54 protein-coding genes (1 of these 54 cut by a window edge) are annotated in these 55,442 nt (G+C 71.3%); 24 read left to right on the forward strand and 30 right to left on the reverse strand.

From position 1 onward, the window contains the following. Positions 1 to 900: the 3' portion of an ArsR/SmtB family transcription factor gene (locus tag ACYVOO_RS18015; RefSeq protein ID WP_461016646.1), read on the forward strand. The gene continues 123 nt to the left of window position 1, outside the view; only the last 900 of its 1,023 coding nucleotides appear in the window; the start codon falls outside the window, past its left edge; its stop codon occupies positions 898 to 900. A gap of 66 nt (positions 901 to 966) precedes the next feature. On the opposite strand, the gene ACYVOO_RS18020 is transcribed toward ACYVOO_RS18015, so the two are convergent. After that, the gene (locus tag ACYVOO_RS18020; protein ID WP_461016647.1) at positions 967 to 1,260 is read right to left on the reverse strand and encodes an MTH1187 family thiamine-binding protein; all 294 of its coding nucleotides are present in this window, start codon (positions 1,258 to 1,260) and stop codon (positions 967 to 969) included. After that, a complete protein-coding gene (locus tag ACYVOO_RS18025) occupies positions 1,257 to 1,610 on the reverse strand; it encodes a DUF3817 domain-containing protein (RefSeq protein WP_453347259.1) in 354 nt (117 codons plus the stop codon). The genes ACYVOO_RS18020 and ACYVOO_RS18025 overlap by 4 nt, the downstream gene beginning before the upstream one ends. A 122-nt stretch (positions 1,611 to 1,732) precedes the next feature. Here ACYVOO_RS18025 and ACYVOO_RS18030 point away from each other — a divergent pair, with 122 nt between their 5' ends. Genes ACYVOO_RS18030 through ACYVOO_RS18045 form a run of 4 tightly spaced genes read left to right on the forward strand, consistent with a single transcriptional unit; the run spans position 1,733 to position 4,332 of the window. Beyond that, a complete protein-coding gene (locus ACYVOO_RS18030; protein WP_453347165.1) occupies positions 1,733 to 2,371 on the forward strand; it encodes an AIM24 family protein in 639 nt (212 codons plus the stop codon). Further along, positions 2,371 to 3,021, forward strand: coding sequence for an AIM24 family protein (locus ACYVOO_RS18035; protein ID WP_453347164.1), 651 nt, complete (start codon positions 2,371 to 2,373; stop codon positions 3,019 to 3,021). The genes ACYVOO_RS18030 and ACYVOO_RS18035 overlap by 1 nt, the downstream gene beginning before the upstream one ends. Next, positions 3,018 to 3,809 carry an AIM24 family protein gene (locus tag ACYVOO_RS18040; RefSeq protein WP_461016648.1) on the forward strand — a complete coding sequence of 264 codons (792 nt, stop codon included), beginning with the start codon at positions 3,018 to 3,020 and terminating at the stop codon, positions 3,807 to 3,809. The genes ACYVOO_RS18035 and ACYVOO_RS18040 overlap by 4 nt, the downstream gene beginning before the upstream one ends. Positions 3,810 to 3,855: 46 nt before the next feature. Continuing rightward, positions 3,856 to 4,332: a MarR family winged helix-turn-helix transcriptional regulator gene (locus ACYVOO_RS18045; RefSeq protein ID WP_461016649.1), complete on the forward strand. Its 477-nt coding sequence runs from the start codon at positions 3,856 to 3,858 to the stop codon at positions 4,330 to 4,332. Here ACYVOO_RS18045 and ACYVOO_RS18050 read toward each other — a convergent pair. Both ACYVOO_RS18050 and ACYVOO_RS18055 read right to left on the reverse strand, forming a co-directional pair. Continuing rightward, positions 4,329 to 5,900, reverse strand: coding sequence for a sensor histidine kinase (locus ACYVOO_RS18050; protein ID WP_461016650.1), 1,572 nt, complete (start codon positions 5,898 to 5,900; stop codon positions 4,329 to 4,331). The two genes, ACYVOO_RS18045 and ACYVOO_RS18050, sit on opposite strands and share 4 nt — an antisense overlap. Beyond that, on the reverse strand, positions 5,893 to 6,558 hold the full coding sequence (locus ACYVOO_RS18055; RefSeq protein ID WP_453347160.1) for a response regulator transcription factor: 666 nt from the start codon (positions 6,556 to 6,558) through the stop codon (positions 5,893 to 5,895). The genes ACYVOO_RS18050 and ACYVOO_RS18055 overlap by 8 nt, the downstream gene beginning before the upstream one ends. Positions 6,559 to 6,681: 123 nt before the next feature. On the opposite strand from ACYVOO_RS18055, the gene ACYVOO_RS18060 reads away from it, so the two are divergent. The 3 genes from ACYVOO_RS18060 (at position 6,682) to ACYVOO_RS18070 (ending at position 9,067) form a co-directional block, all read left to right on the forward strand. Continuing rightward, positions 6,682 to 7,485 carry a PepSY domain-containing protein gene (locus tag ACYVOO_RS18060; protein WP_461016651.1) on the forward strand — a complete coding sequence of 268 codons (804 nt, stop codon included), beginning with the start codon at positions 6,682 to 6,684 and terminating at the stop codon, positions 7,483 to 7,485. A gap of 179 nt (positions 7,486 to 7,664) precedes the next feature. After that, positions 7,665 to 8,579, forward strand: a complete 915-nt coding sequence (locus ACYVOO_RS18065) for a fumarylacetoacetate hydrolase family protein (RefSeq protein ID WP_461016652.1) — start codon at positions 7,665 to 7,667, stop codon at positions 8,577 to 8,579. Positions 8,580 to 8,659: 80 nt separating this feature from the next. Beyond that, positions 8,660 to 9,067: a DUF427 domain-containing protein gene (locus tag ACYVOO_RS18070; protein WP_461016653.1), complete on the forward strand. Its 408-nt coding sequence runs from the start codon at positions 8,660 to 8,662 to the stop codon at positions 9,065 to 9,067. Between the two features lie 3 nt (positions 9,068 to 9,070). On the opposite strand, the gene meaB is transcribed toward ACYVOO_RS18070, so the two are convergent. Continuing rightward, the gene (gene meaB, locus ACYVOO_RS18075; RefSeq protein WP_461016654.1) at positions 9,071 to 10,069 is read right to left on the reverse strand and encodes a methylmalonyl Co-A mutase-associated GTPase MeaB; all 999 of its coding nucleotides are present in this window, start codon (positions 10,067 to 10,069) and stop codon (positions 9,071 to 9,073) included. A gap of 153 nt (positions 10,070 to 10,222) precedes the next feature. After that, a complete protein-coding gene (locus ACYVOO_RS18080; RefSeq protein ID WP_461016655.1) occupies positions 10,223 to 11,428 on the reverse strand; it encodes an acetyl-CoA C-acetyltransferase in 1,206 nt (401 codons plus the stop codon). A 133-nt stretch (positions 11,429 to 11,561) separates the two neighbouring features. Here ACYVOO_RS18080 and mce point away from each other — a divergent pair, with 133 nt between their 5' ends. The 7 genes from mce (at position 11,562) to ACYVOO_RS18115 (ending at position 21,015) form a co-directional block, all read left to right on the forward strand. Then, positions 11,562 to 12,005: a methylmalonyl-CoA epimerase gene (gene mce, locus ACYVOO_RS18085; protein ID WP_461016656.1), complete on the forward strand. Its 444-nt coding sequence runs from the start codon at positions 11,562 to 11,564 to the stop codon at positions 12,003 to 12,005. Positions 12,006 to 12,177: 172 nt separating this feature from the next. Further along, complete coding sequence (scy, locus tag ACYVOO_RS18090; protein ID WP_461016657.1) at positions 12,178 to 15,597, forward strand: polarized growth protein Scy; 3,420 nt, start codon at positions 12,178 to 12,180, stop codon at positions 15,595 to 15,597. Positions 15,598 to 15,723: 126 nt separating this feature from the next. Beyond that, the gene (locus tag ACYVOO_RS18095) at positions 15,724 to 16,671 is read left to right on the forward strand and encodes a coiled-coil domain-containing protein (protein WP_453347152.1); all 948 of its coding nucleotides are present in this window, start codon (positions 15,724 to 15,726) and stop codon (positions 16,669 to 16,671) included. A 308-nt stretch (positions 16,672 to 16,979) separates the two neighbouring features. After that, positions 16,980 to 17,996 (forward strand): ABC transporter ATP-binding protein, encoded by a 1,017-nt coding sequence (locus ACYVOO_RS18100; RefSeq protein ID WP_461016658.1) that lies wholly within the window; start codon positions 16,980 to 16,982, stop codon positions 17,994 to 17,996. Positions 17,997 to 17,998: 2 nt separating this feature from the next. Beyond that, on the forward strand, positions 17,999 to 18,769 hold the full coding sequence (locus ACYVOO_RS18105; RefSeq protein ID WP_461016659.1) for an ABC transporter permease subunit: 771 nt from the start codon (positions 17,999 to 18,001) through the stop codon (positions 18,767 to 18,769). Positions 18,770 to 18,880: 111 nt separating this feature from the next. After that, positions 18,881 to 20,047: an ABC transporter ATP-binding protein gene (locus ACYVOO_RS18110; RefSeq protein WP_461016660.1), complete on the forward strand. Its 1,167-nt coding sequence runs from the start codon at positions 18,881 to 18,883 to the stop codon at positions 20,045 to 20,047. Continuing rightward, the gene (locus ACYVOO_RS18115; protein ID WP_461016661.1) at positions 20,044 to 21,015 is read left to right on the forward strand and encodes an ABC transporter permease subunit; all 972 of its coding nucleotides are present in this window, start codon (positions 20,044 to 20,046) and stop codon (positions 21,013 to 21,015) included. Before ACYVOO_RS18110 ends, ACYVOO_RS18115 begins: the two co-directional genes overlap by 4 nt. A 42-nt stretch (positions 21,016 to 21,057) precedes the next feature. On the opposite strand, the gene ACYVOO_RS18120 is transcribed toward ACYVOO_RS18115, so the two are convergent. Then, positions 21,058 to 21,402 (reverse strand): ATP/GTP-binding protein, encoded by a 345-nt coding sequence (locus ACYVOO_RS18120; protein WP_453350968.1) that lies wholly within the window; start codon positions 21,400 to 21,402, stop codon positions 21,058 to 21,060. Positions 21,403 to 21,715: 313 nt separating this feature from the next. Between ACYVOO_RS18120 and ACYVOO_RS18125 the strand changes: the two genes are divergently transcribed. Continuing rightward, positions 21,716 to 22,831 (forward strand): LLM class flavin-dependent oxidoreductase, encoded by a 1,116-nt coding sequence (locus ACYVOO_RS18125; RefSeq protein ID WP_461016662.1) that lies wholly within the window; start codon positions 21,716 to 21,718, stop codon positions 22,829 to 22,831. 128 nt (positions 22,832 to 22,959) lie between these two features. Here the strand turns inward: ACYVOO_RS18125 and ACYVOO_RS18130 are convergent, their stop codons facing one another. Then, a complete protein-coding gene (locus ACYVOO_RS18130) occupies positions 22,960 to 23,352 on the reverse strand; it encodes an SCO5389 family protein (RefSeq protein ID WP_453350966.1) in 393 nt (130 codons plus the stop codon). Between the two features lie 233 nt (positions 23,353 to 23,585). On the opposite strand from ACYVOO_RS18130, the gene nucS reads away from it, so the two are divergent. Next, on the forward strand, positions 23,586 to 24,248 hold the full coding sequence (gene nucS / locus ACYVOO_RS18135; RefSeq protein ID WP_453350965.1) for an endonuclease NucS: 663 nt from the start codon (positions 23,586 to 23,588) through the stop codon (positions 24,246 to 24,248). A 254-nt stretch (positions 24,249 to 24,502) separates the two neighbouring features. Here the strand turns inward: nucS and ACYVOO_RS18140 are convergent, their stop codons facing one another. The 3 genes from ACYVOO_RS18140 to ACYVOO_RS18150 all read right to left on the reverse strand — a co-directional run bounded on the left by ACYVOO_RS18140 (position 24,503) and on the right by ACYVOO_RS18150 (position 28,745). Beyond that, positions 24,503 to 27,244, reverse strand: a complete 2,742-nt coding sequence (locus ACYVOO_RS18140) for an ATP-binding protein (protein WP_461016703.1) — start codon at positions 27,242 to 27,244, stop codon at positions 24,503 to 24,505. 120 nt (positions 27,245 to 27,364) lie between these two features. After that, positions 27,365 to 27,730 (reverse strand): STAS domain-containing protein, encoded by a 366-nt coding sequence (locus tag ACYVOO_RS18145; RefSeq protein ID WP_461016663.1) that lies wholly within the window; start codon positions 27,728 to 27,730, stop codon positions 27,365 to 27,367. Positions 27,731 to 27,896: 166 nt separating this feature from the next. After that, positions 27,897 to 28,745, reverse strand: a complete 849-nt coding sequence (locus ACYVOO_RS18150; protein ID WP_461016664.1) for a 3-hydroxyacyl-CoA dehydrogenase family protein — start codon at positions 28,743 to 28,745, stop codon at positions 27,897 to 27,899. A gap of 440 nt (positions 28,746 to 29,185) precedes the next feature. On the opposite strand from ACYVOO_RS18150, the gene ACYVOO_RS18155 reads away from it, so the two are divergent. The 3 genes from ACYVOO_RS18155 (at position 29,186) to ACYVOO_RS18165 (ending at position 31,327) form a co-directional block, all read left to right on the forward strand. Beyond that, positions 29,186 to 29,758, forward strand: coding sequence for a cob(I)yrinic acid a,c-diamide adenosyltransferase (locus ACYVOO_RS18155; protein WP_461016665.1), 573 nt, complete (start codon positions 29,186 to 29,188; stop codon positions 29,756 to 29,758). 199 nt (positions 29,759 to 29,957) lie between these two features. After that, complete coding sequence (locus ACYVOO_RS18160) at positions 29,958 to 30,632, forward strand: hypothetical protein (protein WP_461016666.1); 675 nt, start codon at positions 29,958 to 29,960, stop codon at positions 30,630 to 30,632. An 80-nt stretch (positions 30,633 to 30,712) separates the two neighbouring features. Beyond that, positions 30,713 to 31,327: a hypothetical protein gene (locus ACYVOO_RS18165; RefSeq protein ID WP_453350959.1), complete on the forward strand. Its 615-nt coding sequence runs from the start codon at positions 30,713 to 30,715 to the stop codon at positions 31,325 to 31,327. Positions 31,328 to 31,509: 182 nt separating this feature from the next. Here the strand turns inward: ACYVOO_RS18165 and ACYVOO_RS18170 are convergent, their stop codons facing one another. After that, complete coding sequence (locus tag ACYVOO_RS18170; RefSeq protein ID WP_461016667.1) at positions 31,510 to 32,127, reverse strand: hypothetical protein; 618 nt, start codon at positions 32,125 to 32,127, stop codon at positions 31,510 to 31,512. 175 nt (positions 32,128 to 32,302) lie between these two features. On the opposite strand from ACYVOO_RS18170, the gene ACYVOO_RS18175 reads away from it, so the two are divergent. From ACYVOO_RS18175 to ACYVOO_RS18190, 4 genes are all read left to right on the forward strand, one after another. Further along, positions 32,303 to 33,532: a sensor histidine kinase gene (locus ACYVOO_RS18175; RefSeq protein WP_461016668.1), complete on the forward strand. Its 1,230-nt coding sequence runs from the start codon at positions 32,303 to 32,305 to the stop codon at positions 33,530 to 33,532. A 5-nt stretch (positions 33,533 to 33,537) separates the two neighbouring features. Beyond that, complete coding sequence (locus ACYVOO_RS18180; RefSeq protein ID WP_461016669.1) at positions 33,538 to 34,272, forward strand: response regulator; 735 nt, start codon at positions 33,538 to 33,540, stop codon at positions 34,270 to 34,272. A gap of 263 nt (positions 34,273 to 34,535) precedes the next feature. Beyond that, complete coding sequence (locus ACYVOO_RS18185) at positions 34,536 to 36,350, forward strand: glycosyl hydrolase family 18 protein (RefSeq protein ID WP_461016704.1); 1,815 nt, start codon at positions 34,536 to 34,538, stop codon at positions 36,348 to 36,350. 182 nt (positions 36,351 to 36,532) lie between these two features. Continuing rightward, complete coding sequence (locus tag ACYVOO_RS18190; protein ID WP_461016670.1) at positions 36,533 to 37,453, forward strand: AEC family transporter; 921 nt, start codon at positions 36,533 to 36,535, stop codon at positions 37,451 to 37,453. A 27-nt stretch (positions 37,454 to 37,480) separates the two neighbouring features. Here ACYVOO_RS18190 and ACYVOO_RS18195 read toward each other — a convergent pair whose 3' ends face one another. The 18 genes from ACYVOO_RS18195 to rho all read right to left on the reverse strand — a co-directional run bounded on the left by ACYVOO_RS18195 (position 37,481) and on the right by rho (position 55,315). After that, positions 37,481 to 37,942 (reverse strand): DUF2550 domain-containing protein, encoded by a 462-nt coding sequence (locus ACYVOO_RS18195; RefSeq protein ID WP_461016671.1) that lies wholly within the window; start codon positions 37,940 to 37,942, stop codon positions 37,481 to 37,483. 178 nt (positions 37,943 to 38,120) lie between these two features. Further along, the gene (locus ACYVOO_RS18200) at positions 38,121 to 38,501 is read right to left on the reverse strand and encodes a F0F1 ATP synthase subunit epsilon (protein ID WP_461016672.1); all 381 of its coding nucleotides are present in this window, start codon (positions 38,499 to 38,501) and stop codon (positions 38,121 to 38,123) included. 86 nt (positions 38,502 to 38,587) lie between these two features. Next, the gene (gene atpD, locus ACYVOO_RS18205) at positions 38,588 to 40,042 is read right to left on the reverse strand and encodes a F0F1 ATP synthase subunit beta (RefSeq protein ID WP_461016673.1); all 1,455 of its coding nucleotides are present in this window, start codon (positions 40,040 to 40,042) and stop codon (positions 38,588 to 38,590) included. 5 nt (positions 40,043 to 40,047) lie between these two features. Further along, on the reverse strand, positions 40,048 to 40,989 hold the full coding sequence (locus ACYVOO_RS18210; protein WP_461016674.1) for a F0F1 ATP synthase subunit gamma: 942 nt from the start codon (positions 40,987 to 40,989) through the stop codon (positions 40,048 to 40,050). Between the two features lie 3 nt (positions 40,990 to 40,992). Then, positions 40,993 to 42,564 (reverse strand): F0F1 ATP synthase subunit alpha, encoded by a 1,572-nt coding sequence (gene atpA, locus ACYVOO_RS18215; protein ID WP_461016675.1) that lies wholly within the window; start codon positions 42,562 to 42,564, stop codon positions 40,993 to 40,995. A gap of 113 nt (positions 42,565 to 42,677) precedes the next feature. Continuing rightward, entirely contained in the window at positions 42,678 to 43,493 is an 816-nt protein-coding gene (locus ACYVOO_RS18220) for a F0F1 ATP synthase subunit delta (RefSeq protein WP_461016676.1), read from the reverse strand. Then, entirely contained in the window at positions 43,490 to 44,044 is a 555-nt protein-coding gene (locus ACYVOO_RS18225; protein ID WP_461016677.1) for a F0F1 ATP synthase subunit B, read from the reverse strand. Before ACYVOO_RS18225 ends, ACYVOO_RS18220 begins: the two co-directional genes overlap by 4 nt. A 42-nt stretch (positions 44,045 to 44,086) precedes the next feature. Beyond that, positions 44,087 to 44,338 (reverse strand): ATP synthase F0 subunit C, encoded by a 252-nt coding sequence (gene atpE, locus ACYVOO_RS18230; protein ID WP_453345498.1) that lies wholly within the window; start codon positions 44,336 to 44,338, stop codon positions 44,087 to 44,089. 83 nt (positions 44,339 to 44,421) lie between these two features. Next, positions 44,422 to 45,249 (reverse strand): F0F1 ATP synthase subunit A, encoded by an 828-nt coding sequence (gene atpB, locus ACYVOO_RS18235; protein WP_453345497.1) that lies wholly within the window; start codon positions 45,247 to 45,249, stop codon positions 44,422 to 44,424. A 228-nt stretch (positions 45,250 to 45,477) separates the two neighbouring features. Beyond that, on the reverse strand, positions 45,478 to 45,930 hold the full coding sequence (locus ACYVOO_RS18240) for a hypothetical protein (protein WP_453345496.1): 453 nt from the start codon (positions 45,928 to 45,930) through the stop codon (positions 45,478 to 45,480). 236 nt (positions 45,931 to 46,166) lie between these two features. Next, positions 46,167 to 47,579 carry an MraY family glycosyltransferase gene (locus ACYVOO_RS18245; RefSeq protein ID WP_461016678.1) on the reverse strand — a complete coding sequence of 471 codons (1,413 nt, stop codon included), beginning with the start codon at positions 47,577 to 47,579 and terminating at the stop codon, positions 46,167 to 46,169. Positions 47,580 to 47,675: 96 nt separating this feature from the next. Further along, complete coding sequence (locus tag ACYVOO_RS18250; RefSeq protein ID WP_453345494.1) at positions 47,676 to 48,332, reverse strand: arsenate reductase/protein-tyrosine-phosphatase family protein; 657 nt, start codon at positions 48,330 to 48,332, stop codon at positions 47,676 to 47,678. Then, a complete protein-coding gene (locus tag ACYVOO_RS18255; protein ID WP_453345493.1) occupies positions 48,329 to 48,976 on the reverse strand; it encodes an L-threonylcarbamoyladenylate synthase in 648 nt (215 codons plus the stop codon). The genes ACYVOO_RS18250 and ACYVOO_RS18255 overlap by 4 nt, the downstream gene beginning before the upstream one ends. 149 nt (positions 48,977 to 49,125) lie before the next feature. Beyond that, positions 49,126 to 49,971 (reverse strand): peptide chain release factor N(5)-glutamine methyltransferase, encoded by an 846-nt coding sequence (gene prmC, locus ACYVOO_RS18260; protein ID WP_461016679.1) that lies wholly within the window; start codon positions 49,969 to 49,971, stop codon positions 49,126 to 49,128. 19 nt (positions 49,972 to 49,990) lie between these two features. After that, complete coding sequence (gene prfA, locus ACYVOO_RS18265; RefSeq protein ID WP_461016680.1) at positions 49,991 to 51,070, reverse strand: peptide chain release factor 1; 1,080 nt, start codon at positions 51,068 to 51,070, stop codon at positions 49,991 to 49,993. 137 nt (positions 51,071 to 51,207) lie between these two features. Next, on the reverse strand, positions 51,208 to 51,435 hold the full coding sequence (rpmE, locus tag ACYVOO_RS18270; RefSeq protein WP_453345490.1) for a 50S ribosomal protein L31: 228 nt from the start codon (positions 51,433 to 51,435) through the stop codon (positions 51,208 to 51,210). 250 nt (positions 51,436 to 51,685) lie between these two features. Then, positions 51,686 to 52,813, reverse strand: coding sequence for an LCP family protein (locus ACYVOO_RS18275; RefSeq protein ID WP_461016681.1), 1,128 nt, complete (start codon positions 52,811 to 52,813; stop codon positions 51,686 to 51,688). Between the two features lie 453 nt (positions 52,814 to 53,266). Then, positions 53,267 to 55,315 carry a transcription termination factor Rho gene (gene rho / locus ACYVOO_RS18280; RefSeq protein WP_461016682.1) on the reverse strand — a complete coding sequence of 683 codons (2,049 nt, stop codon included), beginning with the start codon at positions 55,313 to 55,315 and terminating at the stop codon, positions 53,267 to 53,269. Positions 55,316 to 55,442: the final 127 nt, after the last annotated feature.

The raw sequence follows: 55,442 nt of genomic DNA on the forward strand, positions 1-55,442 counted from the left end.
CTGCCCTGGCTGCGGCGGATGCGCGGCGCCGTGCGAGGCCTGGACCTGTCCCCGCTGGCGCTGCTGATGCCCACGCCCTCGGGCTACACGCCCGACTTCCTGGGCCCGCCGCCCCTGCCGTCCCTCTCCCCCTCGGCCTCCCCCTCTGCGGCCTTCGACGAGGAGCTGGCGCGGATGCGGGCCACGGACCCGGACATCGCGCACGAGGAACTGGTCCGCTCCCTGGAGTGCACCCCGGGCGCCGCCGGGTCCCCGCGTGGGCGTGCGATGCTCGCCGACCCGGCGGGCGCCGTGCGGGAGCTGGCCGACCTCACCGGGAACGCCTGGCACGCGCTGCTGGAACCGGACTGGCCGCGGCTGCGCACACTGCTGGAGGCGGACATCGCGTACCGCGCCCGTCAGCTCGCCGAGGGCGGCCTGGAACGGCTCTTCGCCGACCTGCATCCCGGGGTGACGTGGTCGGCGGGCACGCTGACGATCCGTACGCGCTTCAGGGAGGTCATGACGCAGAAGCTGAGCGGGCGCGGAGTGCTGCTGATGCCCAGCGTCTTCGTATGGCCCGACGTGGTGAGCGGGTTCGCGCCGCCGTGGCAGCCGACGGTGATCTATCCGGCGCGCGGGGTGGGCGGGCTGTGGCAGCGGCCCACGCCGGACGCCGCCGGGGCACTGGTACGGCTGCTGGGCGCCAACCGGGCCGCGATCCTCACCGGGCTCGACGAGCCGGCCTCCACGAAGGACCTGGCCGAGCGGCACGAGCTGGCCCCGTCGTCGGTCTCGGCGCATCTCTCGACGCTGCGTGACGCGGGGCTGCTGACGGCGCGCCGTGCGGGGGCGCGGGTGCTGTACGAGCGGACGGCACTGGGCGTGGCCCTGCTGGCCGGGGAGGCGGCGTCCGGCTGAGGGCACGGGCAGGGTGGCGGGGGTGGCGGCCCCCGCCACGGGGCGTGTGCCCGGACGGCCGCTCCGCTACTCCGCGAGGAGGCGGTCCACCGTCTCGACCTTGGCGGTGAGCCCGTCCGTGACACCGGCTCGTATGTCGGCCTTGAGGACGAGGGAGACCCGGGGCGCCCGCGCCTCGACGGCCTCCACCGCGCGCCGCACCACGTCCATGCACGCGTCCCAGTCGCCCTCCAGCGAGGTGAACATCGCGTCCGTACGGTGCGGCAGCCCCGACTCGCGGACGACCCGCACCGCGTCGGCGACGTACTCCCCCACGTCCTCGCCGACGCCGAGCGGGGTGACCGAGAAGGCGACGATCATGAGTTGACGACGCTCCCGTGCTGCTCCTGGCGGGCGCGGGCGGCGATCACTCCGGCCTCCTCGTCACGGCGCAGCATCTTGTCGGCGAAGAAGCCGCCGGTCGGCAGGACGGACAGCACGAAGTAGAGCGCCGCGGTCTTCAGGGGCCACTTGACGCGGTTCCAGGCGTCGGCCCAGAAGACCACGTAGAGCACGAACAGCAGCCCGTGCACGGCGCCCATCACCGGGACGGCGTTGAAGTCGGTCGTCCGCTTCAGTACCGAGCAGACGAGCAGGAGGAGGAAGGACACGGCCTCCGGGGTCGAGGTCAGACGGAGACGGCGCAGGGCGGTAACCGCCTTCGGCGGCAGACCGCTGGGGGTTTCCAGTATGGCCACGGCAGGGTCCTCTGATCGTTTGTGAAGGGATGCACAAGCGCTGCCATTGTGGCAGTAGCCCGCCCGCGCGCGGAGCGCAGGGTAGGTTCCCCCATGTGGCTCAGTTCCGACTTCAAGGCGCCAAGGTGCTCGCCGTCTCGCTGACCGGCGACACCGTCAAGGCGAAGAACGGGTCGATGGTCGCCTACGACGGCCAGATGGCCTTCAAGAAGATGTCCGGCGGCGGTGAGGGCATGCGCGGCATGGTCACCCGCAGACTGACCGGCGAACAGATGACGGTCATGGAGGTGAAGGGGCAGGGCACCTGCTACTTCGCCGACCGGGCCAGCGACATCAACCTCGTACACCTCAACGGCGAGAAGCTGCACGTCGAGGCGAGCAACCTGCTCTGCACCGACGGCGGCCTGCGCACCGGCACGTCCTTCGCCGGGCTGCGCGGCGCCTCCCAGGGCAACGGCCTGTTCACGACGACCGTCGAGGGCACGGGCCAGGCGGCCCTGATGTCCGACGGCCCTGCCGTGCTGCTGCGGGTGTCCCCGGGGATGCCGCTCCAGGTCGATCCGGGCGCGTACATCGCGCACCAGGGCAACCTCCAGCAGCACTTCCAGACCGGGGTCAATTTCCGCACCCTCATGGGCGAGGGCTCGGGCGAGTCCTTCCAGATCCGCTTCGAGGGCGACGGGCTCGTCTATGTGCAGCCGAGCGAGCGAAACACCCTGGGGGGTGATGTCTGATGCCGTTCAGGGAGATCAGCTCGAAGATGGTCGAGGCCCGGGTGCTGCCGGGACAGCGCATGTTCAGCCAGCGCGGGGCGATGATCGCGTACACGGGTGACGTCCGCTTCACCCCGAACATGCAGGGCGGCCAGGGCGGCGTGATGTCCATGATCGGGCGCCGGGTGGCGAACGAGGCGACACCGCTGATGACAGTCGACGGGGACGGCACAGTCCTGTTCGGGCACGGCGGCCACCACGTCGAGGTCGTCGAGCTGGACGGGGACACCCTGTGCGTCGAGGCCGACCGGCTGCTGGCCTTCGACGGGACGCTGGAGCAGGGGACGCTGTTCCTCGGCTCCGACGGCGGTGTCATGGGCATGGTCCGGGGCCAGATCTCCGGCCAGGGCCTGTTCACCACCACCCTCAAGGGCAAGGGCGCGGTCGCGGTGATGGCGCACGGCGGCATCATCCAGCTCCCCATCACCCCGGACCGCCCCGTCCACGTGGACCCGCAGGCGTACGTGGCCCACCACGGGGACGTACGCAACAAGCTCTCCACCGCGCTGGGCTGGCGGGACATGGTCGGCCGTGGCTCGGGCGAGGGCTTCCAACTGGAGCTGTCAGGCAACGGCGCCGTTTTCGTACAGGCAAGCGAGGAGAAGCTGTGACCACCGCCCCGCAGCCGCTGGACGCGCACACCCTCCCGTCCAACGACAACGTCAACTCCTACACCTTCTGTGTGGAACTGAACGGCCAGTGGTTCCTCCAGAAGGGCAAGATGATCGCCTACTACGGGCAGATCGACTTCAACGGCGTCGGCCACGGCGCCCTGGACCGGCTCGTCGCCACCAGCTTCCACTCGCCGCTGCACGCCTCCGACTGGGTCGTCGCCGAGGGCCGGGGCAAGATGCTGCTGGCCGACCGCGCCTTCGACGTCAACTCCTACGACCTGGCGGACGGCAACCTCACCATCCGCTCGGGCAACCTGCTGGCCTTCGAGCCCTCGCTCTCCCTGAAGCAGTCGATCATCCCGGGCTTCCTGACCCTGATCGGCACGGGGAAGTTCGTCGCCGCGTCGAACGGCGAGGTCCACTTCGTGGAGCCGCCCGTGCGCGTCGATCCGCAGGCCCTCGTCGGCTGGGCCGACTGCCCCTCGCCGTGCCACCACTACGACCACGGCTACATGAAGGGCGTCATGGGCGGCGTCCGCGCCCTCACGGGGATCGGCGGCGCGTCCGGCGAGGAGCACCAGTTCGAGTTCGTGGGCGCCGGGAGCGTGCTGATCCAGTCCACCGAGGTGCTGATGGCGGAACAGGACACCGGGGCGGTTCCGCAGCAGGCCGGGGTGCCCGGTGGCGGGAGCCACGGCCAGGGCCAGGGAGGCGGCCACAGCGGTCAGCAAACGCCGCAACTGCCCGGACAGCTCGGCAGCCTCCAGCGCAGGTTCGGACTGTGAAGACCGTGTGAGCACGCTTGTACGAGGCTAGGTAATCTCTCATCCCATGGACACCGACAACGGCACACGCTGGCTCACCGATGACGAGCAGCGCGCATGGCGGGCGCACCTGGACGTCAGCCGCCTGCTCATGTACCAGCTGGAGCGCGATCTCCAGCCGTTCGGCCTGACCATGAACGACTACGAGATCCTCGTCAACCTCTCGGAGTCCGAGGAGCACCGGATGCGGATGAGCGACCTCGCCGCGTCCACGCTCCAGTCGAAGAGCCGTCTCTCGCACCAGATCACGCGGATGGAGAACGCGGGGCTGGTGCGGAGGGAGAGCTGCGAGTCGGACAAGCGGGGCTTGTTCGCGGTGCTGACGGAACAGGGGTGGGAGACGATGCGGAATGTGGCGCCGTCCCATGTCGCCTCCGTCCGTCGCCACTTCATCGACCAGATGTCCCCCGAGGACCTCGCCCACCTCCACGACTCTCTGCGGCCCATCGCGGAGAAGCTGAGGGTCCGCAGGGGCCGCTTCTAACGCTGGGGAGCCGCCTTCGCCTCCGGGAGGCGGAGGCGGAAGCGGGCGCCACGAGGCGAGGGGGCTGTGGGCGCCAGGGTCAAGGAGCCGCCGTGGCGGGCTGCGACGTCGCGGGCGATGGCGAGCCCCAGGCCCGCGCCGCCCTCGTCCCTGCTCCGCGCGTCATCGAGCCGCACGAACCGCTCGAAGATCCGCTCCCGCTCCCCCTCGGGCACCCCGTCCCCGTCGTCGGCGACCTCCACCTCCAGCCACGGCCCGCCGCCCTCGGGGGAGCCGGAACCGGAACCGGAACCGGAGCCGTCCACCCGTCGGACGGACACCGTCACCTCGGACGCCGCGTGCCGCTGCGCGTTGTCCAGGAGGTTGCCCAGGACCCGGGCCAGTTGCCCGCGAGACCCCGTCACCTCGCCGTCCGCCAGCTCACCGACCCGCACGGGATGCCGGTCCCCCGCCCGCTGGGCGACCTCCTCGCGGACGAGCGCGGCGGGCGAGACCCGCGCGTCGGAGGGCCGCTCCCCCGCGTCGAGGCGGGCCAGCAGCAGCAGGTCGGCCGCGAGCCCCTGGAGGCGGACGGTGTCCTCGACGGCGCCGTCCACGTCCAGCAGCTCGGGGTGCGCGGCGCCCACCTCCAACTGGGTGCGGAGGGAGGCGATGGGGCTGCGCAGCTCGTGCGAGGCGTCCGCGACGAAGCGGCGCTGGCGTTCGACGGAGGACTCCAGCGCGGCCAGCGTCTCGTTGGTGGTGCGCGCGAGCCTGGCCACCTCGTCCCCCGTGTCGGGCTCGGGCACGCGCCGCGACAGGTCGGTGCTCGCGGTGATCGCGGCCATCTCGCCGCGGATGCCCTCCACGGGCCGCAGCGCGCGCCGCGTCACCAGCCAGGTGACCCCGGCGACGACGACGAGCATCACCGGCAGCCCGATCAGCATGGCCCGGGTGACGTCCGAGACGGCCTCCTCCTGTGCCTGGAGGGAGGCGCCGGTGTAGACGGTGACGGGTGTGCCGTCGCGGGTGGCGCTCTGCACGGCGACGACGCTGAAGTCCTGGTCCGCGACGGCGTCGGCGCGGTCGTAGGTCACCTCACCGTCGTCGTCGACGGGGAAGGTGACGGTGCCGGACTCGCTGTCCCGGTCGACCTCGACGGGCTCGTCGCTCTCGTCGTCGGCGCCCTGCTCGTCCGCGCCCCGCTCGTCGTCATCGTCGTCGTCCCCCGACGAGGGCTCCTCCGTGTCGTCGGAGTCGGGCGTGTCGGGCTTGTCGGGGCGGTTGAAGTCCGCGACGGGGCCGCGTCCGCGCAGCGCGTCGTTCGCGCCCAGCACCTTGCCCGAGCCGTCCACGACCTGCACGGGTTCGTCCTCGCCGAGCGCGTCGATGTCGCCGACGTTCCGCGCGTCCACGTCCGTGACCTGGGCCGCCGTCTCGCGCGCCGAGGTCTCCGCCTTGAGCCGCGCGTTGTCCGCGAGCCCGCTGCGCAGCACCGCGATCACCACGAGCCCCGCGGCGACGAGCGCCACGGCGACCACGGCGGTGGCGCCTGCCGCGGCGCGTGCCCGTACCGATCCCTTACGCACCCGCGTCCACCAACCGGTATCCCGCGCCTCTGACGGTCGCGATCCAGCCCTGCCCGACCTTGCGGCGCAGGGCGCTGACGTACACCTCGACGATGTTGACGTCGCCGTCGTAGGCGAAGTCCCACACGTGGTCGAGGATCTCGGACTTGGAGACGACCTCTCCGGCGCGCACCGCGAGGTACTCCAGCACGGCGAACTCCTTCGCCGTCAGCTCCACCTCGCGCTCGCCGACCGTCACCCGCTGGCTGCCGGGCTCCACGGTCAGCTCACCGACCCGCAGCGAGGTCTTGGCCCCCCGGGTGCGGCGGCGCAGCAGGGCGCGGACGCGGGCGAGGAGGACGACGTACGAGAAGGGCTTCGTCAGGTAGTCGTCGGCACCGGTGTCCAGGCCCTCGGCCTCGTCGTACTCGCCGTCCTTGGCGGTGAGCATCAGCACCGGGGTCTCGTCGCCCGCCGCGCGCAGCGCGGCGCAGACGCGGTAGCCGTTCATGCCGGGGAGCATGATGTCGAGGACGATCAGGTCGTAGTCCCCCTCGCTCGCCCTGTGCAGTCCTTCGGTGCCGTCGTGGACGACGTCCACGGCGAAGCCCTCGGCCGTCAGGCCCTTGGCGAGCGACTGGGCAAGTCGCCGTTCGTCCTCCACGATCAGCAAGCGCATGAGGCCAGCTTGCCAAAGCCTTCCTGAAGCGTTCTTCAGGTGGCTTCAGCTTCTGTTCAGCATCGGCCCGCCACGGTGGTGACCACATCGCAAGGCAACCGACCCCTTGGGGGAGCAGAAACCATGAATCGCAAGATCGTCATCGCCACCGTCGCCGCCGCGGCCCTCGTGGGCGGCGGAGCCGCCTCCACCGTCGCCTTCGCCGGTGACAGCGCCCCGAACACGCTGCCGCAGTCGCAGCAGCAGAACCGTTCCAGCGTCCAGCTCTCCGACGACGCGGACGACGACGTCAACGACGCCAAGGACGACGACTCCCGGGACGACGACGGCGACGACTCGGGCCGCGAGGCCAAGGCCGCCAAGATCACGGCTGCCGAGGCCGTGGCGAACGCGCTGAAGTCGGTGCCCGGCACGGCCACCGGCGCCGACCTCGACAACGACGGCAACGGCCTGGTCTGGGAGGTCGACGTCCTCGGCAAGGACAACAAGTGGCACGACGTCACCCTGGACGCGGGCAACGGCAAGGTGCTCGACACGCACGTGGACAAGGACGACGACGGCGACGACGACCGCGGCCAGAGCTACGTCCGCGAGGACCTGAAGGGCGCGAAGACCGACGCCGCAGCCGCTGCCAAGAAGGGCGCGTCCCACGCGGGCGGCACCGTGACCTCCGTCGACCTGGACGACGACAGCGAGCGCTACGGCACGGTCTGGGAGGTCGAGACCGTCGGCAAGGACGGCAAGGAGCACAACCTCGCCGTCGACGTGACCTCCGGCAAGGTGTCGCAGCTCGCCGACGACGACGGCGACAACGACTCCGACGACCGTGACGACAAGGCGGACGACAGGGACGACCACGACGACAAGAGCGACAAGGACGACAGCGACCACGGTGACCACGACGAGGACGACGGCGACGACGACTGACACCCCGCCGCCGCACCCCCGAGACCGGACACCGGTCGCCGGACACCGGACGCGGAACACGGCCAGGGCCCGCCGAGCGCGGGTCCTGGCCGTTTCCGGTTCCCGGCGGCGGAGCGCGGGAAGACCACCGTGACCAGCGTGACGTTCCGGACCACCGCACCACGACGGGAGAGGCACCCATGACACGCATCGTGCGCTTCGCCGACGCCGAGGGCACCGTCCGTACGGGCGTCGAGGACGCGTCCGGCGCCGTACGCGCCCTCAAGGACACACCCCGCGTCGCCGACCTCCTGCGGCTGTCGGCGGACGAACTCCGCGATGCGCTCGCCAGTACCACGGGCGACGCGAGGTCCGACGTCCTGCTGCTGCCGCCGCTCGACGGGCTGACGGAGGTGTGGGCGGCGGGCGTCACCTACGAGCGCTCCCGCGAGGGCCGCGTCGCGGAGAGCACCGAACAGTCCGTCTACGAGCGGGTCTACGACGCCGAGCGCCCCGAACTCTTCTTCAAGTCCCCCGCCTGGCGCGTGCTGACCGACGGCGAGCCCATCGCCGTACGGGAGGACTCCGAGCTGAACGTGCCCGAGCCCGAGCTGGGGCTCGTGCTCAACAGCCGCGCGCAGACCGTGGGTTACGTGGTCGCCAACGACGTCAGCTCCCGCTCCGTCGAGGGCGAGAACCCCCTCTACCTCCCGCAGGCCAAGATCTACGCGGGCAGTACGGCGGTCTCGTCCGGCATCGTGCCCGCGTGGGAGGTCCCCGATCCCTCGGCGCTGGAGATCGCGCTCACGGTGCGGCGCTCCGGGCGGGTGGCGTACGAGGCGACGACGTCCACCGCCGCGTTCCACCGCACCCCGCGCGACCTCGTGGACCACCTCTTCCGCTGCCAGGAGTTCCCGGACGGCGCCGTGCTCTTCACAGGTACGGGGGTGGTGCCAGGGCTCGGCTTCACCCTCCGCGAGGAGGACACCGTCGAGATCCGCATCGCGCACGTCGGCACACTCTCGAACCCGGTCCACCCCACCTCGACAGCGCGGTCCCTGCTGACGGCGGCCCTGACGGCGCCGCTCTCGCGCGCCTCGTACCGCGCTGTCTGACGGGGAAGAACCGCGCCGGGGAACGCGTTGTGACCGGAGACACACCGCCACAGGACACCGGACACCCGAGGAGCGCGACCATGACGGACGGACAGGGACAGGACCAGGTCCAGGGACACGGCGACGGCCGCAAGGGCACGCACGTGGTGGAGGTGCGGGAGGGGACGGAGCGCGTGCGCGTCCTCCAGGACGGCACCGTCCTGGCCGACACCACACGCCCCAAGCTGCTGCACGAGACGGGCTACCCCGTGCGCTACTACCTCCCCCCGGAGGACGTCCGCACGGATCTGCTCACCCCGACGGCCACCCGCACCCACTGCCCCTTCAAGGGCGACGCCTCGTACTGGTCGGTCACCGGGACGGGCACGGAGGCCGCTGACGTGGTGTGGGCCTACCCGGACCCGAAGCCGGCCGTGGCCGCGATCAGGGACCACCTGTGCTTCTACGCGGAGAGCCCCGGCATCACCGTCGAGACCACGGCGGAGTAGCCCTCAGCGGCTCGGCCCGGACGGCGTGCTGTCCACCGCGTCGGCGACCTCCGCCAGCCCGGCGAGCAGCTTGTCCGCCGCCGCGTAGGGGTCCAGCTCGCCGCCCACGACGCGCTCGGCGAGCGCGTCGAGCCGCTGCCCGGCCCGCAGCTCGCCCATCCGCTCGCGCAGCGCCGTGACGGCGATGGTCTCGACCTCGCGCGCGGCCCGCGTCGCGCGCCGCCGCGCGAGCACACCGCGCTCCTCCATCCAGGCGCGGTGCTTCTCCAGTGCCTCGACGACCTCGTCGATGCCCTCGCCCCGCGCGGCCACCGTCTTCACGATCGGGGGCCGCCAGTCCCCCGCCTCGCGCGCCTCGCCGAGCCCGAGCATGTGGTTCAGCTCGCGCGCCGTCGCGTCGGCGCCGTCGCGGTCGGCCTTGTTGACGACGTAGACGTCGCCGATCTCCAGGATGCCCGCCTTGGCGGCCTGGATCCCGTCGCCCATGCCGGGCGCGAGCAGCACCACGCTGGTGTCGGCCTGCGAGGCGATGTCCACCTCGCTCTGCCCGACGCCGACGGTCTCGACGAGGATCACGTCGCAGCCCGCCGCGTCCAGGACCCGTACCGCCTGCGGCGCCGCCCAGGCGAGCCCGCCCAGGTGGCCGCGGGTGGCCATGGAGCGGATGTAGACGCCGGGGTCCGAGGCGTGCTCGCCCATGCGCACCCGGTCACCGAGCAGCGCGCCCCCCGAGAACGGCGAGGAGGGGTCGAAGGCGAGGATGCCGACGCGCTTCCCGGCGCGCCGGTACGCGGCGACCAGCGCCGAGGTGGACGTCGACTTGCCGACACCGGGCGATCCGGTGAGCCCGACGACGTACGCGTTGCCGCAGCGCGGCGCGAGCTGCGCCATCACCTCGCGCAGTTGCGGGGACGCCCCCTCCACCAGGGAGATCAGCCGGGCCACGGCCCTGGGCCTGCCCTCCCGTGCCTGCGCCACCAGATCGGGGACGTCCACCGCCATGCGCGCCGCTCTCCTCGTTCTCGTTACCGGTTCTCTTCACCGGTTGTCGTCACCGGTGCTGGTCAACGGTCCTGGTGACGCGGTTCCTGGCCCCGCGAGGGCCGCCCCGCACGGCAGCCGCCTCGCAGGCTCGCGTACCCGCGCCGCCCGCGCCTACTTGCCCGGCACCCGGACGATCAGCGCGTCGCCCTGACCGCCGCCGCCGCACAGCGCCGCGGCGCCCGTGCCGCCGCCGCGCCGCCGCAGCTCCAGCGCGAGGTGCAGCACGATACGTGCGCCGGACATCCCGATCGGGTGACCCAGGGCGATGGCGCCGCCGTTGACGTTCACCTTTTCGGTGCTTACCCCGAGGTCCTTCATCGACTGCACGGCGACGGCCGCGAACGCCTCGTTGATCTCGATCAGATCCAGGTCGCCGACGGACAGCCCGTCCTTCTTCAGCGCGTGCTGTATGGCGTTGGAGGGCTGCGACTGAAGGGAATTGTCGGGGCCCGCCACGTTGCCGTGCGCGCCGATCTCCGCGATCCACTCCAGGCCCAGCTCCTCGGCCTTGGCCCTGCTCATGACGACGACGGCGGCGGCACCGTCGGAGATCTGCGAGGCGGAACCCGCCGTGATCGTCCCGTCCTTGGCGAAGGCGGGGCGCAGCCTGCCCAGGGACTCGGCCGTGGTGTCGCCGCGGATGCCCTCGTCCTTGCTGAAGACGACCGGCTCACCCTTGCGCTGCGGGATCTCGACGGGCGTGATCTCGGCCTCGAACAGGCCCTTCTCCTGCGCCGCCGCGGCCCGCTGGTGGGAGAGCGCCGCGATCTCGTCCTGCTCGGGCCGCTCGATGCCCAGGCGGGTGTTGTGCTTCTCCGTGGACTCGCCCATGGCGACGTTCTCGAAGGCGTCCGTGAGGCCGTCGTGCGCCATCGCGTCGAGCATCTCGACGGCGCCGTACTTGTAGCCCTCGCGGGACTTGGGGAGCAGGTGCGGCGCGTTGGTCATGGACTCCTGGCCGCCCGCGACGATCACGTCGAACTCGCCGGCGCGCACGAGCTGGTCGGCGAGCGCGATGGCGTCGAGGCCGGAGAGACAGACCTTGTTCACCGTGAGTGCCGGGACGTTCATGGGGATGCCCGCCTTGACGGCGGCCTGGCGTGCCGGGATCTGCCCTGCCCCGGCCTGGAGCACCTGGCCCATGATCACGTACTCGACCTGGTCGCCGCCGATCCCGGCCCGGTCCAGTGCCGCCTTGATCGCGAAGCCTCCCAGATCCGCCCCTGAGAAGGACTTCAGCGACCCGAGCAGCCGTCCCATGGGCGTGCGGGCTCCTGCGACGATCACTGAGGTGGTGCTGCTGGACGTACCAGTCATGAGGGTCCCTTCCAGCGGGAAGTTAACGAGGGTTATCGCCAATGTACTGAGCGGTACGGTCCCCGGTCACCGGTCCGTCGGTGTGACCGTGCGCACGTTGCGTAACCGGCCGCGCAAGCGTTGCACTGTCCCCATGCTGACGCGCATCGATCACATCGGTATCGCCTGCTTCGACCTGGAGCGGACCGTCGACTTCTACGCACGGACCTACGGCTTCGAGGTCTTCCACACCGAGGTCAACGAGGAGCAGGGCGTACGCGAGGCCATGCTCCGCATCAACGGCACCGACGACGGCGGCGCCTCCTACCTCCAGCTCCTGGAGCCCGTGCGCGAGGACTCCACGGTGGCGAAGTGGCTGGAGCGCCACGGCGAGGGCGTCCACCACATCGCGTTCGGCACCGAGGACGTCGACGCGGACGCGGGCGCGATCCGCGAGAAGGGCGTCCGCGTGCTGTACGACGAGCCCCGCAGGGGCTCCATGGACTCCCGTATCACCTTCCTCCACCCCAAGGACTGCCACGGCGTTCTGACCGAGCTGGTCACCTCTGCCGCCCCTTCGGCCACAACGGACCACTGACGTCCGCTTCACGGCCCGGTAGAGTGGGCTCCCGGTCGGGGCGAGCTCTCTCTTTTTGCAGACGAGGGCTCCGGGCAGGGGGCTCGGTCCACGTTCCGCCGATGATCTGACACCATTTGCAGAATGGGCCAGTTCACCTTCACCACGACCAGGGGACGGATGGGACCGCGCAGTGCGGGGCTACGACCGCTACGAGGCTGACGACCACCTCTCGCAGTTCGAGGCCGAGATGGAGCGGCTGAAGAAGGAGCGGGAGAAGGCTGTCGACCACGCCGACGACCTCGGCTATCAGGTCGAAGTGCTGCGCGCCAAGCTGCACGAGGCGCGCCGCGCCCTCGCCACGCGCCCGGCCGGGTACGACAACCTGTCCCACCAGGCCGAACAGTTGCTGCGCAACGCGCAGATGCAGGCCGATCAGATGCGTGCCGACGCCGAGCGCGAGCTGCGCGAGGCACGCTCCCAGACCCAGCGGCTCCTCCAGGAGCAGGCCGAGCAGCAGTCGCGCCTGGAGTCCGAACTGCACGCCGAGGCCGTACGCAGGCGTCAGCAGCTCGACCAGGAGCTGTCCGAGCGCCGCTCCTCCGTCGAGTCGCACGTCAACGAGAACGTGGCCTGGGCCGAGCAGCTCCGCGCCCGCACCGAGCAGCAGGCCCGCCGCCTCATGGAGGAGACGCGGGCCGAGGCCGAGCAGTCGCTGGCCCACGCGCGCGCCGAGGCCCACCGGCTCACCGAAGAGGCACGCGCACGGCTGTCCGGGGAGGCCGAGAACGCCCGCGCCGAGGCCGAGGCGATCCTGCGCAGGGCCCGCGCCGACGCCGAGCGGCTGCTGAACGCCGCCTCCACCCAGGCCCAGGAGGCCAGCGACCACGCCGAGGAGCTGCGCACCTCCACCGCGAGCGAGTCGGAGTCGGCCCGCCGCGAGTCCGCCGAGCTGGTCCGCAGGGCCGAGGAGCGGATGCGGGAGGCCGAGACGGCGCTGCGCGAGGCCCGCGCGGAGGCCGAGCGGAAGCTGACGGAGGCCGAGGAGTCGGCGGCCAAGCGGCTCACCGACTGCGAGTCCGAGAACGAGCAGCGCACCCGCACCGCCAAGGGCGAGGTCGCGCGCATGGTGAGCGAGGCCACCAAGGAGTCCGAGGCCATCAAGGCCGAGGCGGAGCAGTTGCGCGAGGACGCCAAGGCGGAGGCCGAGCGGCTGATCGCGGAGGCCAAGGAGGAGGCGCGCTCCACCACGGCGGAGGAGTCCGCGAACCAGCTCGCCGAGGCGGCCCGTACCGCCGAGGACGTGCTGAACAAGGCGTCCGAGGAGGCCCAGGCCACCACGAAGTCGGCCAACGAGGAGGCGGAGCGGCTGCGCCGCGAGGCCGAGGAGGAGGCCGACCGGCTCCGGGCCGAGGCGCACGACGTCGCCGAGCAGCTCAAGGGCGCCGCCAAGGACGACACCAAGGAGTACCGCGCCAAGACCGTCGAGCTCCAGGAGGAGGCGCGGCGGCTGCGCGGCGAGGCCGAGCAGTTGCGGGCCGAGGCCGTCGAGGAGGGCGAGCGGATCCGCGGCGAGGCGCGCCGCGAGGCCGTCCAGCAGATCGAGGAGGCAGCGGGCCGCGCCGAGGAGCTGCTGTCCAAGGCCAAGGCGGACGCCGAGGAGACCCGTAAGGACGCGGCCACCGAGAGCGAGCGCGTCCGCACCGAGGCCATCGAGCGCGCGACGACGCTGCGCAAGCAGGCCGAGGAGGCCCTGGAGCGCGCCAGGACCGAGGCCGACGAGCTGCGGACCTCCGCCGAGGAGCAGGCCGGGCAGACCAGGAGCGAGGCCGACGAGGCCGGGCGCCGGGTCCGCGAGGAGGCCGAGGAGGCGGCGCGGGCCCGCAAGGCCGAGGCGGCCGAGGAGCTGGAGCGGCTGCACAGCGAGGCGGAGAGCAAGCTCGCCGACGCCGAGCAGCGGCTGACGGAGGCACGCGCCGAGGCCGAGCGGCTGCGCGAGGAGGCCCGCACCGAGACGGAGCGGGTGCGCGCGGAGGCGGCGGAGCGTGCCCGTACGCTCCAGCAGCAGGCCGAGGAGGAGGCCGAGCGGCTGCGCACGGAGGCCATCGCGGACGCCTCGCAGTCCCGCGCCGAGGGCGAGTCCGTGGCCGTCCAGTTGCGCAGCGAAGCCGCCTCCGAGGCGGAGCGGCTGCGCGCGGAGGCCCAGGAGACGGCCGACCGGGTACGGGCCGAGGCGAACGCGGCGGCCGAGCGGACGAACGCGGAGGCGGCCGAGGCGCTGTCGGCGGCGCAGGAGGAGGCCGCACGGCGGCACCGCGAGGCGGGCGAACTCCTCGCCGAGGCCCGCGAGGAGGCGCACCAGGAGCGCACCCAGGCACGCGAGCAGAGCGAGGAGCTGCTGGCCGCTGCCCGCAAGCGGGTCGAGGAGGCGCAGGCCGAGTCGGAGCGCCTGGTCGAGGAGGCCGAGCGGCGCGCCGCGGAGCTGGTGGCGGCGGCCGAGGAGACGGCCCAGCAGGTGCGGGACTCCGTCGCCGGGCTGCACGCCCAGGCCGAGGAGGACATCGCGGGGATGCGCGCGGCGGCCGAGCACGCCGCCGCGACGATGCGCCAGGAGGCCAAGGAGGAGTCGGACGCGGCCAAGTCCCTCGCCGAGCACACCGTCTCGGAGGCGATGGAGGAGGCCGAGCGGGCGCGTGCCGAGGCCGAGCGGCTGCGCGAGGAGGCCCTGGAGGAGACCGAGCGCTGGCGCAACGAGGCCCGCGAGGAGACCGACAGGCTGCGCGACGAGGCGCGCCAGGAGGCCGCGAAGAAGCGCGGCGAGGCCGCCGAGCAGGCCGACCAGCTCATGGCCAAGGCCCAGGAGGAGGCCCTGCGCACCCAGACCGCGGCCGAGGAGCAGGCGGACAGCATGGTGGGCGCGGCCCGTTCGGAGTCCGAGCGGCTGATGACGGAGGCCCGCGAGGAGGGCAGGGAGCTGGTCGAGAGCGCCAGGTCGGACTCCAACACCATGCTGGAGGAGGCCCGCAGCGACGCCGCCGCGATAAGGGAGCGCGCCGAGGAGCTGCGCACTCGTATCGAGGCCGAGGTCGAGGAGCTGCACGAGCGGGCGCGGCGCGAGTCGGCCGAGGCGATGCAGACGGCGGGCGAGCGCTGCGACAAGCTCGTCAAGGCGGCGGAGGAGCAGCTCAAGGAGGCCCAGGACAAGGCCGAGGAGCTGGTGAACGACGCCAACGCCGAGGCGGGCAAGGTCCGTATCGCCGCCGTCAAGAAGGCGGAGGGGCTGCTCAAGGAAGCCGAGCAGAAGAAGGCCGCCATGCTCCGCGAGGCCGAGGCCATCCGCGCCGAGGCCGAGGCGGAGGCGAAGCGTACGGTGGACGACGGACAGCGTGAACTCGACGTGCTGGTAAGGCGCCAGGAGGACATCAACGCCGAAATCTCCCGTGTCCAGGACGTGCTGGAAGCACTGGAGTCCTTCGAGACGCCAGGTGCCGGCGGCGGCCAGGGTGGCGGGGGCGGCAAGAAGGGCGGAGCCGACGGTGGGTCAAACGGCGCCGTCAAGGCGGGTGTTGGCGCAGGTACAACCCGTTCGAGTGGCAAGGAGTCAGGGGCTTAGCCACTCGAACGAGCGAGCATTCACCAGATCAAACCGTCATTGGCTCGATGACACGCCGCCTTGGCCCCTAGGATTCCCTCTATCACTTCCCCCGTCTGATAACCCGGCTGACTCGACAGGAACCCCATGAGCGACACTTCCTCCCCCTTCGGCTTCGAGCTCGTGCGGCGTGGCTACGACCGCGGGCAGGTGGACGACCGCATCACGAAGCTCGTCGCCGACCGTGACAGCGCACTGGCCCGAATCACCTCTCTGGAAAAGCGCATCGAGGAGCTGCACCTCGAAACGCAGAACGCCCAGGCACAGGTCAACGACGCCGAGCCGTCCTACGCCGGGCTCGGCGCTCGTGTCGAGAAGATCCTCCGCCTCGCCGAGGAGGAGGCCAAGGACCTGCGCGAGGAGGCCCGCCGGGCCGCCGAGCAGCACCGCGAACTCGCCGAAGGCGCGGCCCAGCAGGTCCGTAACGACGCGGAGGCGTTCGCCTCCGAGCGCAAGGCGAAGGCCGAGGACGAGGGCGCTCGCATCGTCGAGAAGGCGAAGGGCGAGGCCACCACTCTGCGTGCCGACGCGGAGAAGGACGCGCAGTCCAAGCGCGAGGAGGCCGATTCCCTCTTCGAGGACACCCGCGCCAAGGCGGCCCAGGCGGCGGCGGACTTCGAGACGAACCTCGCCAAGCGCCGGGAGCAGTCCGAGCGCGATCTGGCCTCCCGTCAGGCCAAGGCCGAGAAGCGCCTCGCGGAGATCGAGCACCGCGCGGAGCAGCTCCGGCTGGAGGCCGAGAAGCTGCGTACGGACGCGGAGCGCCGCGCCCGTCAGACGGTCGAGACCGCGCAGCGCCAGGCCGAGGACATCGTCGCCGACGCCAACGCGAAGGCCGACCGCGTCCGCAGCGAGTCCGAGCGCGAGCTGGCGGCGCTCACGAACCGCCGCGACAGCATCAACGCGCAGCTCACCAACGTGCGCGAGATGCTGGCCACCCTCACGGGTGCGGCTGCCGCCGCCGGTGTGCAGCAGGGTGACGAGGGTTCGGAGGAGCCGGTCAGCCGAGGTGTTCCGGCCCAGCAGTCCCGCTGAGCCACTGTCGTCAGCGCCGCTTCCGGGGTGCGTTTCCGGGAGCGACGTCCACGGGCCACCGGGCCGGCCCTGGTCCCGGCTCCGGACCTGGAACGGCCCGCTTACGTGGAGGGCCCGGCCGCCCTCCCCCCGCCGCGCGCGGGGACCGGCAACCCCATGCCGGTCCCCGCGCGCGGTTCTCTGTGCCTCGCCTCTTGCCTCTTCCCTTGCGGGGAGGACGCCCCGGGCGCGGGGACGGTTCCCCGCGTCGTACCGGAGCCCTCGGCTCTCCGGTGGCGGAGGCCGCCATTCGCGCTTAGCGTCGGTTCATGATTGAGCTGCACGGGCTGACGAAGCGCTACGGCGAGAAGACCGCCGTCGACGACCTCACCTTCCGCGTGCGGCCCGGCGTCGTCACCGGCTTCCTCGGCCCGAACGGGGCGGGCAAGTCGACGACCATGCGGATGATGCTGGGTCTGGACAACCCGACCGGCGGCGACGTCCGTATCGACGGCAAACGCTACGACCAGCTCCACGAGCCGCTGAACTACATCGGCGCCCTGCTGGAGGCGAAGGCGGTGCACGGCGGCCGTACCGCGTACAACCACCTCCTGTGCATGGCGCAGTCCAACGGCATCCCGCGCCGGCGGATCGACGAGGTGCTCGACCTCGTCGGGCTGACCGGCGTCGCGAAGAAGCGGCCGAAGGGGTTCTCGCTGGGCATGGGCCAGCGGCTCGGCATCGCGGCGGCGCTGCTCGGCGACCCGAAGATCCTGATGTTCGACGAGCCCGTCAACGGCCTCGACCCCGAGGGCATCCACTGGATCCGCAACCTGATGAAGCAGCTCGCCGACGAGGGGCGCACCGTCTTCGTCTCCTCGCACCTCATGAGCGAAATGGCGCTGACGGCCGACCACTTGGTGGTCATCGGCCAGGGAAAGCTGATGGCCGACACCTCGATGGCCGACTTCATCGCGGAGAACTCGCGCACGTACGTGCGCATCCGCACCCCGCAGCCCGAGGCGCTGCGCGACGCGCTCGGCGGCGAGGGGCTCACGCCCACGCCCGTGGCGGACGGCTCGCTGGAGGTGGAGGGCGCGGACGCGGCCCGTATCGGCGAACTCGCGGCGCGGCGGCAGGTCGTGCTGCACGAGCTGAGCCCGCAGCGGGCCTCGCTGGAGGAGGCGTTCATGCGGCTGACGGCGGAGTCGGTGGAGTACCACGCGCACACGACGTCCGGTACGTCCGGTGCGGCTGACGCGTCCGGCGCCGCGCCACCGGATGGCGGCGAAGCCGCCGGGTCCGAGGCCGGGGCCTGGGGCTCCGGCTGGAAGAAGGGGGACTGACCATGGCGAGCGTCTCGCGGGTTCTCCAGTCGGAGTGGACCAAGATCCGCTCCGTACGCTCCACGCTGTGGACACTGGCGGCGGCCCTGGTGGTCACCATCGCGCTGTCCGCGCTGATCTGCGTGTTCACCAAGTCCGAGTTCGACGACATGCCCGTCAGGGACCGGATGACCTTCGACCCGACCTACACCAGCTTCGCGGGCATGGGCCTCGGCCAGCTCGCCATGATCGCCTTCGGGGTGCTCGTCGTCTCGGCCGAGTACAACACGGGGATGATCAGGAGTTCGCTGGCCGCCGTGCCGCAGCGGGGCACCTTCCTGTGGTGCAAGGTGCTCGTCGCGGGGCTGCTGGTGCTGGTGGTCGGGATGGTCACCAGCTTCCTGACGTTCTTCATCGGGCAGGCCCTGCTCGGCGACCACGGCGCCTCGCTCGGCGACACGGGCGTGCTGCGCGCGGTGTTCGGCGGCGGGCTCTACATGGCGCTGATCGCGCTCTTCGCGATGGGCGCCACCTTCGTGCTGCGCAGCCCCATGCTGGCGTTCGGCATCCTGATGCCGTTCTTCTTCCTGATCTCCAACATCCTGGGCGGAGTGAGCGCGACGAAGAAGGTCGCGCAGTATCTGCCCGACCAGGCGGGCACCACGGTCATGTCCGTCGTCCCGGAGACGCTGGACCGCCCGTACGGGCCCTGGGCCGGGCTGCTGATCATGGTCGCGTGGGCCGTCGTGGCCCTCGTGGCGGGCTTCTTCGTCCTGAAAAAGCGGGACGCGTGACACCTCGTGTGACGTGAGTGACGCGGACCATGGAACCAATACGGGCCCTCGTCCGGTCCTAGGCCGTGTCGGGGGGCGAAACCAGCCCCGAACTGCGTCCAGGGGCGAGCAATGATCGAGGCGTACGGCCTGACGAAGCGCTACGGCGCCAAGACGGCCGTCTACAACCTGTCCTTCCAGGTACGGCCCGGGACCGTGACCGGTTTTCTGGGCCCGAACGGTTCCGGGAAATCCACGACGATGCGGATGATCCTGGGTCTGGACACCCCCACGGAGGGCACGGTCACGATCGGCGGCCACCGGTTCAGGGGGCTGCCCAACGCCCCGCGCCAGGTCGGTGCCCTGCTGGACGCCAAGGCGGTGCACGGCGGCCGTTCCGCGCGCAACCACCTGCTGTCCCTGGCCCAGCTCTCGGGCATCCCCGCGCGCCGGGTGGACGAGGTGCTGGGCGTGGTCGGACTGCACGAGGTGGCCAAGAAGCGCTCCAAGGGCTTCTCGCTCGGCATGGGCCAGCGGCTCGGCATCGCCGCCGCGCTGCTCGGCGATCCGCAGGTGCTGCTCTTCGACGAGCCCGTCAACGGCCTCGACCCCGAGGGCATCCTGTGGGTGCGCAACCTGATGAAGGGGCTCGCGAGCGAGGGCCGTACCGTCTTCGTCTCCTCGCACCTCATGAGCGAGATGGCGCAGACAGCGGAGCATCTGATCGTGATCGGGCGCGGCCAGCTCATGGCCGACACCTCGGTGAAGGAGTTCATCGCGCAGAACTCCGTGGGCTTCGCGCGCGTACGGACGCCCGACGGCGAGCCCGAACAGCGCGAGAAGCTGACGTCGGCGGTGCACGAGGCCGGTGGCCACGCCCAGCCCGAGGAGGACGGCGCGATCCGCGTGACGGGGCTCGCGCTGCCGCACATCAGCGAGCTGGCGCACGGGGCCGACGTACGGCTGTGGGAGCTGTCGCCGCACCAGGCTTCGCTGGAGGAGGCGTACATGCGGATGACGCAGGGCTCCGTCGACTACCGCTCGACGACCGACCAGCGCGCGGGCTTCCAGCAGCCGATGCCGCCCGGTCCTGTGCAACCGGGGCAGATGCCGCCGGGCCAGCCGCCGTTGCCAGGTCAGCCCTTCCCGGGCCAGATGCCGCCAGGTGCCCAGGCCGCGCCGGGGAACTGGGGCCCGCCGCCCCAGGCAATGCCGCCCCAGGCCGCGCCGCCGCCCCAGCCCGGCCCGTACGGCCACCCCGCACAGCCCGGCCCGCTCGACCCCGAGGACGCCCGATGACGACGCCGCAGCACCACAACCCGGCGCCCGCACCGCAGCAGGCACCGCCGCAGCAGATGCCGCCGCAGCCGCAGCACCAGGCACCCGCACCGCAGCAGATGCCGCCGCAGCAACAGCAGCACCAGCAGGCGCCCGCCCCGTACGGCAAGACCCACCTCGGCCACGCCATCGTCTCGGAGTGGACGAAGATCCGTTCCGTGCGCTCGACGGTGTGGACGCTCGGCGTCATGTTCGTCCTGGTCGTCGGGATCGGGTTCCTCACCGCGCTCGGCCTGAGCGGCTCCGACTTCACGGGGATGCCGCTGCTCTCCGGCGGCCTGTTCGGGCTGATGCTCGGGCAGATCTGCGTCATCACGCTCGGGGTGCTGGTGATCACCTCCGAGTACGGCACCGGCATGATCCGTACGACCCTCACGGCCTCCCCGCAGCGCGGCCGTGTACTCACGGCGAAGGCCGTGGTCTTCTTCGTGCTGGCCTTCGTGATGACGACGGTGGCCTGCACCGTCACCGCGCTGATCAACTCCGTGCTGCTGTCGGGACAGAGCGTCTCCGGCTTCGAGCGCCAGGCCGACGCCATGGGCATCCTCATCGAGAACGGCCAGGTCGTGGCCGACAGCAGCCAGTGGCTGGGCGCGACCGTCGGCGCGGGGCTGTACGTCGCGCTGCTGGGCCTGCTGTCGCTGGCCGTGGGCGCGCTGCTGCGGCACTCGGCCGGGGCCATCACCGCGATGCTGGCCCTGGTCCTGCTGCCGCTGGTGATGGCGATGTTCATGATGGGCGAGGCGCTTCAGGACGTGCGCGAGATCCTGCTGGAATACTCGCCCCTGAACGGGCTGGCGTCCCTCTACCGCATCCCCATGAGCGACGACCAGACCGCGACCGGCTGGCCGCTCCTGGGCGTGCTGGCGATCGCGACGGCCGTCGTGCTGGCCGCGGCGTACGCGCTGCTGGAGAAGCGCGACGTCTGACCGGTCCCAGGTCCGGACTCGGGCCCCCGGTGGTCCCAGGGGTCAGTAGCGAGGGGCCTGACGAGACCGCTGGAGCCGTGCGCTCCGGCGGTCTCGCGCGTTCCAGCACGCCTTGTGCCAGTGCCGTCTGTCGTCTCCGTCGCCCGTCCTGGGCCAGGCCACGACGTGCGGTACCCCCGGCGGGATCTCCTGGTCGCAGCCGGGGCAGCGGTAGTGCTTGGCCGCCGCGCTGCCGCTGATGTGGCGCACGGACCAGTCCTCGCCGCGCCAGTCCTCCGTACGCTCCAGGCCGTACCGCTCCCCCGCCTCGTCGTCGCCGTCCCGCCGTCCGGCGCCGGAGGAGAACTTGGCAGCACCGCCGCGCGGGCGGTTGCGACGCGGGGACACAGGGCACCTCGGAAGGTCGGGGTCGTGGGGGCTGTCGGCGCCGCCTCCGTGAGCCCTCGCGCGGACGCGGACTCCGGGGCCGTACCGCTTCCAGGGTACGCATCCGCACGTCAGACACCCGCGTCAGCGCCCACGACGGGGCCGTTCTGCCACCCCGTCGGACCGCTGCCGCCGGGCCGGACGGCCGGGGCCCCCTTCCGTCCATCTTTCCGTTCATCGGAAAAACCGCTCACCGCACCGTGCCCTTGGCACCTGCCAGACGTTAATGCCTGTAGGGGAGCACTGGGTCGGTCGTTCAAGGAGGGGGAGAGAAATGCGAGTTGGAGCTTTCGTGCTGGCCGCGCAGTTCCCGGGCCAGGGGCAGGGCGAGGCCCTGCACCGCGCGGTGCGGACAACCGAGGCCGCGGAGGCGGCGGGACTGGACGCGGTCTGGCTGGCCGAGCACCACTTCGTGCCGTACGGCGTGTGCCCGTCGGCGACGACGCTCGCCGCGCTGCTGCTGGGGCGCACCCGGCGCATCGGTGTGGGCACCGCCGTCAGCGTGCTGCCGAACCACCATCCGGTCGCGCTCGCCGAGCAGACCGCGCTGCTGCACCTCACCACCGGGGGCCGCTTCACCCTCGGCGTCGGGCGCGGCGGCCCCTGGGTGGATCTGGAGGTCTTCGGGGGCGGGCTCGACGCGTTCGAGCACGGCTTCCCCGAGGCCCTGGACCTGACGCTGCGCTGGCTGCGGGAGCCCCGCGTCGGTGCGGACGGCGAGCGCTACACGTTCCGTGAGGTCGATGTCGTGCCGCGGGCCGACGAGCCGGTCGGGCGCGGCGCTGGAGGGCCGGTCGGCTCGGGTTCCGGCGCCGCCTACGGCGCAGGCACGGGCACGGGCACAGACGCGGAGGACCCCGGCGAGGGCCCGCCCGTCGTCATCGCCTGCACCTCGCCAGGCACGGTCAGGCTCGCCGCTGAGCGCGGCCTGCCCATGCTGCTGGGGATGCACTGCGGCGACGAGGAGAAGGCGGAGATCGTCGCCCTGTGGCGGCGCGAGGCCGAGGCGGCGGGCCACAGCGCGGAGAAGGTCGCCGCCGTCGGCGCGCGGCATGTCTCCGCCGGCGTGGCCCAGGTCGAGGACACCCGCGAGGAGGCCACCGAGACGCTGCTCAAGGCGATGCCCGGCTGGCTCCGCGAAGGGCTCGGCGCACACCGGACCGTGGACGGAAGGCAGCGCGCCATGCGCGATCCCGTCGCCTATACGGAGCTGCTGTGCGGGCTGCATCCCGTCGGCACGCCGAGGCTGTGCGCCGACAGGCTCGCGGCCACGGCTGAACGGACCGGAATCAATCGTTTCGCGCTGCTCGTGGAGGGAAGCGGCGATCTCGCGGCGACGGAGCGCAATGTCGCGCGGCTCGGTGACGACGTGCTTCCCCGGCTCACCTGACCACCGACCGCCGCTCCCCCAGGTTGGGGACGGGGAGCGGCCGGCGTCGACGGGACCGCGTCCCGCGGGGTCCGCGGGGAGGGGTGCGGTCCGTCGGCGTCAGCCGGCGTCGCCCGTCGCGACGGCGCTCAGCAGTCGCGCAGCAGCGGCGACTGGTTGAGGAGCTGTCCGCGGATGGATGTGAAGCGTGCCAGCCTGTCGTCCGCCGAGGCGTCGGTCGGGAAGACCGCGACCCGGTGGCAGTTCTGGAAGGCGAGCCGGACGCCGAAGTGCCGCTCCAGCGCGCCGCGTATCGCGTCGCTGGCCATGGCGCGCAGAAGCTGACCGCGCGCCTGCTCGTCCGGAGGCGGGGTCTGGTTGTCGGCGAACTCGCCTCCGTCCACCTTGAGCTGAGCCACAAGTGAGCTGACCATCTCCCACGCGAACGGCAGGGAGGAGCGGACGCAGTCGACGAAAGCCGCTTCGTCGACCTCGCCTCGTTCGGCCTGCTCAAGTAGGGCCGGTGAGACGTCGAGCGACATGGGTTCTCCTCTCGCGACCCCGTCGGACGGGGTCTTCGGACGGGAACAGAGGACCCCGCCGCGCCGCGTAGTCGCACGACCCCGGACGGCGACGCCCCTGTCAGTTCACGGTAAGGGGCGGAGAGTGACCGCACCATGCGAATGGACATACATCCGGCCACTCCCTCCCGATGCCGCCTGAGCGCAGGGGGCGAATCGCGCGCCGGGGGCCCGGTCCAGTAGCGTGGCCGACCATGCGTCTCGTCATCGCCCGGTGCTCCGTCGACTACGCCGGCAGGCTCACCGCACACCTCCCCTCGGCGCCCCGGCTCATCCTCGTGAAGGCCGACGGCTCGGTCTCCATCCACGCGGACGACCGCGCCTACAAGCCGCTCAACTGGATGTCCCCGCCCTGCACTCTGAAGGAGGGCGACGACTCCAAGTGGACCGTGGAGAACAAGGCGGGCGAGAAGCTCATCATCACCATGGAGGAGGTCCTGCACGACTCCTCGCACGAACTGGGCGTCGATCCAGGGCTCATCAAGGACGGTGTGGAAGCGCACCTCCAGGAGCTGCTGGCCGACCGCATGGAGACCCTGGGCGAGGGCTACACGCTGATCCGCCGCGAGTACCAGACGGCGATCGGCCCGGTGGACATCCTGGGCCGTGACGCGCAGGGCGCCACCGTCGCCGTGGAGATCAAGCGCAGGGGCGAGATCGACGGCGTCGAGCAGCTCACCCGCTACCTCGATCTCCTCAACCGCGATCCGCATCTGGCCCCGGTCAAGGGCGTCTTCGCGGCCCAGGAGATCAAGCCGCAGGCGCGCGTGCTGGCCACGGACCGCGGCATCGACTGCGTCGTCCTCGACTACAACGCGCTGCGCGGCATCGAGGACGACAAGCTCCGCCTCTTCTGATCCGATCCGGCTCCGCCGGCTCTTCCGGTCCCTGTCCCCCGGCTCCCGGCCTTCCCACGGCCGGGAGCCTTCGCGTGTACGGGGGGCGGGGTGCGAGGCGGGGCGGGGCGGGGCGGGGCGGGGCAGGAACGCACGATGTCGTACGAAGTCGTACGGAGCCGTACGTCATCGTGCGGCCCATAAGGGCTCGTTCGCGTGCCTCCGCGTGCGGCGTGCCGCGCAGGGACCGGCCCTCCGGTCCGGGGAGCGGCGCGTCACACCGTCGGCGAACCCGTGCCGCTCGTGCCGCCCGAGGTGCCGGTGGCAGTGCTGCTCGGGGAGGAGCTGCCGGAGGTGCCGCCGTCCGTTGACCCGCCCGTGGTGGTGCCGCCGTCGGTGGTCCCGCCGTCCGTCGTACCGCCGTCGGTGCTGCCGCCGTCTGTCGAGCCACCGTCCGTGCTGCCGCCGCCTGTCGAGCCACCGTCGGTGCCGCCGCCGTCCGTCGAGCCACCGTCCGTGGACCCGCCGTCCGTCGTACCGCCGCTCGTGCCGCCGCCCGAGGAACCGCCCGTCGAGGAGCTGCCGCCGGAACCCGAGCCGCCGCCGGAGCCCCCACCGTCGCCGGAGCCGCCCGTGTCGTCCGAGCCGTCGTCCGAGGAGGACGCGCTGTCGCTCGGCTTCGAGGTTTCGTCGTCCGGCGAGGAGCTGCCCGGGCCGTCGGAGGCGGAGGGGGCGCCGCTGGTCGGTCCCGGCTCCTGGGGCCTGTCGGCCGAGCCCGTTTCGGTGCCGGCGTCTTCGGTACCGGGGCGGTCGGCCGTCAGTTCGTCGTCCTCGTCCTGCTGGGAGGTGGACTGCTCGGGCTTCACCTTGTCGGCGGGCGGGTCCTCGCCGCCGGAGACGCCGGCCAGCGTGACGACGGTGCCCAGCACGGCCGCGAGCAGGGCGCCCGTGCCCGCCGCGACGACGTTCCTCCGGGTGCCGGTCGCCAGGAGGCCGCGCCATCCGGTGCGACGCTTGCCGCCCGTTCCGGTGCCGGTGCCGTGCACGCCCGTCGAAGCGAGCGTCAGCGGCTCGTCGGCGCCCTGGCCGTGCGCGGCGGCCCTGGTGACCAGGGTCTCGACACTGTCGTCGTACGCCCTGACCTCCCCGTACGCCCCGTGCTCCCCGTACGCCCCGTGCTCCCCGTACGCCGCGGCCGGCTCAGCGCCCACGGGGGCGCCCCCGGGCGGCGACGCGGACTCCTCGCCCGCCGCCGCGGGGAAGAAGCCGCCGCTCTGCGCCTGCGAGAGCCCCGACGGGGCCGGATTCCGCCCCTCCGCGAGCCCCTGCGCGAAACCCGTACCGCCCGCGCCGCCCACGCCTCCGGCCAGCCGGTCCGAGACGAGCGCCAGCGCGCGGCGCCCCGCGACCGTGCCCCGCTGGTCCGCGAGGATGCCGCGCAGGCCGATGGAAGCCTCCAGCTCGGCGCGGGCCCGCTCGGGGTTGTCGGCGCAGAGCGCGAGGACGCCCAGTTCGTGGTGGAAATACGCCTCTTCCGCGACTTCACCCACCGTGCGCGCGGCCTCCTGGCCACTGCGCAGCATCCGCTCCCATGTGCTCCAGCGCAGCGCGGCGGCGAGCACGGGCGCCGCCGTGCGGGCCAGCAGCACGGCCGCGCTCGGGTGGCCGCCGCGCCCGGCGCACTGGACGGCGGCGAGCACCGCGTCCGACTCGGCGCCGACGCGTTCGGAGCTGACGGAGGGGTGGCCCGCCCACCAGGCGTAGTGCTGTGCGGCGGCCTGGGCGCGGGTGCTCGCGTCCTCCGCGTACCCGGCGGCCGTCAGTTCGTCCGCCGTGCCGCCCGGCAGCCGGTAGTGCCCTCCTGCCGCCGTGACCAGCCCGGCCGCGGCCAGCTCGGCGACGGCGTGGTCGGCCTGCGGATCGCCGACGAGCGCCGGCAGGTGGGTGTGGTGCGGGAGTTCGCCGTCCAGCGCGACGGCGAAGCGCAGCGCGGAGCGCGCCGCGTCCGAGAGTCCTTCGGCGACGAGCGGCACCAGACCGGTCGCGGGCCCCGCCACTTGCGGCGAGGAAGCACCGTCGCCCGGACCGTCGGCGTCGCGCACCGACCCCGGCAGGGTGATCCGGCGCCGCACCCGCTGCCGCAGCAGCGCGCCCGCCTGGACGAAGCGCAGGGGCAGACCGTCCGTCTCGAACCACAGATCGGCCGCCCAGTCCGCCTCCTCGTCCGTGAGGGGGCGCAGCGCGGCGCGCTCCAGCAGTTCGAGTGCGCCGGTGCGGCTGAGCCCCGTCAGCCGGACCTCCTCGACGTGGGCCTCGGCCGAGGGCGCCGCCACATCGGGGGCGGCGGAGAAGAGGAAGGCGCATTCGGGGGTGACGGCGAGTACCTCGTCCAGGGCCGCCCCGCCGAACTCCAGATCGTCGAGGACGACGACGGCGCCGACCCCCTCCAGCGCCTCCGCGACCTCTTCCCGCGCCGGGCGGTGCAGGGGCGCCTCGTGCACGGTGGCGAACAGCTCGTACAGCACGTCGTCCGGGGTGCGGCGATAGCCGCTGAGGCGCACCACTCCGTCGGGCGCGAGTGCGGCGACGTCCTCGGCGACCACGTCCAGCAGCGTGCTGCGGCCCGCGCCCGAGGGTCCCGTGAGCCGTACGGAGCGGCCTCGCGCGAGCAGTCGCCCCAGCCGCTCGCGCTCCTCCTCGCGGTCCACCACGGGTATGTCGTCGGGCGGCGCTGCCGGGGTGCCGCCGATGGGCGCTGCGGCGCGGCCCTGGTCCGGGCGCTCGTCGACGGTCAGCTTGCGCGGACGTCCGGGAAGTTCGCCGGGCGGGCAGGGCTCGATCTCGCTGCCGTCGACGGGGTTGACGGTCAGCAGATACGGGGCCGCGACGAGTTGCACCGTCCGGGCGAGGCCGCCGCTCCCGCGCTCGCTCTCGTGCCGGCCGCCGTGCGGCTCACCACCGAGCGGCGCACCGCCGTGCGGCTCATCGCCGTGCTGCTCGCTGTCGTGCTGGACCATGGTCAATGCCCCCAGATGCCGTGACGTGGGCGGCACGCGCCAACCCTTCCGCACCGACGAGCAGACACCGCCCCCGGCCCAGTATCGCCGAGCGCCGAGTGCGGTGCCCGCCGCCGGAGGTCACGGCTTTGTGAGGATTTGGGCCTCGGAGACCGGAGAAGCCGAGGCTCCGGCTCCGCCCGGCACCGCTTCGGCGCCCTCGATGGCGAGGATGCGGTGCAGTCTGGTGGCCACCAGCAGGCGCTGCATCTGGGGCGGCACGTCCCGCAGCACGAGCCGTCTGCCGCAGCGCCCGGCGCGGCGGTGTGCGCCCATGATGACTCCCAGGCCGGTGGCGTCCCAGGAATCCAGCTCGGCGAGGTCCAGCACGAGATCGCCCTGACCGGAGTCGACGGCGCCGTGCAGGACCGTACGGGCGTCCGCCGCGCTGCGGACGTCGAGGCGACCCCCGGCGGCCAGCTCGGCGTGGTCGCCCCTGATGTGCATATCCGCTCCCCGGAAGTATGGCTGTGCGCGTGCACCTTTGCGTCTGAATGTCTCACCACAACTGACTGCCGATGAGGCAGCGAAGTTGCCGTCCGTACTCGAACCGATACGGATTTCACCCCTGCGGGCGAGGCCGTACCGGACGTGTCCCCCGTTGTCGCCGGTTTCAGTGCTCGTAGAAGCCCTGTCCGCTCTTACGGCCGATATCGCCCGCGTCGACCATCCGGCGCATCAGCTCCGGCGGCGCGAACTTCTCGTCCTGCGACTCGGTGTAGATGTTCTCCGTGGCGTGCAGCAGGATGTCGACGCCCGTGAGGTCAGCGGTCGCCAGGGGCCCCATCGCGTGGCCGAAGCCGAGGCGGCACGCCGTGTCGATGTCCTCGGCGCTGGCGACGCCCGACTCGTACAGCTTCGCCGCCTCGACGACGAGGGCCGAGATGAGGCGGGTGGTGACGAAGCCCGCGACATCGCGGTTGACGACGACGCAGGTCTTGCCGACCGACTCGGCGAACTCGCGCGCGGCGGCGAGGGTTTCGTCGCTCGTCTTGTGGCCCCGCACGAGTTCGCACAGCGCCATCATCGGCACCGGCGAGAAGAAGTGGGCGCCCACCACGCGCTCGGGGCGGCCGGTCGCCGCCGCGATCTTCGTGATGGGGATGGCGGAGGTGTTGGAGGCGAGGATCGTCTCGTCCTTCACCAGTCCGTCGAGCGCGGCGAAGATCTCCCGCTTGATCTCGATCTTCTCAAACGCCGCTTCCACGACGACGTCCGCGTCCGCCGCGGCGTCGAGGTCCGTCGTCGTGGTGATGCGGGCGAGCGCCGCCTCGGCGTCCTCGGCCGCCAGCTTCCCCTTGCTCACGAACTTCTCGTACGAGGCGCGGATGCCATCCGTACCGCGCGTCAGCGCCTCGCCGGTCACATCGCGGAGTACCACGTCCCAGCCCGCCTGGGCCGAGACCTGTGCGATACCGGAGCCCATGAGTCCGGCTCCGATGACGGCGAGCTTCTTCGCCACGACACCCACCCTGCTTCTGAGTCTGCTGAGACTTCCGACGTTCTCTGAAACTGTTCGCTGCGACGTTCCGTGCGGCATTCCGGCGTTCCGGCGATTCGGCTTTCCCGCGTGCCCGTCGCCGCCGCGCCCGTCCGTCGTACGGCGGCATACGGCTGCGTACGGCGGCACACACCTGCTCGCCGACGGTCCCGCACTGCCTGGACGACCGCTATTGATGCGGACACTAGCGGCTCACAGCGCGTCACGGGGAGCCAAGAGACGCGTGTCACGTCTCACATGGCGGACATCACATCGGGCGGAACCGCGCGCCGAGAGGCCCTGGCACGGGGGCGGGTGACGGTGCCTCAGTCCATGGCGGCGGGGCGTGTCGCGTGCCGGGGCGGCGCGTGCGGACGCGCGCGGCACCGGGTCGCGCGCGGCGCTCCGGATAGGCTCGGAGCATGGTTAACCTCACCCGGATCTACACCCGTACCGGCGACAAGGGCACCACCGCGCTCGGCGACATGAGCCGGACCGCGAAGACCGACGCGCGGATCTCGGCGTACGCGGACGCGAACGAGGCGAACGCGGCCATCGGCGTCGCGCTGGCCCTCGGGAACCTGGACGAGGAGCTGCGGCCCGTGCTGACGCGGGTGCAGAACGACCTCTTCGACGTCGGGGCCGATCTGTCGACGCCGGTCGTCGAGAATCCGGAGTTCCCGCCGCTGCGCGTCGAGCAGAGCTACGTGGACAAGCTGGAGGCGGACTGCGACCTCTTCAACGAGAGGCTGGAGAAGCTGCGCAGCTTCATCCTCCCGGGCGGGACGCCGGGCGCCGCGCTGCTGCACCAGGCGTGCACGGTCGTACGCCGCGCCGAGCGCTCCACGTGGGCGGCCATGGAGGAGCACGGCGAGACCATGAACCCGCTCACGGCCACCTATCTGAACCGGCTCTCGGACCTGCTGTTCATCCTCGCGCGCACGGCGAACGTGGCCGAGGGCGACGTGCTGTGGGTGCCCGGCGGCGAGCGCTGAGGCGACGGGCCCCACGGGGCCCGCGTCCCACGCGATCTCCCTCCCCACACCCCGCCCCACATTCGCGGGCAGACCGCGATCCGTGACCAGGCATGCCGCGCCCGAATAGCGGGCAATCGCGGGCACTTGGTTTGGGCCAAGTCACACCGAGCATGCGTTGGGCGCCAACTACCCCCCGATACACAGGAGTTGGAGTCCCATGAACGGCAGCACCATGCCCGGAGCCCCCCGCAGAGCACCGCGAGGCACCGTCCGAAGCCCCCGCAGCCGCCGCAGCAGGGCCAGGACCCGCACCGTTCTCGGCACCGCGAGCGCGGCGGTGGCCCTGCTCGCGGGCGCCATGACCGTGCCCTCCGCACAGGCCGCTGAGCCCGAGGGGAGCACGGACACCACGGCGCCGCGGCACTGCGCGCTGGACACGCGGACCGGTACGGAGAAGTGCTTCAGCACCTTCACCGAGGCGGTCGAGACGGCCTCGGGCGGGCGCATCGACGACGCGCCCGCCTCCGCCCGTAAGGCGGCGAAGGACAGCGGCTTCCAGGCCGAGGCCAAGAGCCTGGGCGCGAACCGTACGGCCGCGGCCGAGGGCGACATCATCCAGGGGACGTTCTTCGACGATTCCCAGTTCGGCGGCGACTCGCTCACCGTCTACGGAGAGGCGCTCTGCGAGAAGGACGGCTGGGTCGACTTCCAGCACGACCTCGAAGACGGGTGGAAGAACCGCATCTCGTCCGTGCAGCCGTGGGGCGACTGCTGGATCTGGCTCTACCCGGAGCCGAACCTCGGCGGCGACAGGGACGGCCCGTTCAAGGAGAACACCGGCGACATCGGCTCCCTCATGAACGACCGCACCCAGTCCATCGGGTTCAGCTGACGTCCCACCGCACACGCACGCCCCTCAGCGCCACTCCCCACCCCCCACAACACTCCCCCCACACAGCTGATGGAGAGATCATGAACCGTCGCATACGGCTCTCGGTTCTTTTCGCCGCGCTCGTGACAGCGGGCTCGACGGCCCTCGCGCCGACCGTCGCACAGGCCGAGGAGCAGCCCACCACCCGCGAACTGCTCGACAAGTGCGACAACGGCACCGACTCGTGCGTCTTCCACCCCGACGGGGCCCCGCAGGACTCCATGGGCGAGGCGCACCAGGTCGGCGACGCCGCCTACAACTGCACCTCCGACCTCCAGCGCTCGACCGTCGGCTGGTCGGACACGACCGGCGAGTCCAACAGTGTCGGCGTCTCGCTGAGCGCCGAGTACGGCTTCGCCGAGGTCTTCAAGGTCAGCATCGAGACCAACTACAACCACACGTGGGAGAGCTCGCACACCGAGAGCGCCCAGACGAACATCGACGTACGGCCCGGCGAGATGGGCTGGGTGACGCGCGAGGCCCAGATGCAGCGCGTGACCGGCACCTATGAGCTGCACTTCCCTGACCGCTTCTACGGGCACTACATCTGGTACGTGCCCTTCGACGCGACGGGCCCCAAGCCCGACGCGCCCAGCACGAAGACGCAGCACACGCGCCCGATGACGGACCAGGAGAAGTCGGAGCACTGCGGCTGAGGTCCCGCCACCGCGCAGGCTCCGCCGCCGCACGCGGCCGGTCACGCGGGCACCCGTCCCCCGCTCAGGGTGCCCGCTTCCCCCCGGGCCGGCCGCGCCCGCGCCCGGCCCCGTGCGCTCCACCGTCGCGCACGGGGCTGGGCTCCGCCTTCGGCGTGCGGGCGTGCGGGTACGGGCCCGGCTCAGCGGCGCACCGGCTCGGTCCGCTCCGGGTTCTTCGGGTCCCCCAGGTGCTCCGGGTGCTCCGGGTGCTCCGGGCCCAGGGAGTGCTTGGGGCGCTTCGGCCAGACCGTGTAGCTCAGGGCGATGATCACGCTGATCACGGTCACGAAGCCCATGCGGCCCTGCCAGTTGCGCAGCGACTCGGTCTGGCCCGGGTCGCCCACGTACCAGATCGCCAGCTGGAGCAGCGCCGCCGCGATGGCCGCACCCCCGACCGCGCGGCCCGCCATCTTCCACTCGTGCAGCGCCCGCGCCATCCCGTAGCGCGGCGGCTTGGCCGGGCGCGGGCCACCGGCGAAGCGGTGCGCGAAGTGGCCGTCGGCCCACTTGACCATGTAGTGGCCGTGGGTGGCGGTGAAGCCGATGTAGACGGCGGCCAGGCCGTGCTTCCAGTCCGGCTCCCCGCCGTTGCGCAGGTCGATCACGGTCACGGCCAGCAGCACCAGCTCCAGCAGCGGCTCGCACAGCAGCACGGCCGCGCCCGCGCGGGGCATCCGGGCCAGGTAGCGCAGCGCGAGGCCACCGGCCAGCAGCACCCAGAAGGCGACCTCGCAGGCGACGATCAGCGTGACGATCACGGTGGGTCCCTCCTTCTCGGATCGGCCTCCAGCGTCTCCCGTCGCACCCGCCCGGCACGTCCTCACCGGCGCCGATTCCCCGGCCCTCGCACTGCATCCTTCGATGTAGTGCGCGGCGGTCCTTCCGTACCGTGTGGCGACGTCGAGGCGGCGGCCCGCGTGCTGTGATGGACCCATGCCGCTCGCCCGCCTCCGGCCCCACCGCCACGACGCGCTCATCGCGCTCGCGGGGTTCGCGGGCGGCCTGGCCCTGTGGCTCCTCGGCCTCTACAGCAACCAGGAGACGGGGCGCGCGCACGGCGCGCTGGTGCTCGTCCCGCTCGGCGCGATGTGCCTGGCCGTGCTGGGGCGCAGGACGGCGCAGCCCTGGGCGCTGCTGCTCGGGGTGGCGGCGATGGCGGGCGACGCGGTCACGGGCTCGCTGCTGGCGACGGCGGTGCTGTTCACGGACGTCGTGTACGCGGCGGTGCTGTACGGGCGGCCCTCGCTCGCGCGCGTCGTGGTGCCCGCGAGCGTGCTGGTCACCGTAGCCGTCACGCTGGGCACGCTGGCCGCCTTCCGCAGGCCGGAGGCGCTGCTGCTCGGAATCGTCTGCGGCCTGGTCACCATCGGGCCGGCCTGTACGGGCGCGATCATCCGGGACCACCGCAACGCCGCGGCGGCCGAGCGCCTGCGGGCCGAACAGACCGCGCTGCTGGCCGAGATGGACCGCACGCAGGCGGTCGTGGCGGAGCGCGCCCGGATGGCGCGCGAGCTGCACGACGTCGTCGCCAACCATCTGTCGGCCATCGCCATCCACTCCACGGCCGCGCTCTCCCAGGAGCGCGAGGACCCCGCGCTCACGCGTGACGCGCTCGGCGTGATCCGCGAGAACAGCGTGCGAGGGCTGGCCGAGATGCGTCGCCTCATCGGGCTGCTGCGCGACGCGGGCGCGGATTCCGGTCCCGCCGTCTCGCCCACGCTCGACGGGCTCGACGCGCTGCTCGACCGCGCCCGCGACACGGCCGACGAGGGCTTCCGCTTCACCCTGCGCGACGAGCGCGGGCCGGGGCCGCTGCCCGCGCCCGTGGGTCTCGCGGCGTACCGCGTGGCGCAGGAGGCCGTGACGAACGCGCTCAAGCACGCCTCGCCAGGCCCTGTGACCGTGCGGCTCGACCACGAGCCGCCGGGGCCCCTGACCGTCGAGGTCACCAGCCCGTTCGACGGCCGGGGCGGCCCAGGGCCCCGGGCCCCCGGCTCGGGCGCGGGGCTGATCGGGATGCGGGAGCGGGTGGAGCTGCTGGGCGGCACGCTGGCGGCGGGGCCGGAACCGGGGAACGGGCGCGGGCCAGGGGACGACGGTGCGGGCGGTGCGAAGGTGTGGACCGTACGGGCGGTGCTGCCCGTGGAGGGGCGGGAAGGGTGAACGGCATGGCGTCCGCGAGGGAGTCCGGGACTGGCGCACCGCGGGTACGGGTGCTCGTCGCCGAGGACCAGGGCGCCGTGCGCGCGGGACTCGTGCTGATCCTGCGCGGCGCGGCGGGCATCGAGGTCGTCGGCGAGGCGGCCGATGGCGAGGAAGCGGTGCGGCTGGCCCGCGAACTGCGCCCCGACCTCGTGCTGATGGACATCCAGATGCCCCGGCTCGACGGCGTCTCGGCCACTCGCGCGGTGACTGCCGAGGGGCTCGCGGACGTGCTGGTGCTGACCACGTTCGACCTCGACGAGTACGTCTTCGGGGCGCTGCGCGCCGGGGCCGCCGGGTTCCTGCTCAAGGACAGCGAGGCGGCAACGGTGGTCGAGGCCGTGCGGACGGTGGCGCGCGGCGAGGGCATGATCGCCCCGGCCGTGACCCGTCGGCTGATCGCGGAGTTCGCGCGCCCCGGAGGGGCCCGTTCCGGCATGCGGCCTCCGCCCGGATTCGACGAGCTGACCCGGCGGGAGCGGGAGGTGCTGGGCGCGCTGGGCGCCGGGATGCCGAACGCGGAGATCGCGGAGCGCCTGGACATGGCGGAGGCGACGGTGAAGACCCACGTCAGCAGGCTGCTGGCGAAGCTTGAGCTGCGCAGCCGCACCCAGGCGGCCGTGCTGGCCCAGGAACTGGGCGTACCCGGCCCGCCGGAACCCGGTCCGCAGGGCGGTTCTCCGTCGGCGCGTGAGCGGTGAGTATCGGCCGCATCGCACTCCGATAGGTCCAGACCTATTGACCAGTGGTACAGACCACCATACTCTCCGGCTCACTGCGATGAGCGTGGCCCCACACGTGCTCAAGGCGGCGCAGGTCCATGTCCCGACCCCCACGGGCCCCCATCCCGGCCCGGCGGACCTAGCTCTGAGGAGCACCCTTGAGATCTGGAACCGCACCACGCACACGACTGACAGAGAGACTCAGACGGTCAGCGGCGAGACGATCGGAGAGACTCGGGCGGATAAGGCGGCGGGCGGCCGTCTTCGCCGTCACCCTCGCGCTCCCCCTCGGCGCCCTCGTCGGCACCGCGTCCCCCGCGCAGGCCGCCGAGTCCGCCACGGCCACGTACACCAAGGGCTCCGACTGGGGCACCGGCTTCGAGGGCAAGTGGACGGTGAAGAACACCGGCACCACCACCCTCTCCGCCTGGACCGTCGAGTGGGACTTCCCCTCCGGGACCAAGGTGACCTCGGCCTGGGACGCCACCGTCTCCAACAGCGGCGACCACTGGACCGCCAAGAACGTGGGCTGGAACGGCACCCTCGCGCCCGGCGCCTCCGTCTCCTTCGGCTTCAACGGCAGCGGCTCGGGCAGCCCCGCCAACTGCAAGCTCAACGGCGGCTCTTGCGACGGCGGCACCAACCCGGGCGACGCACCCCCGTCGGCCCCCGGCACCCCCGCGGCCTCCGACATCACCAACACCTCCGTGAAGCTCAGCTGGAGCGCGGCCACCGACGACAAGGGCGTCAAGAACTACGACGTCCTGCGCGACGGCACGAAGGTCACCACGGTCACCGGCACCTCGTACACCGACACCGGGCTGACCGCGGGCACCGACTACTCGTACACCGTCAAGGCCCGCGACACCGCCGACCAGACCGGCCCCTCCAGCGGCGTGCGCCAGGTCCGCACGACGGGCGGCAACCCGGACCCGCCGGGCGGTGACACGGTCAAGCTGGGCTACTTCACCAACTGGGGCGTCTACGGGCGCAACTACCACGTGAAGAACCTGGACACCTCCGGCTCGGCCTCCAAGATCACCCACATCAACTACGCCTTCGGCAACGTCCAGGGCGGCAAGTGCACCATCGGCGACGCCTACGCCGACTACGACAAGGCGTACACCGCCGACCAGAGCGTCGACGGCAAGGCCGACACCTGGGACCAGCCGCTGCGCGGCAACTTCAACCAGCTCCGCAAGCTCAAGGCCAAGTACCCGAACATCAAGGTGCTGTGGTCCTTCGGCGGCTGGACCTGGTCCGGCGGCTTCACCGAAGCCGTCAAGAACCCGGCCGCCTTCGCCGAGTCCTGCTACAACCTCGTCGAGGACCCACGCTGGGCCGACGTCTTCGACGGCATCGACCTGGACTGGGAGTACCCCAACGCCTGCGGCCTGACCTGCGACTCGTCCGGCCCGAACGCCTTCACCGCGATGATGAAGGCCATGCGCGACAAGTTCGGCAGCAAGAACCTGGTCACCGCCGCCATCACGGCCGACGGCTCCGACGGCGGCAAGATCGACAAGACGGACTACGCGGGCGCCTCGCAGTACGCCGACTGGTACAACGTCATGACCTACGACTTCTTCGGCGCCTGGGACGCGAAGGGCCCCACAGCCCCGCACTCCCCGTTGAAGTCGTACGACGGCATCCCCCAACAGGGCTTCAACACCGACGCCGCACTCTCCAAGCTCAAGGCCAAGGGCGTCGCCGCGAAGAAGCTGCTGCTCGGGATCGGCTTCTACGGGCGCGGCTGGACCGGCGTCACCCAGTCGGCACCGGGCGGCACCGCCACGGGCGCGGCACCCGGCACCTATGAGGCGGGCATCGAGGACTACAAGGTCCTCAAGTCCAAGTGCCCCGCCAACGGCACGGTCGCGGGCACCGCGTACGCGCACTGCGGCAACGAGTGGTGGAGCTACGACACTCCCGCGACCATCGGCGGCAAGATGTCCTACGCCAAGCAGCAGGGCCTGGGCGGCGCCTTCTTCTGGGAGTTCAGCGGCGACACGTCGAACGGCGAGCTGGTGAGCGCCATCGACAGCGGTCTGAAGTAACCGCCACCTCCAGATGAACCACCCCGTCCCGTGAACAGCCGGGGAGACGGCTCCGCCTGCCGTCTCCCCGGCGCCATGCTGTCCCGGCCACCCCCGCCGCAGGCGCACTTGTCCGTGTACGGAGAATTGACTTCGCGACGGCACACGGACGCCGCGCTACGAGCGAAGGGGAGGCGGCAGCCGTGGGTGGCGTGGTCACAGGGTTCGCGGTCATCGCGAGCATCATCGGCACCGGGTACGTTCTCGGACGCTACGACCTGCTGGGACCCGGCGGCAGAGAGGTCCTCACCAAGCTCGCCTTCCATGTGGCGTCCCCGGCACTGCTCTTCCACACCCTCGCGGGCGCCGACCTCTCGGTGCTGGTCTCCGCTCCCCTGCTCATCACGGCACTGAGCACCTTCGCCGTCGCCGGGGTCTACGCGGCGGTCGGCGCCGTGCGCCGCTGGCCCCTGGGCCACACCACGATCGGCGCGCTCTGCGCGAGCTACGTCAACGCGGGGAACCTCGGCATCCCCGTCGCCGCCTACGTCCTGGGCGACGCGTCACTCGTCGCGCCCGTGCTGCTCTTCCAGCAGCTCATCGTGACCCCCGTCGCGCTGGCCGTGCTCGACGTCAGCTCCCCGTCCGAGCGCAGGAGCGTGCTGAGCCGGATCACCAGCCCGTTCCGCAACCCCGTGGTCATCGGCTCGCTGTCGGGCGTCGCGGTGGCCGCCTCGGGGCTGACCGTGCCGGGGCCCGTCATGGAGCCGTTCCATCTGGTGGGTGCGATGTCCGTGCCCGCCGTGCTGCTGGCGTTCGGCATATCGCTGCGCGGCAGCCCCCTCCCGGCGCGCGGCGCGGACCGGGGGCCCGTGCTGCTGTCGGTGGCGCTGAAGTCCTTCGGACAGCCCGTCGTCGCGTGGGCGCTGGGCTCGGCCGTCTTCGGGCTGACGGGCATCGCCCTGTTCACGGTGGTGGTGACCTCGGCGCTGCCCTCGGCGCAGAACCTGTTCACCTACGCTTCGCGCTACGGGGTGGGCACGCGGCTGGCCCGCGAGTCGATACTGCTCTCGACGCTGCTGGCGGTGCCCACGCTGCTCACCGTCGCGGCGCTGCTGGGCTGACCCCCACGTGCGCGGGCGCCCGGAATCTCAGGCCACGTTCACGCGCTGCCCCGGAGGCGCCGCCTCCAGCCACGCCAGGAAGCCGGTGAGCGCGTCCTCGCTCATCGCCAGCTCCACCCGCGTGCCCCGCAGGGAACAGGCGAGGATCAGCGCGTCGGACAGCAGCGCCAGCTCCTCCTCGCCCTGGGGATGGCGGCGCTCCAGCACCTCGATGCCGTCGCGCTCCAGCATGCGGCGCGGTCTCGGCGCGTACGAGAACACCCGGAACCACTCGATACGGTCGCCGTTGTAGCGGGCGACTCCGTAGGCCCAGCCCTTGCCCTTGGGCTCGGCCCCGCCCTCCTCGGGCGACGCGGGCGCCTCCCAGCGCAGGTTGCAGTCGAAGGTGCCGCCGGACCGCTGGATCAGCCGGCGCCGCACTCCGAAGGCGAACAGCCCCACCAGCGCCAGCAGGAGGACCGCGCCGCACAGCAGCAGAGCGAGGACCATCTTCACCGACCTCCTCGCTGTCTCTCGTCACGTGCGTACCGTACGTACCGCGCGTTCCACGGGCCAAGAAGATCTTGTGGATCTCCCACCCGCGCCTGTATGGGTTCAGCCGCGGGCTGCTCCGGAGGTCGTCTCCGGAGCAGCCCGCGGCTGAGCCTGTCTCTCGTCGGTGGCCGCCTCAGCGGACCGCCACCGCTCGCAGCCGGACGTCGGCACGCCGCTCGGCGGATGCGTCCGTCTCGGACTTCGCCTGCTCACGTGCCCGCTCGGCACGCTCGACGTCGATCTCGTCGGCCAGCTCCGCCACCTCGGCGACCAGCGACAGCTTGTCGTCGGCGAAGGAGATGAAACCGCCGTGCACGGCGGCGACGACCGTGCCCTCGCCGCTCTCGCCCGTCGTGCGGATGGTGACCGGACCCGATTCCAGCACACCGAGCAGCGGCTGGTGGCCGGGCATGACGCCGATATCACCCGACGAGGTGCGCGCGACGACCAGGCTGGCCTCGCCGGACCAGACCTTACGGTCGGCGGCGACCAACTCGACGTGCAGCTCAGCCACAGTGGCTCCTCAGACTGGGATGTGGAAAGGATAAGGGGTGCGGGGCGGGGGCGGGCCAGTGGACCCGCCCCCGCGACGAGCACGCGTCAGGAGACGCCGAGCTCCTTGGCCTTGGCCTTGAGGTCCTCCAGGCCACCGCACATGAAGAACGCCTGCTCCGGGTAGTGGTCGAAGTCACCGTCGGCGATCGCGTTGAACGCGGCGATGGACTCGTCCAGCGGAACGTCCGATCCGTCCAGGCCCGTGAACTGCTTGGCGGCGTGGGTGTTCTGCGACAGGAAGCGCTCGATCCGGCGGGCGCGGCTGACGGTGAGCTTGTCCTCTTCGCTCAGCTCGTCGATGCCCAGGATGGAGATGATGTCCTGGAGGTCCTTGTACTTCTGAAGGATCGTCTTGACGCGCGAGGCGCAGTCGTAGTGGTCCTGCGAGATGTAGCGCGGGTCCAGGATGCGGGACGTCGAGTCCAGCGGGTCGACCGCCGGGTAGATGCCCTTCTCCGAGATCGGCCGGGACAGCGTGGTGGTCGCGTCGAGGTGCGCGAACACGTTCGCCGGGGCCGGGTCGGTGAGGTCGTCAGCGGGCACGTAGATCGCCTGCATCGAGGTGATCGAGTGACCACGGGTCGAGGTGATGCGCTCCTGGAGCACACCCATCTCGTCCGCGAGGTTCGGCTGGTAGCCCACAGCGGAGGGCATCCGGCCGAGCAGCGTGGAGACCTCGGAACCGGCCTGGGTGAACCGGAAGATGTTGTCGATGAAGAACAGCACGTCCTGGTTCTGCACATCGCGGAAGTACTCCGCCATGGTCAGACCGGCCAGCGCGACCCGGAGACGGGTGCCCGGGGGCTCGTCCATCTGGCCGAAGACCAGCGCGGTCTGCGGGAGGACGCCGGACTCGGCCATCTCCTCGATGAGGTCGTTGCCCTCACGCGTACGCTCGCCCACACCCGCGAAGACGGAAACGCCCTCGTGCAGCTTCGCCACACGCATGATCATTTCCTGGATGAGGACGGTCTTGCCGACGCCCGCGCCGCCGAACAGACCGATCTTGCCGCCCTTGACGTACGGGGTCAGCAGGTCGACGACCTTCAGCCCTGTCTCGAACATCTCGGTCTTGGACTCGAGCTGGTCGAAGGCCGGGGCCTTGCGATGGATCGGCCAGCGCTCGGTGACCTCGGACTCGGCCTCGGGCTCGTTCAGGATGCGGCCCAGGGTGTTGAACACCCGGCCCTTGGTCACGTCGCCGACGGGCACCGTGATGCCGTCGCCGGTGTCGGTGACCGCGGCCTGACGGACCAGGCCGTCGGTGGGCTCCATCGCGATGGCGCGCACGACACCCTCGCCGAGGTGCTGCGCGACCTCCAGCGTCAGGGTCTTCCGCTTGCCGTCCTCGGCCGGGTCGGTGATCTCGACCGTCAGCGCGTTGTAGATCTCCGGCATCGCGTCGACGGGGAACTCCACGTCGACGACCGGGCCGATGACCCGCGCGACGCGGCCCGCCGCTGCGACCTCCCGGGGGGCCGTCTCAACAGAGGTAGTCATTATTGTCAGTCACTCCCCGAAGAAGCGTCAGCCAGCGCACTGGCGCCACCGACGATCTCGCTGATTTCCTGGGTGATTTCGGCCTGGCGGGCCGCGTTGGCGAGTCGCGTGAGCGACTTGATGAGCTCTTCGGCGTTGTCGGTCGCCGACTTCATCGCACGGCGCGTGGCGGCGTGCTTGGAAGCCGCCGACTGAAGCAGCGCGTTGTAGATACGGCTCTCGACGTACCGGGGCAGCAGGGCGTCGAGGACGTCCTCGGCCGACGGCTCGAAGTCGAACAGCGGGCGGATCTCGGGGCCCTTCTTGGGGGCACCCTCGACACCTTCGGCCGACTCCTCCGCGCCCTTCTCGAGGGTGAGCGGCAGCAGCCGGTTCGCGACCGGCGTCTGCGTCATCATCGAGACGAACTCGGTGTAGACGACGTGCAGCTCGTCCACGCCGCCCTCGTCCGCCGTGTCGGCCGTGATCGCGTCGATCAGCGGCTCGGCGACGGCCTTGGCATCGGCGTAGGTCGGGCTGTCCGTGAAGCCCGTCCAGGACTGCTCGACGGCGCGGTCACGGAAGCCGTAGTACGCGACACCCCTGGCACCGACGACGTAGTTGACGACGGTCTTGCCCTCGCCGGTCAGCCGCTCACTGAGCTGCTCGGCCGCCTTGATGGCGTTGGAGTTGTAGCCGCCCGCGAGCCCGCGGTCGCTCGTGATGAGCAGCACCGCGGCACGGGTGGGGTGCTCCGCCTCCGTGGTCAGGGGGTGGTCCGTCTTGGAGCCCTGCGCGACGGCGGTCACCGCGCGGGTCAGCTCCGTCGCGTACGGCTCGGAGGCCGCCACCCTGCGCTGCGCCTTGACGATGCGCGAGGCAGCGATCATCTCCATCGCCCTGGTGATCTTCTTGGTCGCGGAGACGGACTTGATCCGCCTCTTGTAGACCCTCATCTGGGCGCCCATGGATCAGTCCTCGCCCAGGAGCTTGCCGTCCGAGGTCTCGAACTGCTTCTTGAACTTGTCGACCGCGTCACCCAGGGTCTGGACCGTGTCGTCGGACATCTTGCCGCCCTCGACGATGCTGGTCATCAGCCCCTTGTTCTCGCGGTGCATGTAGTCCAGCAGCTCGCGCTCGAAGCGGCGGATGTCCTCGACGGGGACGTCGTCCATCTTGCCCTTGGTGCCCGACCACACGGAGACGACCTGGTCCTCGGTGGCGAACGGGGCGTACTGCGACTGCTTCAGCAGCTCGGTCATCCGCTTGCCGCGCTCCAGGGCCTTCTTGGAGGCGTCGTCCAGGTCGGACCCGAAGGCGGCGAACGCCTCCAGCTCACGGAACTGGGCGAGGTCCACACGGAGCGACCCTGTGATCTGGCGGATGGCCTTGTGCTGGGCCGAACCACCGACACGGGAGACCGAGATACCGACGTTCAGCGCCGGGCGCTGGCCCGCGTTGAACAGGTCGGACTCCAGGAAGCACTGGCCGTCGGTGATGGAGATGACGTTGGTCGGAATGAACGCCGACACGTCGTTCGCCTTGGTCTCGACGATCGGCAGACCCGTCATCGAGCCCTTGCCCATGTCGTCGGAGAGCTTCGCGCAGCGCTCCAGCAGCCGGGAGTGCAGGTAGAAGACGTCACCCGGGTAGGCCTCACGGCCCGGCGGGCGGCGCAGCAGCAGGGACACAGCGCGGTAGGCGTCGGCCTGCTTGGACAGGTCGTCGAAGACGATCAGGACGTGCTTGCCCTGGTACATCCAGTGCTGCCCGATCGCGCTGCCGGTGTACGGCGCGATGTACTTGAAGCCCGCCGGGTCGGACGCGGGCGCCGCGACGATCGTCGTGTACTCCAGCGCACCGGCCTCCTCCAGCGCACCGCGCACGGACGCGATGGTGGAGCCCTTCTGGCCGACGGCGACGTAGATGCAGCGGACCTGCTTCTCCGGGTCGCCCGAGCGCCAGTTGTCGCGCTGGTTGATGATCGTGTCGACGGCCAGGGCTGTCTTGCCGGTCTGGCGGTCGCCGATGATGAGCTGACGCTGGCCGCGGCCGATGGGCGTCATGGTGTCGACGGCCTTGTAGCCCGTCTCCATCGGCTCGTGCACGGACTTGCGGTCCATGACCGTCGGCGCCTGGAGTTCGAGGGCGCGGCGGCCCTCGGCCTCGATGTCACCGAGGCCGTCCACCGGGTTGCCCAGCGGGTCCACGACGCGGCCGAGGTAGCCCTCGCCCACCGGAGCCGACAGGACCTCACCGGTGCGGTGCACCTGCTGGCCCTCTTCGATGCCGCTGAACTCGCCGAGGACGACGGCACCGATCTCGCGCTCCTCAAGGTTGAGGGCGAGGCCGAGGGTGCCGTCCTCGAACTTCAGCAGCTCGTTCGCCATGGCCGAGGGGAGGCCCTCGACCTTCGCGATGCCGTCGCCGGCAACGCTGACCGTCCCGACCTCTTCGCGCGAGGCCGCGTCCGGCTCGTACGACTGGACAAAGTTCTCCAGCGCGTCCCGGATCTCATCCGGCCGGATCGTGAGCTCCGCCATCTGGGTTCCCTGCTCTCCTTGTTGGGCCCGAAAGTGTCTCTGGGGGGGCGCCCCCCAGTGGGTGGTGTCGGCCCAACTCGGGCCGCTACGTGATGCTGTTGAGTTGGTGTGCTTCAGCCGGCCATGCGGCGCTGCGCGTCGTCGAGCCGGTCCGCGACCGAGCCGTTGATGACGTCGTCCCCGATGCGCACCGTGATCCCGCCGAGGACCGTGGGGTCCACGTCCAGGTTCAGGTGCACCTGACGCCCGTACATCCTGGCCAGCACAGCGCCGAGGCGCTGCTTCTGCTGGTCGCTGAGCGGAACCGCCGAGGTCACGATCGCGACCGAGCGGCTGCGACGCTCCGCTGCGAGCTTGGAGAGGGCTTCGAGCCCTCCCTCCAGGCTACGTCCACGTGCCTGGCTCACAAGGCGCGTCACCAGACGCTCCGTGACCGGCTTGGCCCGGCCGCCCAGCAGCGTGTGCAGAAGCTGCGTCTTGGCGGCGGGCCCCGCCTTGTTGCTCGACAGCGCCGAGCGCAGCTCGGGGGACGCGGAGACGGTCCGGGAGAACCGGAACAACTCGTCCTCGACGTCGTCCAGCGAACCGTCGCGCTCGGCCGCGACGAGGTCGGCGGAGTCCGCCAGCTCCTCGACGGCGTCGACCAGGTCGCGCGGGGACGACCAGCGCAGCCGCACCAGTCCGGAGACCAGGTCGACGGTCTCGCCGCCGACCTGACCGCCGAGGACGCGCCCGGCCAGCTCGGCCTTCGCCTCACCGGCGCGCGACGGGTCGGTCAGGACCCGGCGCAGCGACACCTCGCGGTCGAGCAGCGCGGTAACGGCGGACAGCTCGTCGGCGAGCTGGGCGGCGTCGACCGAGGTGTTGTCGGTCAGCGCCGTCAGGCTCCCGCGTGCTGTGGCCAGTGCCTCGCGGCTCGCGCCGTTCATCGTGTGGCCTCGGCCTTCGTGCTTCCCTCTTCGAGTTCGTCGAGGAAACGGTCGATCGTGCGGCTCTGGCGGGCGTGGTCCTCAAGGGACTCGCCGACCAGCTTGCCGGCCAGGTCGGTGGCGAGCTTGCCCACGTCCTGGCGCAGGGCCTGCGCCGCCTGCTTGCGGTCGGCCTCGATCTGGGCGTGACCGGCGGCGATGATCTCCTCACGCTGCCGCTGGCCTTCCGCGCGCATCTCGGCGATGAGCGCGGCGCCCTGCTCCTGGGCCTCGGCGCGCAGCCGCGCGGCCTCGTGCCGGGCCTCGGCGAGCTGGTCCTTGTACTGCTTGAGTACCTCGGCCGCTTCCTGCTGAGCCTCTTCGGCCTTCTCGATGCCGCCCTCGATGGCTTCACGGCGCTCGTCCAGAACCTTGTTGATGTTCGGGAGGAGCTTCTTCCAGAGGAAGAAGAAGACGATGGCGAAGGCGAGCAGGCCGATGACGAGCTCTGGGATCGGCGGGACGAGAGGATTCTGCTCCTCCTCGGCCGCCATCTGTACCAGGGCGATCACATCAGTGCCTTTCGTCGGAAAAGGTCAGTCGGTTCCGCTGGATCAGGCACCGCTGGGGTAGACGAAGCCCATGACCAGGCCGATGAGGGCGAGCGCCTCACAGAGGGCGAAGCCGAGGATCTGGTTCTGGCGGATGAGGCCGGCGGCCTCGGGCTGACGGGCGAGAGCCTGGGTGCCGTTACCGAAGACGATGCCGACGCCGATGCCGGGGCCGATGGCGGCCAGGCCGTAGCCGATGGCGGCGAGGTTGCCCTGGATGTTGACGGCGGCGAGGTTCTGGAGAGCAGCAGACATGCTCGTTACTTCCTTCTCGTTCACGGACCGGTGGGGGTTGGCCACCGGACGACTGGTCGGGTGTGGAGAGACGACGGTCGCGATCAGTGGTGCTCTGCGAGCGCGCCCTGGACGTAGTTGGTGGCCAGCAGGACGAAGACGTACGCCTGGATCGCCTGGATGAACAGCTCGAACGCCACCATGACGACCGTCATGACGAAGGAGACGCTGGCGTAGACGATGCCGAGGCCGTTGAGCAGGTACCAGCTCGCGAGCGTGAACAGCAGCAGCAGCGTGTGTCCGGCGAACATGTTGGCGAAGAGCCGCACCGCGTGCGTGAAGGGCCGCACGATCAGGTTCTGGAAGAGCTCCAGCACCATGATCAGCGGGAGCACCGGGCCGAGCGACTTGTCGTAGCCGGAGAGGTTCTTCCAGCCGCCGACGAAACCGTGCTTCTTGAACGTCAGGCTGATCCACAGCACGTACACGATCAGCGCGAGGGCCGCCGGGTACGAGATGATCGAGGTGACGGGGAACTGGGCGAGCGGAACGACCGCCCAGAGGTTCATGATCCAGACGAAGAAGAACAGCGAGACCATGAGCGGGACGTACTTCTCGCCCTCGCGCTTGCCCAGCGCCTCGTAGACGATCCCTCGGCGGACGAAGTCGTAGCCGGCCTCGCCGATCATCTGGACCTTGCCAGGCACCAGCTTCGGCTTGGCGAACGCGGCCCAGAAGAACCAGACGATCACCACCGTGCCCACGAGCGCCAGCAGCATCGTCTTGTTGAACTCGATGCCGCCGACGGTCGCCATCGGCTTGAACATGAACGAGTGGAGCCCCGGGGCGGGGAAGCCGCAACCGCTGAAGATGTGGCAATCGGCCTCGAAGGCGAGCATCTGGTCAGCACTCACCGCGGGCTCCTTCTGCATGGCGCATGGATACGGCTACCTCAATGTGTCGGCGCGGCACGGGGCCACGGAGCGGCACTGGACTGGTCGTACGAATGTGGGGGCGGCGAAGGGCGGCTGAGCGGGGAAGCGTGTTCCGTCCCGTGGAACGCGCGTCGCCCGAAGCACACGCCTGCTGCGCCGCAGTTGGAACCGGACCATAGCAGTTGCTCGAACGCGCCTTTATCCCGGCCCTACGCGTTCTGGGTGTCACGAACCGGCCCCGGTGGCGGCGGCCTTCTTCTCGCCCTTCGCACCGCCCGCGGAAGGTTCGGGCTCCACGTACAGGATCTTCGACTTCATGGTGGCCCTGGCCTGTGCGGCGACCCACACGAGGGTGCTGGCCAGCAGGGTGAAGGCGAGGGCCTTGCCGTTGAAGAGCGTGCTGTCCCGCAGGACGAGGAGCACGACGAGGAAGGCGAGGATCTGCGTCGTGTAGAGGAGCAGGCCCATCGCCTGAAAGAGGTGCGGGAGAGACCTGGCGGTGCGCTGGAGAGCGAAGACTCCGATCCCCATGAAGAGGATCACGATGACGGCGCCGACCACCGCTCCGATGGCACCTTCGCCGCCCGCGACCACGCCACTCACCACTGCGGCGACGGCGCCGGCGAGGGCGGTCGGGACGGCGCACTGCATAAGCATGCGGGCGTCGTTCGACTGCATGGGAGTTGCTCCGGGGTTTCGGGGGCGTGCGTCTGTCGTCGGAGACGAGCGTATCCCCGGCGCACGAGAGCGAAGTCCCGCCGGAGAGCCATCGCACTGGGGTTCTCCGGGTGTTCACCGGGTTTCGTGAACGGTATCACAAACTATTTGATGAGGTCTTTACCTACATCGTGTGCTACCTGTCACACAAACGAGTGGGGGTGCGCTCATCCGGCTGACGTGACGCACTTTGTCTGTTATGAGCGCTTGTCGATGTTGCGGCGCAGCGCGAAACGCTGCCGCTCGCCGATGGCCGTGGCGCCGCTGAGCCCCGCCAGCGCGGGCTCCCGGTCCGCCTCCGACGCCCCCGTGGCCTCCGACTTCGCGGATTCCGGGGCCTGTTCGGAAGAGCCGTCCGCGGAAGTGCCGCCCTCCTCCGGGGAGTCGGCCAAAGAGTCCGCCGGTCCGTCGGGCGCGGGCTCCCCGCCGTCCGGCACATGCCCACTGCGCCGGTACCGAGGCGGCACGATCGCCTCCGCCCACCTGGGCACGCGCGGCGTGAAGCGCGGCAGCAGCAGCACGACCAGCCCGACGGCGCACAGCAGCACGATGGCCAGCACGATCGCGAGGCTGGAGGACTTCACCGAGAAGGCGACGGCGCCGAACGCGATGAGCGCCGACCAGAAGTACATGATCAGCACGGCGCGGCTGTGCGAGTGCCCGATCTCCAGCAGCCGGTGGTGCAGATGCCCACGGTCGGCGGCGAACGGCGACTGCCCGTTCCAGGTACGGCGGACGATCGCGAGCACCAGGTCGGCCACCGGCACCGCGATGATCGTCAGCGGCAGCAGCAGCGGCATGTAGACGGGCACCATCGAGTGAACGGCGGAGCGCACCGAACCGGCGTGCTCGACCATGACGTCCGGATCGACCTGCCCCGTGATGGAGACGGCGCCCGCCGCCAGCACGAGCCCGATCAGCATCGAGCCCGAGTCGCCCATGAAGATCCGCGCCGGATGCATGTTGTGCGGCAGGAAGCCCAGGCACATCCCCATCAGCACGGCGGCGAAGAGGGTGGCGGGCGCCGCCGCCTCGATGCCGTAGCCGTACCAGAGGCGGTACGCGTACATGAAGAACGCCACGGCGGCGATGCAGACCATGCCGGAGGCCAGCCCGTCCAGGCCGTCCACGAAGTTCACCGCGTTGATGGTGATCACGACGAGCGCCACCGTCAGCAGCGTCCCCTGGAGCGGCGTCAGCGCCACGTTGCCCACACCGGGCACCGGGACCCACAGGATCGTCAGCCCCTGGAGCACCATGACACCGGCGGCGATCATCTGCCCGCCGAGCTTGACCAGCGCGTCGACGCCCCACTTGTCGTCCAGGACGCCCAGCAGCCAGATCAGGCCCGCTCCCGAGAGAAGCGCCCGAGGTTCGTCGGAAAGAGTGAACAACTCACCGATGTTGGTCAGTTGCGAGGCCACGACGAGGCCCGCGCACAGCCCGCCGAACATCGCGATGCCGCCCAGCCGAGGGGTCGGCTCGCGGTGCACGTCACGCGCGCGGATCTGCGGCATCGCACCGGCGGCGATGGCGAACTTCCGCACAGGGCCGGTCAGCAGGTAGGTGACCGCGGCAGTGACGCACAGCGTCAGCAGATATTCACGCACGGGCTCCCCATGGGGTCTCGCTGGCAGGTCTCGGGAAAACTCAGCAGGCCCACACCCTAAGACACCCGCCGGTGCCCGACGGTTCTGCGTACGCCCCTAGGTGCGCGCCGGGACCCCGGTCAGGGCCGTGACGACCGGGTCGAGCGCGCTGTCGATCTCGTCGCCCACGCTGCGGAAGTACGGGATCGGCGCCCCGTACGGGTCGTAGATCTCGTCGGCCTCCGGGCTCGGGGCCAGCAGCCAGCCGCGCAGCGCCGCCGCGGCCTGCACCAGTGCCCTGGCCCGCTCCACGACGCCCGCCGCGCTGCGCGGCGCGGGGAGCGTGGCGGCGTCTATGGCGCGCACCAGCCGGGTGAACTCCTTCAGCGTGAACGTCCGCAGCCCCGCCGAGTGCCCCATCGAGATGACCTGCGCGCGGTGGTCGCGCGTCGCGGTCAGCACGAGGTCGGCCCGGATGACGTGGTCGTCCAGCAGCTCGCGGCCCCGGAAGCCCACGGGGTCGGCGCCGTGCTCCAGCAGCACCTCGGCGGCGTGGTCCTCCATGGGCGCGCCCTCATGGCCCCAGGTGCCCGCGCTCTCGACGACGATGCCGCCGCTGCGGTCGTCGCCCAGCCGGTCGGCCAGGGCATGACGCGTCAGCCGCTCGGTGATGGGCGAGCGGCACACGTTGCCGGTGGAGACGTGGAGGATTCGGAAAACGTCCGGTTCCGCGACCGGTCCCGGTATGCCACGCCCTTCGGGCGGGGTCGTCAATTGCCCACCTCGAGGTCGGGCACGACCTTCCGCAGCTCCTCCGCGCTGAGCGCGCCCGCGCGCAGGAGGACCGGGACCTTCCCGGTGACGTCGACGATCGACGACGGCACCGTGTCCGGGGTCGGCCCGCCGTCGAGGTAGACGGCGATCGCGTCGCCCAGCATGTTCTGCGCGGCGTCGCAGTCCTGCGGCGCGGGGTAGCCCGTGAGGTTGGCCGAGGAGACGGCCATCGGGCCGAACTCCTTGAGCAGTTCGATGGCAACGGGGTGCAGCGGCATCCGCACGGCCACCGTGCCGCGCGTCTCGCCCAGGTCCCAGGTCAGGGACGGCTGGTGCCGCGCGACGAGCGTCAGCGCGCCCGGCCAGAAGGCGTCCACGAGTTCCCACGCCATCTCCGAGAAGTCCGTCACGAGCCCGTGCAGCGTGTTCGGGGAGCCGACGAGCACCGGTGAGGGCATGCCGCGCCCGCGGCCCTTGGCCTCCAGCAGATCGCCGACGGCATCGGGACTGAAGGCGTCGGCGCCCACGCCGTAGACGGTGTCGGTGGGCAGCACGACGAGTTCGCCGCGGCGCACGGCGGAAGCGGCCTCCCGCAGGCCGGTCTTGCGGTCGGTCGCGTCGGTGCAGTCGTAACGCCGTGCCATCGGAATCCTCCTTGAACTGGCTGCGGGTGCTCCGCGTTTCCTCATACGATGGCGTTCTGTCTTCGGGCAGCGGTCAGGGCTTGACCGCGTCCCGGCTCTGCGGCCGGGAGGGAAGCCATCCCGTGCTAGGCACGGACCGGCGGAGTCACTTACGGCACCTCCCTGCGGGCTGTGGTGAAGCGGGGACGGTTGTTCAAGTCTGGATGGTCCGCGGCGTCGGCCCAGCCGCGGTCTTCCGCGAAAACCCACGGCACCTGTCCGCCCTGGGTGTCCGCGTGCTCGATGACCACGACACCGCCGGGGCGCAGCAGGCGGTGCGCCGTGCGCTCCAGGCCGCGGATGGTGTCGAGGCCGTCCTCGCCGGAGAAGAGTGCGAGCTGCGGGTCGTGGTCGCGGGCCTCCGGGGCCACATACTCCCACTCCGTGAGCGGGATGTAGGGCGGGTTGGAGACGACGAGATCGACCTGTCCGTCGAGTTCCGGGAGGGCGCTGAGCGCGTCGCCGTGGTGGAGGGTGACGCGGGAGCCCTCGACGTTCTTGCGGGCCCAGCCGTAGGCGCCGTCGTCCAGCTCGACCGCGTGCACGCGGGAGCGCGGGACCTCCTGCGCGAGGGCGAGCGCGATGGCGCCCGAGCCCGTGCACAGGTCGACGATGAGCGGCTCGGCCACGTCCATGGCGCGTACGGCGTCTATCGCCCAGCCGACCACGGACTCGGTCTCCGGGCGGGGCACGAAGACACCTGGCCCCACCTGGAGTTCGAGGTAGCGGAAGAAGGCCCGCCCCGTGATGTGCTGCAACGGCTCGCGCGCCTCACGCCGCGCGACGGCCTCCCAGTAGCGTGCGTCGAAGTCGGCGTCGGGGACGCGGTGCAGCTCGCCCCGCTTGACGCCGTGCACGAAGGACGCCAGTTCCTCGGCGTCGAAGCGCGGCGAGGGCACGCCGGCGTCGGCCAACCGCTGGGTGGCCTGGGCCACCTCGGCAAGCAGCACGTTCACGGGCCTCTCCTACGAGCGCTTACTGGGCCGCGGCCAGCTTGGCCGCGGAGTCGGCGTCGACGCACGCCTGGATGACCGGGTCCAGCTCGCCGTCGAGCACCTGGTCCAGGTTGTACGCCTTGAAGCCGACACGGTGGTCGGAGATCCGGTTCTCCGGGAAGTTGTACGTGCGCACCCGCTCCGACCTGTCCACGGTACGGACCTGGCTGCGCCGGGCGTCCGACGCCTCCTTCTCCGCCTCCTCCTGCGCCGCGGCCAGCAGCCGGGCGCGCAGGATGCGCATGGCCTGCTCCTTGTTCTGGAGCTGGCTCTTCTCGTTCTGGCAGGAGACGACGATGCCCGTGGGCTCGTGGGTGATGCGGACGGCCGAGTCGGTGGTGTTCACCGACTGCCCGCCGGGCCCGGAGGAACGGTAGACGTCGATGCGCAGGTCGTTCGCGTTGATCTCGACGTCGACGTCCTCGGCCTCCGGCAGCACCAGGACACCGGCGGCCGAGGTGTGGATGCGGCCCTGCGACTCCGTCGCGGGCACCCGCTGCACGCGGTGCACCCCGCCCTCGTACTTCAGCCGGGCCCACACACCCTGGCCCGGCTCGGTCGCCCCGCCGCCGCCCTTGGTCTTGACCGCGACCTGCACGTCCTTGTAGCCGCCGAGGTCGGACTCGTTGGCCTGGATCAGCTCGGTCTTCCAGCCGACGCGCTCCGCGTACCGCAGATACATCCGCAGCAGATCACCGGCGAACAGGGCCGACTCGTCGCCGCCCTCGCCCGCCTTGATCTCCAGGATGACGTCCTTGTCGTCGCTGGGGTCGCGGGGCACGAGCAGCAGCCGCAGCTTCTCCGTCAGCTCCTCGCGCCGGGCCTCAAGCTCCTTGACCTCGGCGGCGAACTCCGGTTCCTCCGCGGACAGTTCGCGGGCCGTTTCGATGTCCTCGCCGGTCTGCTTCCAGGAGCGGAAGGTGGCGATGATCGGGGTCAGCTCGGCGTACCGCTTGTTGAGCCTGCGGGCGCCCGCCTGGTCGGCGTGGATCGCGGGGTCGGCGAGCTTGCTCTCAAGGTCGGCGTGCTCGCCGATGAGTTCCTCGACCGCCTCGAACATCGCAATAGTCCCTTACGTGGAAGAAGTGGGCGCCTGCCGGAAGGAGCGACAGCGGGCACTGGGCGGCCCGCAGCAAAAAGAGCGCCGGTCCGGGCCGCCCTGCACGGGGCGGGCCGAGGACCGGCGCTCCTGAGCCGCTACTTGTTGGCGGACCCGGTGCCGCTCTTGCCGAAGCGGGCCTCGAAGCGGGCCACACGGCCACCGGTGTCGAGGATCTTCTGCTTGCCGGTGTAGAAGGGGTGGCACGCGGAGCACATGTCGGCGCGGATGACGCCGCCGCTCACGGTGCTACGGGTGGTGAACTCGTTACCGCAGGTGCAGCTCACCTGGGTCTCGACGTACTCCGGGTGGATGTCGCGCTTCAAGGTGTCTCCTAGGTTTCGGGAGGGCGCCGGGTCGGAGGAACGGATTGTCCGCCGTGAACCGGGGCCGACGAACCAGTTTGCCACTACTGGCCGCACCCCCCAAAACCGGGGGCGGGCCCCCGTTATTCCCGCGCCCGCGCCCCGCGCGCCCCGGGCCGTGCGCCGGTCCGCGTGGGGTGACGGACGGTGCGCTCGGCCGTACGGAGGGTGCGCCGGGGCGGGGGGTGGGGGCCCGGTGGTCTGCGGCGGCCTACTTGACCACGCCCCCTATGTCGGTCTGGTCACCGGCGGAGTCCTTGGTGGCGGACTTCGGGATGTTCCGGTCCTTCTTCAGTGCTGCCCAGACCTGCTCGGTCTTCTCCTCCAGCGGTATGACGCGGTTGGGGTCGGCCGGGTCGTACTCGACCGGCAGCGTCGTCATCTGGATGTCGTCGGACTTGACGCCCTTGAGCATCTGGGCCATGCCCGCCAGCTCGTTGACGGAGTCCAGCTCGGAGTCGGTCGTCACGGAGGCGGTGGCCGTGTCCGCGAGGTCGTAGAGCCGCTTCGGGTTGCTGAACAGCCCGATGCTGTTGACCTGGTCCATCAGTGCCTTGATGAACGCCTGCTGGAGCTGGATGCGGCCCAGGTCGCTGCCGTCGCCGACGCCGTGGCGCGTACGGACGAGGCCGAGCGACTGCTCCCCGTCGAGCCGGTGGGTGCCGGCGGGCAGGTCGAGGCGGCTGTCCTTGTCCTTGATCTTCTTCGTGGTGGTGATCTCGACGCCGCCGAGGGTGTCGATCAGCTTCTTGAAGCCGGAGAAGTCGACCTCTACGTAGTGGTCCATCCGCACGCCGGACAGCGACTCCACCGTCTTCACGGCGCAGGCCGGGCCGCCGACCTCGTAGGCGCTGTTGAACATCGCCTTCTGCGCGGGCGCCTGCTGTCCGCTGTCGTCGTCCTTCTCGCAGGCGGGGCGCTGGACGATGGTGTCGCGCGGTATCGAGACGACGCTCGCCGCGTCGTGCTTCTCGTTGACGTGCACGATCATCGCGGTGTCGGAGCGCTGGCCGCCCTGGTCGGCCCCGTACTCGGCGTTGTCGCCCGAGCGGGAGTCGGAGCCGAGGACGAGTATGTCCATCGATCCGTTCGGCACGTCGACCGGCCTGTCCGTGCCGAGCGCGGCGTTGATGTCGACGCCGGAGATGTTGCCGTTGAGCTTGAAGTAGACGAAGCCGAGGCTGGAGCCGCCCAGGACGACCGCTGCCGCCGCCGTCCACGCGGTCACCCGGACCGCCCGCTGACGCCGCGTACGCGGCTTCCGGCGGCGGCCGCTGGCACGTATGCCCCCGGCCCGACGTGAGGCCGCCGACACCCCGTCCGTGCTGTCGTCAGCCATCTTCACTTCCCTCTGTTCTGCCGGTACTGCCGTCGTGGCTCTTCTCTGCTGGGACGTGACGTCCCGCGGAAGGGTTGCACAACGGGTCAGCGGCCTGCGCGGCCCGGGACGGGTGAGCCGCGTGGGGGCACCGGGGCGTTTCCCTCCCCCTACCTGCGACGACGCGCCGTCGGGCGGCGGCTCCGGCTGGGTTGCCTGGGGCTACTTTCTGTGGTCAAGCTCTCAGGCCCCCTTGACACACGGCGAGGGCCGCCCCACCAAGCGTGGTGGAACGGCCCTCGTCACTCCGTCTTACCGACGTCAGTCGCCAGAGGCTGGCGTCAGTCACCGTTGCCCGGCGTCGGCGTCGTCTTCTGGAGCCCCTCTTCCCACCGCGCCCCTCGCATTGCTCGGCCCCAGGGGGCCTCCCAAGCTTCGGGACGCTGCGTCGGACTCCGTCCGTCGACGTCGGCGTCAGTCGCCGTTGCCCGGCGTCGGCGTCGTCTTCTGGATCTGGAGCAGGAACTCCGCGTTCGACTTCGTCTGCTTCATCTTGTCCAGCAGCAGCTCGATGGCCTGCTGCTGGTCCAGGGCGTGCAGCACGCGGCGGAGCTTCCAGACGATCTGGAGCTCGTCGTTCCCCATGAGGATCTCTTCCTTACGGGTGCTGGACGCGTCCACGTCCACCGCCGGGAAGATCCGCTTGTCGGAGAGCTTGCGCTCCAGCTTCAGCTCCATGTTGCCGGTGCCCTTGAACTCCTCGAAGATCACCTCGTCCATGCGGGAGCCGGTCTCGACCATGGCCGTGGCGACGATCGTCAGGGAGCCGCCGTCCTCGATGTTGCGCGCGGCGCCGAAGAACTTCTTCGGCGGGTAGAGCGCCGTCGAGTCGACACCACCGGACAGGATGCGCCCGGAGGCCGGGGCCGCCAGGTTGTACGCGCGGCCCAGACGGGTGATGGAGTCCAGCAGGACCACCACGTCGTGCCCCAGCTCCACCAGCCGCTTCGCCCGCTCGATGGCCAGCTCGGCGACCGTGGTGTGGTCCTCGGCGGGGCGGTCGAAGGTCGAGGAGATGACCTCGCCCTTCACCGACCGCTGCATGTCGGTGACCTCTTCCGGACGCTCGTCGACGAGGACGACCATCAGGTGGCACTCGGGGCTGTTGTGCGTGATCGCGTTGGCGATCGCCTGCATGATCATGGTCTTACCGGTCTTCGGCGGGGCCACGATCAGACCGCGCTGCCCCTTGCCGATGGGCGTGACCAGGTCGATGATCCGCGTCGTGAGCTGACCGGGGTCGGTCTCCAGACGCAGCCGCTCCTGCGGGTAGAGCGGCGTCAGCTTGGTGAACTCGGGGCGGCCCTTGCCGTTGTCGGGCGCCATGCCGTTGACCGAGTCGAGGCGGACCAGCGCGTTGAACTTCTCGCGCCGCTCGCCCTCGCGGGGCTGCCGCACGGCGCCGGTGACGTGGTCGCCCTTGCGCAGGCCGTTCTTGCGGACCTGGGCCAGGGAGACGTAGACGTCGTTCGGGCCCGGGAGGTAGCCGGAGGTCCGCACGAAGGCGTAGTTGTCGAGGATGTCCAGGATGCCCGCGACGGGGATCAGGACGTCGTCCTCGGCGACCTGCGGCTCGAACTCCTCGCGGCCACCGCGACGGCCCCGCCTGTCGCGGTAACGCCCGCGGCGGCCGCGGCGGCCACCGTCGAAGTCGTCGTCGTCGCGGCGGTTGTTCCCGCCGCCACCGCCGCCGCCCTGGTTCTGCTGGCCGCCGCCACCACCGCTGCCGCCACCGTCGTTGTTCTTGTTGCGGTTGCGGTCACGGTCACGGTCGCGGTCACGCTGGCGGTCGCGCTTGGGCTGGCGGTCCTGCTGCTGCTTGCCTTCGCCCCCCTTGGCGTCGGCCTTGCCGTCACCGCCCTTGGCGTCCTGACGGGCCTCCCCGCCCTTGCCCTCGGTCCTGCCCTCCGCGGTGTCGGCGGCGGCCTCGGCCTTGCCGTTGCCGCCATTGCCCCCGCCGTCGCCCTTGGCGCGGCGGCCGCGGCGCTCGCCGGAGGACGCCTGCTCGTCGCTGGGCTGTCCCGGGATCTCGATCTGCTGCTGGGCTTCGTCCTCGGTGTCACCCGTGCGCGCCTTGGACGTCGCGCGGCGCTTCGGCTTCTCGGCCGTGCCCGCGTCGGTGGCGGCGGCAGCCTTGCCGCCCTTGGTGCTCTTGGCGTCCTTGCCCTCGGCGGACTCGGCGTCGGCGGGCTTGGCCGAACCCCCGCCCGCCTGCTTCTCCTTGATGACCTCGATCAACTGGCTCTTGCGCATCCGCGCGGTGCCCTTGATCCCGAGGCTGGAGGCAACCTGCTGGAGCTCGGCCAGGACCATGCCCTCGAGCCCGGTGCCGGAGCGCCGACGCTTCGGCGCGGCACCGGAGGCAGGCGCGGCAGGAGCGTCCGTAGCAGGCGCTGCGGCATCGCCGGCGGAAGTGCCCGCGGCGTCGGCGTTCACGCCCATCAGATCGGTGGTGTCGCTCACGAAGGGTCCTTCCCTGGAGCGGACGTCGGCCTGTCTGGCTCGGCGACCGGTTGTGCTGTCCGGCTATGGGTCCTCTTCTTGCGCGGACCTGCCGGGACGGTGGTCCCGCCTGGAATTGCGGGCGGGG

The organism is Streptomyces daliensis (genome assembly GCF_054782395.1).

What these genes read in the sequence shown, in the direction of transcription:
- ACYVOO_RS18080 (WP_461016655.1), bottom strand. Translation starts at nt 11,428, where the DNA reads ATGACTGGTACGTCCAGCAGCACCACCTCAGTGATCGTCGCAGGAGCC.
- atpB (WP_453345497.1), bottom strand. Translation starts at nt 45,249, where the DNA reads ATGCAGAAGGAGCCCGCGGTGAGTGCTGACCAGATGCTCGCCTTCGAG.
- ACYVOO_RS18220 (WP_461016676.1), bottom strand. Translation starts at nt 43,493, where the DNA reads ATGAACGGCGCGAGCCGCGAGGCACTGGCCACAGCACGCGGGAGCCTG.
- ACYVOO_RS18045 (WP_461016649.1), top strand. Translation starts at nt 3,856, where the DNA reads ATGGACACCGACAACGGCACACGCTGGCTCACCGATGACGAGCAGCGC.
- prfA (WP_461016680.1), bottom strand. Translation starts at nt 51,070, where the DNA reads ATGTTCGAGGCGGTCGAGGAACTCATCGGCGAGCACGCCGACCTTGAG.
- ACYVOO_RS18125 (WP_461016662.1), top strand. Translation starts at nt 21,716, where the DNA reads ATGCGAGTTGGAGCTTTCGTGCTGGCCGCGCAGTTCCCGGGCCAGGGG.
- ACYVOO_RS18180 (WP_461016669.1), top strand. Translation starts at nt 33,538, where the DNA reads ATGGCGTCCGCGAGGGAGTCCGGGACTGGCGCACCGCGGGTACGGGTG.
- atpA (WP_461016675.1), bottom strand. Translation starts at nt 42,564, where the DNA reads ATGGCGGAGCTCACGATCCGGCCGGATGAGATCCGGGACGCGCTGGAG.
- mce (WP_461016656.1), top strand. Translation starts at nt 11,562, where the DNA reads ATGCTGACGCGCATCGATCACATCGGTATCGCCTGCTTCGACCTGGAG.
- ACYVOO_RS18070 (WP_461016653.1), top strand. Translation starts at nt 8,660, where the DNA reads ATGACGGACGGACAGGGACAGGACCAGGTCCAGGGACACGGCGACGGC.
- ACYVOO_RS18160 (WP_461016666.1), top strand. Translation starts at nt 29,958, where the DNA reads ATGAACGGCAGCACCATGCCCGGAGCCCCCCGCAGAGCACCGCGAGGC.
- ACYVOO_RS18255 (WP_453345493.1), bottom strand. Translation starts at nt 48,976, where the DNA reads ATGGCACGGCGTTACGACTGCACCGACGCGACCGACCGCAAGACCGGC.
- atpD (WP_461016673.1), bottom strand. Translation starts at nt 40,042, where the DNA reads ATGACTACCTCTGTTGAGACGGCCCCCCGGGAGGTCGCAGCGGCGGGC.
- ACYVOO_RS18130 (WP_453350966.1), bottom strand. Translation starts at nt 23,352, where the DNA reads ATGTCGCTCGACGTCTCACCGGCCCTACTTGAGCAGGCCGAACGAGGC.
- ACYVOO_RS18105 (WP_461016659.1), top strand. Translation starts at nt 17,999, where the DNA reads ATGGCGAGCGTCTCGCGGGTTCTCCAGTCGGAGTGGACCAAGATCCGC.
- ACYVOO_RS18020 (WP_461016647.1), bottom strand. Translation starts at nt 1,260, where the DNA reads ATGATCGTCGCCTTCTCGGTCACCCCGCTCGGCGTCGGCGAGGACGTG.
- ACYVOO_RS18195 (WP_461016671.1), bottom strand. Translation starts at nt 37,942, where the DNA reads ATGGTCCTCGCTCTGCTGCTGTGCGGCGCGGTCCTCCTGCTGGCGCTG.
- ACYVOO_RS18210 (WP_461016674.1), bottom strand. Translation starts at nt 40,989, where the DNA reads ATGGGCGCCCAGATGAGGGTCTACAAGAGGCGGATCAAGTCCGTCTCC.
- ACYVOO_RS18155 (WP_461016665.1), top strand. Translation starts at nt 29,186, where the DNA reads ATGGTTAACCTCACCCGGATCTACACCCGTACCGGCGACAAGGGCACC.
- nucS (WP_453350965.1), top strand. Translation starts at nt 23,586, where the DNA reads ATGCGTCTCGTCATCGCCCGGTGCTCCGTCGACTACGCCGGCAGGCTC.
- ACYVOO_RS18065 (WP_461016652.1), top strand. Translation starts at nt 7,665, where the DNA reads ATGACACGCATCGTGCGCTTCGCCGACGCCGAGGGCACCGTCCGTACG.
- ACYVOO_RS18055 (WP_453347160.1), bottom strand. Translation starts at nt 6,558, where the DNA reads ATGCGCTTGCTGATCGTGGAGGACGAACGGCGACTTGCCCAGTCGCTC.
- ACYVOO_RS18175 (WP_461016668.1), top strand. Translation starts at nt 32,303, where the DNA reads ATGCCGCTCGCCCGCCTCCGGCCCCACCGCCACGACGCGCTCATCGCG.
- ACYVOO_RS18060 (WP_461016651.1), top strand. Translation starts at nt 6,682, where the DNA reads ATGAATCGCAAGATCGTCATCGCCACCGTCGCCGCCGCGGCCCTCGTG.
- ACYVOO_RS18110 (WP_461016660.1), top strand. Translation starts at nt 18,881, where the DNA reads ATGATCGAGGCGTACGGCCTGACGAAGCGCTACGGCGCCAAGACGGCC.
- ACYVOO_RS18145 (WP_461016663.1), bottom strand. Translation starts at nt 27,730, where the DNA reads ATGCACATCAGGGGCGACCACGCCGAGCTGGCCGCCGGGGGTCGCCTC.
- ACYVOO_RS18035 (WP_453347164.1), top strand. Translation starts at nt 2,371, where the DNA reads ATGCCGTTCAGGGAGATCAGCTCGAAGATGGTCGAGGCCCGGGTGCTG.
- ACYVOO_RS18165 (WP_453350959.1), top strand. Translation starts at nt 30,713, where the DNA reads ATGAACCGTCGCATACGGCTCTCGGTTCTTTTCGCCGCGCTCGTGACA.
- ACYVOO_RS18275 (WP_461016681.1), bottom strand. Translation starts at nt 52,813, where the DNA reads ATGGCTGACGACAGCACGGACGGGGTGTCGGCGGCCTCACGTCGGGCC.
- atpE (WP_453345498.1), bottom strand. Translation starts at nt 44,338, where the DNA reads ATGTCTGCTGCTCTCCAGAACCTCGCCGCCGTCAACATCCAGGGCAAC.
- ACYVOO_RS18095 (WP_453347152.1), top strand. Translation starts at nt 15,724, where the DNA reads ATGAGCGACACTTCCTCCCCCTTCGGCTTCGAGCTCGTGCGGCGTGGC.
- ACYVOO_RS18115 (WP_461016661.1), top strand. Translation starts at nt 20,044, where the DNA reads ATGACGACGCCGCAGCACCACAACCCGGCGCCCGCACCGCAGCAGGCA.
- meaB (WP_461016654.1), bottom strand. Translation starts at nt 10,069, where the DNA reads ATGGCGGTGGACGTCCCCGATCTGGTGGCGCAGGCACGGGAGGGCAGG.
- ACYVOO_RS18140 (WP_461016703.1), bottom strand. Translation starts at nt 27,244, where the DNA reads ATGGTCCAGCACGACAGCGAGCAGCACGGCGATGAGCCGCACGGCGGT.
- ACYVOO_RS18100 (WP_461016658.1), top strand. Translation starts at nt 16,980, where the DNA reads ATGATTGAGCTGCACGGGCTGACGAAGCGCTACGGCGAGAAGACCGCC.
- ACYVOO_RS18240 (WP_453345496.1), bottom strand. Translation starts at nt 45,930, where the DNA reads ATGCAGTCGAACGACGCCCGCATGCTTATGCAGTGCGCCGTCCCGACC.